52 protein-coding genes and 3 pseudogenes are annotated in these 55,875 nt (G+C 62.0%); 38 read left to right on the top strand and 17 right to left on the bottom strand.

What is annotated here, in order from left to right:
* The first annotated feature begins 9 nt into the window (after positions 1-9).
* From ACTJKE_RS30155 to ACTJKE_RS30145, 3 genes are read left to right on the top strand one after another with little or no spacing between them, the layout of a single operon-like run.
* The gene (locus ACTJKE_RS30155; RefSeq protein ID WP_058328098.1) at positions 10-1,011 is read left to right on the top strand and encodes a dihydroxyacetone kinase subunit DhaK; all 1,002 of its coding nucleotides are present in this window, start codon (positions 10-12) and stop codon (positions 1,009-1,011) included.
* 4 nt (positions 1,012-1,015) lie between these two features.
* The gene (locus ACTJKE_RS30150) at positions 1,016-1,687 is read left to right on the top strand and encodes a dihydroxyacetone kinase family protein (protein ID WP_440638798.1); all 672 of its coding nucleotides are present in this window, start codon (positions 1,016-1,018) and stop codon (positions 1,685-1,687) included.
* 10 nt (positions 1,688-1,697) lie between these two features.
* Complete coding sequence (locus ACTJKE_RS30145; RefSeq protein ID WP_440638796.1) at positions 1,698-3,323, top strand: FGGY-family carbohydrate kinase; 1,626 nt, start codon at positions 1,698-1,700, stop codon at positions 3,321-3,323.
* 106 nt (positions 3,324-3,429) lie between these two features.
* On the opposite strand, the gene ACTJKE_RS30140 is transcribed toward ACTJKE_RS30145, so the two are convergent.
* Positions 3,430-4,398 carry an EamA/RhaT family transporter gene (locus ACTJKE_RS30140; protein WP_440638794.1) on the bottom strand — a complete coding sequence of 323 codons (969 nt, stop codon included), beginning with the start codon at positions 4,396-4,398 and terminating at the stop codon, positions 3,430-3,432.
* Between the two features lie 381 nt (positions 4,399-4,779).
* On the opposite strand from ACTJKE_RS30140, the pseudogene ACTJKE_RS30135 reads away from it, so the two are divergent.
* The 4 genes and pseudogenes from ACTJKE_RS30135 to ACTJKE_RS30120 all read left to right on the top strand — a co-directional run.
* Positions 4,780-4,982: pseudogene (locus tag ACTJKE_RS30135) on the top strand (XRE family transcriptional regulator); the annotation flags it as partial.
* A gap of 375 nt (positions 4,983-5,357) precedes the next feature.
* Entirely contained in the window at positions 5,358-6,278 is a 921-nt protein-coding gene (locus tag ACTJKE_RS30130) for a nucleotidyltransferase and HEPN domain-containing protein (RefSeq protein WP_058328101.1), read from the top strand.
* A gap of 571 nt (positions 6,279-6,849) precedes the next feature.
* Entirely contained in the window at positions 6,850-9,729 is a 2,880-nt protein-coding gene (locus ACTJKE_RS30125; protein ID WP_440638792.1) for a DNA translocase FtsK, read from the top strand.
* A 171-nt stretch (positions 9,730-9,900) separates the two neighbouring features.
* On the top strand, positions 9,901-10,581 hold the full coding sequence (locus ACTJKE_RS30120; RefSeq protein WP_440638790.1) for a DUF930 domain-containing protein: 681 nt from the start codon (positions 9,901-9,903) through the stop codon (positions 10,579-10,581).
* Positions 10,582-10,656: 75 nt separating this feature from the next.
* Here the strand turns inward: ACTJKE_RS30120 and ACTJKE_RS30115 are convergent, their stop codons facing one another.
* From ACTJKE_RS30115 to ACTJKE_RS30090, 6 genes are all read right to left on the bottom strand, one after another.
* Positions 10,657-11,535: an SDR family NAD(P)-dependent oxidoreductase gene (locus tag ACTJKE_RS30115; RefSeq protein ID WP_058328103.1), complete on the bottom strand. Its 879-nt coding sequence runs from the start codon at positions 11,533-11,535 to the stop codon at positions 10,657-10,659.
* Positions 11,532-12,314 carry a hypothetical protein gene (locus tag ACTJKE_RS30110; protein WP_113513139.1) on the bottom strand — a complete coding sequence of 261 codons (783 nt, stop codon included), beginning with the start codon at positions 12,312-12,314 and terminating at the stop codon, positions 11,532-11,534. Before ACTJKE_RS30110 ends, ACTJKE_RS30115 begins: the two co-directional genes overlap by 4 nt.
* Positions 12,315-12,324: 10 nt before the next feature.
* Positions 12,325-12,912, bottom strand: a complete 588-nt coding sequence (locus ACTJKE_RS30105; RefSeq protein WP_058328105.1) for a protein-S-isoprenylcysteine O-methyltransferase — start codon at positions 12,910-12,912, stop codon at positions 12,325-12,327.
* A 225-nt stretch (positions 12,913-13,137) separates the two neighbouring features.
* Entirely contained in the window at positions 13,138-13,710 is a 573-nt protein-coding gene (locus ACTJKE_RS30100; RefSeq protein WP_113513137.1) for a hypothetical protein, read from the bottom strand.
* Positions 13,711-13,857: 147 nt separating this feature from the next.
* Positions 13,858-13,989 carry an ABC transporter gene (locus ACTJKE_RS30095; protein ID WP_082640836.1) on the bottom strand — a complete coding sequence of 44 codons (132 nt, stop codon included), beginning with the start codon at positions 13,987-13,989 and terminating at the stop codon, positions 13,858-13,860.
* Between the two features lie 186 nt (positions 13,990-14,175).
* Entirely contained in the window at positions 14,176-14,763 is a 588-nt protein-coding gene (locus ACTJKE_RS30090; protein ID WP_058322622.1) for a L,D-transpeptidase, read from the bottom strand.
* 331 nt (positions 14,764-15,094) lie between these two features.
* On the opposite strand from ACTJKE_RS30090, the gene ACTJKE_RS30085 reads away from it, so the two are divergent.
* The 18 genes and pseudogenes from ACTJKE_RS30085 to ACTJKE_RS30000 all read left to right on the top strand — a co-directional run bounded on the left by ACTJKE_RS30085 (position 15,095) and on the right by ACTJKE_RS30000 (position 36,602).
* Positions 15,095-15,850: a glucose 1-dehydrogenase gene (locus ACTJKE_RS30085; RefSeq protein ID WP_113513135.1), complete on the top strand. Its 756-nt coding sequence runs from the start codon at positions 15,095-15,097 to the stop codon at positions 15,848-15,850.
* A gap of 194 nt (positions 15,851-16,044) precedes the next feature.
* Positions 16,045-17,118 carry a LacI family DNA-binding transcriptional regulator gene (locus ACTJKE_RS30080; protein ID WP_440693398.1) on the top strand — a complete coding sequence of 358 codons (1,074 nt, stop codon included), beginning with the start codon at positions 16,045-16,047 and terminating at the stop codon, positions 17,116-17,118.
* Between the two features lie 19 nt (positions 17,119-17,137).
* Entirely contained in the window at positions 17,138-17,884 is a 747-nt protein-coding gene (locus tag ACTJKE_RS30075; protein WP_057251726.1) for a transporter substrate-binding domain-containing protein, read from the top strand.
* A gap of 80 nt (positions 17,885-17,964) precedes the next feature.
* Positions 17,965-19,620: an amino acid ABC transporter permease gene (locus ACTJKE_RS30070; protein ID WP_113513131.1), complete on the top strand. Its 1,656-nt coding sequence runs from the start codon at positions 17,965-17,967 to the stop codon at positions 19,618-19,620.
* The gene (locus ACTJKE_RS30065) at positions 19,601-20,293 is read left to right on the top strand and encodes an SDR family oxidoreductase (protein WP_113513129.1); all 693 of its coding nucleotides are present in this window, start codon (positions 19,601-19,603) and stop codon (positions 20,291-20,293) included. Before ACTJKE_RS30070 ends, ACTJKE_RS30065 begins: the two co-directional genes overlap by 20 nt.
* 17 nt (positions 20,294-20,310) lie before the next feature.
* Positions 20,311-23,332: pseudogene (locus ACTJKE_RS30060) on the top strand (aminotransferase class III-fold pyridoxal phosphate-dependent enzyme).
* A 196-nt stretch (positions 23,333-23,528) separates the two neighbouring features.
* Positions 23,529-24,677, top strand: coding sequence for a sn-glycerol-3-phosphate ABC transporter ATP-binding protein UgpC (locus ACTJKE_RS30055; RefSeq protein ID WP_113513125.1), 1,149 nt, complete (start codon positions 23,529-23,531; stop codon positions 24,675-24,677).
* 20 nt (positions 24,678-24,697) lie between these two features.
* The gene (locus ACTJKE_RS30050) at positions 24,698-25,927 is read left to right on the top strand and encodes an ABC transporter substrate-binding protein (protein WP_113513123.1); all 1,230 of its coding nucleotides are present in this window, start codon (positions 24,698-24,700) and stop codon (positions 25,925-25,927) included.
* A 19-nt stretch (positions 25,928-25,946) separates the two neighbouring features.
* Positions 25,947-26,903, top strand: a complete 957-nt coding sequence (locus ACTJKE_RS30045) for a carbohydrate ABC transporter permease (protein WP_058328115.1) — start codon at positions 25,947-25,949, stop codon at positions 26,901-26,903.
* Entirely contained in the window at positions 26,896-27,708 is an 813-nt protein-coding gene (locus ACTJKE_RS30040) for a carbohydrate ABC transporter permease (RefSeq protein WP_058328116.1), read from the top strand. The genes ACTJKE_RS30045 and ACTJKE_RS30040 overlap by 8 nt, the downstream gene beginning before the upstream one ends.
* 4 nt (positions 27,709-27,712) lie before the next feature.
* Positions 27,713-29,419 carry an amylo-alpha-1,6-glucosidase gene (locus tag ACTJKE_RS30035; protein WP_440693396.1) on the top strand — a complete coding sequence of 569 codons (1,707 nt, stop codon included), beginning with the start codon at positions 27,713-27,715 and terminating at the stop codon, positions 29,417-29,419.
* Between the two features lie 29 nt (positions 29,420-29,448).
* Entirely contained in the window at positions 29,449-30,483 is a 1,035-nt protein-coding gene (locus tag ACTJKE_RS30030; protein WP_113513119.1) for a LacI family DNA-binding transcriptional regulator, read from the top strand.
* A gap of 127 nt (positions 30,484-30,610) precedes the next feature.
* Positions 30,611-32,623, top strand: a complete 2,013-nt coding sequence (locus tag ACTJKE_RS30025) for a beta-galactosidase (RefSeq protein WP_440638841.1) — start codon at positions 30,611-30,613, stop codon at positions 32,621-32,623.
* A gap of 335 nt (positions 32,624-32,958) precedes the next feature.
* Entirely contained in the window at positions 32,959-33,708 is a 750-nt protein-coding gene (locus ACTJKE_RS30020) for a GntR family transcriptional regulator (RefSeq protein WP_058328119.1), read from the top strand.
* 4 nt (positions 33,709-33,712) lie between these two features.
* Positions 33,713-34,498 (top strand): transporter substrate-binding domain-containing protein, encoded by a 786-nt coding sequence (locus ACTJKE_RS30015; RefSeq protein WP_057251715.1) that lies wholly within the window; start codon positions 33,713-33,715, stop codon positions 34,496-34,498.
* A gap of 73 nt (positions 34,499-34,571) precedes the next feature.
* A complete protein-coding gene (locus ACTJKE_RS30010; protein ID WP_057251714.1) occupies positions 34,572-35,243 on the top strand; it encodes an amino acid ABC transporter permease in 672 nt (223 codons plus the stop codon).
* The gene (locus ACTJKE_RS30005) at positions 35,240-35,899 is read left to right on the top strand and encodes an amino acid ABC transporter permease (RefSeq protein WP_057251713.1); all 660 of its coding nucleotides are present in this window, start codon (positions 35,240-35,242) and stop codon (positions 35,897-35,899) included. The genes ACTJKE_RS30010 and ACTJKE_RS30005 overlap by 4 nt, the downstream gene beginning before the upstream one ends.
* On the top strand, positions 35,877-36,602 hold the full coding sequence (locus tag ACTJKE_RS30000; protein ID WP_057251712.1) for an amino acid ABC transporter ATP-binding protein: 726 nt from the start codon (positions 35,877-35,879) through the stop codon (positions 36,600-36,602). Before ACTJKE_RS30005 ends, ACTJKE_RS30000 begins: the two co-directional genes overlap by 23 nt.
* A 45-nt stretch (positions 36,603-36,647) precedes the next feature.
* On the opposite strand, the gene pcaF is transcribed toward ACTJKE_RS30000, so the two are convergent.
* Genes pcaF through ACTJKE_RS29985 form a run of 3 tightly spaced genes read right to left on the bottom strand, consistent with a single transcriptional unit; the run spans position 36,648 to position 39,508 of the window.
* Entirely contained in the window at positions 36,648-37,853 is a 1,206-nt protein-coding gene (pcaF, locus tag ACTJKE_RS29995) for a 3-oxoadipyl-CoA thiolase (protein ID WP_057251711.1), read from the bottom strand.
* A complete protein-coding gene (locus ACTJKE_RS29990) occupies positions 37,853-38,635 on the bottom strand; it encodes a CoA-transferase subunit beta (RefSeq protein ID WP_113132220.1) in 783 nt (260 codons plus the stop codon). Before ACTJKE_RS29990 ends, pcaF begins: the two co-directional genes overlap by 1 nt.
* Positions 38,636-38,647: 12 nt before the next feature.
* Positions 38,648-39,508 (bottom strand): CoA transferase subunit A, encoded by an 861-nt coding sequence (locus tag ACTJKE_RS29985; RefSeq protein ID WP_057251709.1) that lies wholly within the window; start codon positions 39,506-39,508, stop codon positions 38,648-38,650.
* 177 nt (positions 39,509-39,685) lie between these two features.
* On the opposite strand from ACTJKE_RS29985, the gene ACTJKE_RS29980 reads away from it, so the two are divergent.
* Both ACTJKE_RS29980 and ACTJKE_RS29975 read left to right on the top strand, forming a co-directional pair.
* Positions 39,686-40,441: an IclR family transcriptional regulator gene (locus ACTJKE_RS29980; RefSeq protein ID WP_057251708.1), complete on the top strand. Its 756-nt coding sequence runs from the start codon at positions 39,686-39,688 to the stop codon at positions 40,439-40,441.
* 88 nt (positions 40,442-40,529) lie between these two features.
* Positions 40,530-41,192, top strand: coding sequence for a sulfite oxidase-like oxidoreductase (locus tag ACTJKE_RS29975; protein ID WP_057251707.1), 663 nt, complete (start codon positions 40,530-40,532; stop codon positions 41,190-41,192).
* Between the two features lie 20 nt (positions 41,193-41,212).
* Here the strand turns inward: ACTJKE_RS29975 and ACTJKE_RS29970 are convergent, their stop codons facing one another.
* Positions 41,213-41,419: a hypothetical protein gene (locus tag ACTJKE_RS29970; protein ID WP_156414669.1), complete on the bottom strand. Its 207-nt coding sequence runs from the start codon at positions 41,417-41,419 to the stop codon at positions 41,213-41,215.
* A 523-nt stretch (positions 41,420-41,942) separates the two neighbouring features.
* On the opposite strand from ACTJKE_RS29970, the gene ACTJKE_RS29965 reads away from it, so the two are divergent.
* A complete protein-coding gene (locus ACTJKE_RS29965; RefSeq protein ID WP_113513115.1) occupies positions 41,943-42,884 on the top strand; it encodes a sterol desaturase family protein in 942 nt (313 codons plus the stop codon).
* Between the two features lie 49 nt (positions 42,885-42,933).
* On the opposite strand, the gene ACTJKE_RS29960 is transcribed toward ACTJKE_RS29965, so the two are convergent.
* Positions 42,934-44,382 carry an NCS1 family nucleobase:cation symporter-1 gene (locus ACTJKE_RS29960; protein ID WP_058328125.1) on the bottom strand — a complete coding sequence of 483 codons (1,449 nt, stop codon included), beginning with the start codon at positions 44,380-44,382 and terminating at the stop codon, positions 42,934-42,936.
* Between the two features lie 248 nt (positions 44,383-44,630).
* Here ACTJKE_RS29960 and vapB point away from each other — a divergent pair, with 248 nt between their 5' ends.
* Both vapB and vapC read left to right on the top strand, forming a co-directional pair.
* Positions 44,631-44,864: a type II toxin-antitoxin system VapB family antitoxin gene (gene vapB, locus ACTJKE_RS29955; RefSeq protein WP_058328126.1), complete on the top strand. Its 234-nt coding sequence runs from the start codon at positions 44,631-44,633 to the stop codon at positions 44,862-44,864.
* The gene (vapC, locus tag ACTJKE_RS29950; protein ID WP_057251702.1) at positions 44,864-45,271 is read left to right on the top strand and encodes a type II toxin-antitoxin system tRNA(fMet)-specific endonuclease VapC; all 408 of its coding nucleotides are present in this window, start codon (positions 44,864-44,866) and stop codon (positions 45,269-45,271) included. Before vapB ends, vapC begins: the two co-directional genes overlap by 1 nt.
* Positions 45,272-45,300: 29 nt before the next feature.
* Here vapC and ACTJKE_RS29945 read toward each other — a convergent pair whose 3' ends face one another.
* Positions 45,301-46,188 carry a helix-turn-helix domain-containing protein gene (locus ACTJKE_RS29945; RefSeq protein ID WP_440638773.1) on the bottom strand — a complete coding sequence of 296 codons (888 nt, stop codon included), beginning with the start codon at positions 46,186-46,188 and terminating at the stop codon, positions 45,301-45,303.
* A gap of 112 nt (positions 46,189-46,300) precedes the next feature.
* Between ACTJKE_RS29945 and pobA the strand changes: the two genes are divergently transcribed.
* Positions 46,301-47,473 carry a 4-hydroxybenzoate 3-monooxygenase gene (pobA, locus tag ACTJKE_RS29940; protein WP_440638771.1) on the top strand — a complete coding sequence of 391 codons (1,173 nt, stop codon included), beginning with the start codon at positions 46,301-46,303 and terminating at the stop codon, positions 47,471-47,473.
* Between the two features lie 15 nt (positions 47,474-47,488).
* Here pobA and ACTJKE_RS29935 read toward each other — a convergent pair whose 3' ends face one another.
* Both ACTJKE_RS29935 and pcaQ read right to left on the bottom strand, forming a co-directional pair.
* Positions 47,489-48,010, bottom strand: a complete 522-nt coding sequence (locus ACTJKE_RS29935; RefSeq protein ID WP_058328130.1) for a GNAT family N-acetyltransferase — start codon at positions 48,008-48,010, stop codon at positions 47,489-47,491.
* A gap of 79 nt (positions 48,011-48,089) precedes the next feature.
* On the bottom strand, positions 48,090-49,016 hold the full coding sequence (gene pcaQ, locus ACTJKE_RS29930; RefSeq protein WP_113513187.1) for a pca operon transcription factor PcaQ: 927 nt from the start codon (positions 49,014-49,016) through the stop codon (positions 48,090-48,092).
* 93 nt (positions 49,017-49,109) lie between these two features.
* Here pcaQ and pcaD point away from each other — a divergent pair, with 93 nt between their 5' ends.
* The 5 genes from pcaD to ACTJKE_RS29905 all read left to right on the top strand — a co-directional run bounded on the left by pcaD (position 49,110) and on the right by ACTJKE_RS29905 (position 52,840).
* On the top strand, positions 49,110-49,922 hold the full coding sequence (gene pcaD, locus ACTJKE_RS29925) for a 3-oxoadipate enol-lactonase (RefSeq protein ID WP_440638769.1): 813 nt from the start codon (positions 49,110-49,112) through the stop codon (positions 49,920-49,922).
* Positions 49,915-50,319 (top strand): 4-carboxymuconolactone decarboxylase, encoded by a 405-nt coding sequence (gene pcaC, locus ACTJKE_RS29920; RefSeq protein ID WP_058328133.1) that lies wholly within the window; start codon positions 49,915-49,917, stop codon positions 50,317-50,319. Before pcaD ends, pcaC begins: the two co-directional genes overlap by 8 nt.
* Before the next feature lie 12 nt (positions 50,320-50,331).
* Positions 50,332-51,081 carry a protocatechuate 3,4-dioxygenase subunit beta gene (pcaH, locus tag ACTJKE_RS29915; RefSeq protein ID WP_440638767.1) on the top strand — a complete coding sequence of 250 codons (750 nt, stop codon included), beginning with the start codon at positions 50,332-50,334 and terminating at the stop codon, positions 51,079-51,081.
* Positions 51,081-51,695, top strand: a complete 615-nt coding sequence (gene pcaG / locus ACTJKE_RS29910; protein WP_058328134.1) for a protocatechuate 3,4-dioxygenase subunit alpha — start codon at positions 51,081-51,083, stop codon at positions 51,693-51,695. Before pcaH ends, pcaG begins: the two co-directional genes overlap by 1 nt.
* A gap of 89 nt (positions 51,696-51,784) precedes the next feature.
* On the top strand, positions 51,785-52,840 hold the full coding sequence (locus tag ACTJKE_RS29905) for a 3-carboxy-cis,cis-muconate cycloisomerase (protein WP_058328135.1): 1,056 nt from the start codon (positions 51,785-51,787) through the stop codon (positions 52,838-52,840).
* Between the two features lie 10 nt (positions 52,841-52,850).
* Here ACTJKE_RS29905 and ACTJKE_RS29900 read toward each other — a convergent pair whose 3' ends face one another.
* Positions 52,851-53,588, bottom strand: a complete 738-nt coding sequence (locus ACTJKE_RS29900) for a FadR/GntR family transcriptional regulator (RefSeq protein ID WP_058328136.1) — start codon at positions 53,586-53,588, stop codon at positions 52,851-52,853.
* Positions 53,589-53,674: 86 nt separating this feature from the next.
* Positions 53,675-54,469, bottom strand: a complete 795-nt coding sequence (locus tag ACTJKE_RS29895; protein ID WP_440638764.1) for an NAD-dependent epimerase/dehydratase family protein — start codon at positions 54,467-54,469, stop codon at positions 53,675-53,677.
* Between the two features lie 297 nt (positions 54,470-54,766).
* Here ACTJKE_RS29895 and kdgD point away from each other — a divergent pair, with 297 nt between their 5' ends.
* Together kdgD and ACTJKE_RS29885 are read left to right on the top strand one after the other, a co-directional pair.
* Complete coding sequence (gene kdgD, locus ACTJKE_RS29890; RefSeq protein ID WP_440693394.1) at positions 54,767-55,678, top strand: 5-dehydro-4-deoxyglucarate dehydratase; 912 nt, start codon at positions 54,767-54,769, stop codon at positions 55,676-55,678.
* An 18-nt stretch (positions 55,679-55,696) separates the two neighbouring features.
* A pseudogene (locus tag ACTJKE_RS29885) lies at positions 55,697-55,875 on the top strand (mandelate racemase/muconate lactonizing enzyme family protein); the annotation flags it as partial.

Genomic DNA, 55,875 nt, shown 5'->3' with positions numbered 1-55,875 from the left:
AGGAAACTTATGAAGAAGTTCCTGAACGACCCCGTCAACTTCGTCGACGAAATGCTCGAAGGCATCTACAAGGCGCATCCCACCGTCACCTATACGGCCGATGACTTGCGCTGCCTCGTGACGGCCAAGACCATGCCCGGCAAGGTCGGCATCGCCACCGGCGGCGGTTCGGGGCACCTGCCTACCTTCCTCGGCTTCGTCGGTGACGGCATGCTGGACGGCGCGGCAGTCGGCGGCGTCTTCCAGTCGCCCAGCGCCGAGCAGATGTACCAGGTGACCAAGCACATCGATCAGGGCGCCGGCGTCCTCTACATCTACGGCAACTATACCGGCGACATCATCAACTTCGACATGGCGGCCGAACTTGCCGATCTCGACGGCATCGCCGTCAAGCAGGTCGTCGGCAACGACGACGTCGCCTCGTCCATCGTTGGCGAAGAGCACAAGCGTCGCGGCGTGGCGGGCATCTTCTTCATCTACAAGACCGCCGGCGCCGCCGCCGCCGAGGGCCTATCGCTGGATGAGGTGGCGCGCCTTGCCGACAAGGCACGTTTGCGCACCCGCACCATGGGCGTCGCGCTTTCGAGCTGTGTCGTCCCGGAAATCGGCCACGCCACCTTCTCCATCGGCGAGGACGAGATGGAGATTGGCATGGGCATCCATGGCGAGCCCGGCATCAGCCGCAAGAGGCTCGCGCCGGCTGATGCCGTCGTCGACGAGATGATGGAGCGCGTCTTTGCGGAAACGGACTACAAGCAGGGCGACAATGTTGCAGTGCTGATGAACGGCCTCGGCGGCACGCCGCTCGAAGAACTCTACATCCTCTTCCGCCGTGTCTCGCAGCTTCTAGAAGCGCGCGGCGTTACCGCCAAGTATGTCTGGGTCGGAGAGTTCGCCACTTCGATGGAAATGGCCGGCGCTTCGATTTCGATCCTGCATCTCGACGAGGAGCTGGATCGCCTGATCGCCGCCCCGGCGAACACGCCCTTCTTTCAGCATGTTGCGGGTTGATGCCATGACGCTCCAGACATTGAATGCAGCCGATCTCATCGACCTCTTCAAGAGCTGGAAGGAGCTCTTTGCCGAACAGCGCGAATTCCTTATCGCCCTCGACGGCAAGGTGGGTGACAGCGATCTCGGCATCACCATGAGCAAGTCCTTCGCCGCCGCCGCCGAAGCGCTGGAAGCCGAAGGTGAAGCGGCGGGCATCGCCAAGCTGCTGCGCACCGCCGGCGCCACCATGGCCCGCAAAGCGCCCTCCACCATGGGCACGCTGACGGCGACCGGGTTCCTGCGCGCAAGCAAGGCCGTCGAAGGCAAGGATGTGTTGGACACCGCCGGCATGGCCGCCTTCTGGCGCGCCTATCGTGACGGCGTTGCCGAACGCGGCAAGGCGAAGGTCGGCGACAAGACGCTGCTTGACGTGCTCGACCCCATCGCGACGACGCTGGAAGCGCAGGCGTCCGCCGGTGTCTCGCTTTCGGATGCGCTGAACGTGACGGCGGATGCAGCCGAACAGGCGCTGGAGGCCACCAAGTCCATGCTCGCGCAGCATGGCAAGGCGGCGGCGTTCCAGGAAAAGACGGTCGGCTTGCAGGATGCCGGCGCGACAGTCGGCGCTTTCCTGATCCGTCGCATGGCGCAATTCGTGACGGGCGATAGAACTCGGTCATCCAACCGTCAGTGAGTATGGCCTCATGACCCAGTCCCCGGATCGCAACTCCCGCTATGTCGTCGGTGTCGATGTCGGCACCGCCAACGCACGGGCCGGCCTGTTCGACCTTTCGGGGGCGATGCTCGCTTCCGCCAAGCGGGACATTTCGCTGTTCCGTGAGGCGGGAGCAATCGTCGAGCAATCGAGCGCCGAGATCTGGGATGCGGTCTGCTCGAGCGTCCGCGAGGCGGTCACTTCCGCGGGCGTCGATCCGGCCGCGGTGATCGGCCTCGGCTTCGACGCCACCTGCTCGCTCGTCGTGCTCGGCGACGGGGGGGCACCGCTCGCGGTCGGCCCGTCGGAGCGACCGGAACGCGACATCATCATGTGGATGGACCACCGCGCCGTCGGCCAGGCGGAGCGGATCAACGCGGTGGGCCACGAGGTGCTGCGATATGTCGGCGGGCGCGTCTCGCCGGAAATGCAGACGCCGAAGCTGCTCTGGCTGAAGGAAAACCGGCCGCAGGTTTTCGCCACCGCCTGGCAGTTCTTCGACCTTGCCGATTTTCTCACCTGGAAAGCGACGGGTGACCTCGCCCGTTCGACCTGCACGGTCACCTGCAAATGGACCTATCTCGCGCATGAGAACCGTTGGGATCCAAGCTATTTTGAGAAGATAGGTCTTGGGGAGCTTGCCGAAGAAGGTTTTGGCCGGATTGGCACTCGTATCGTCGAGCCGGGCACGCGGCTTGGGTATGGGCTGACGCAGGAAGCAGCGGCCGCGATGGGCATGCAACGTGGAACGGCCGTAGCGGCGGGTATGATCGATGCCCACGCAGGCGGAATTGGCACAGTCGGCATCGGCGGCCGTCCGACGGAAAACCTAGCCTATGTGTTCGGCACCTCATCATGCACAATGACCTCGACGCAAGATCCTGTCTTTGTGCCCGGCGTCTGGGGTCCGTATTACTCGGCCATGGTGCCCGGCGTGTGGCTCAATGAAGGCGGCCAGAGCGCTGCGGGCGCTGCCATCGATCAGCTGCTTGCCTTTCATCCGGCCGCACCGGAAGCGGCCGCGCGGGCGCAAGCGCGAGGAATTCCGCTACCTGTCCTCCTGGCCGAGGCAGTCTCCGCCAAGGCGCCGTCGTTGTCTGAGGCCGTGCACCTTGCTGCCGACCTACATGTGGTGCCCGAGTTCCTCGGCAATCGCGCGCCCTTTGCAGATCCGCATGCAAGGGCCGTCATAGCCGGTCTTGGCATGGAACGGGATTTTGATAGCCTCGTTGCGCTTTACGTCGCCGGTCTATGCGGCATCGGCTACGGATTGCGGCAGATCATCGAGACGCAGGCTAGGGAGGGAGCCTCTGTCGAGCGGGTAGTCATTAGCGGTGGGGCGGGGCGTAGCGGCTTCGTTCGCCAACTCCTTGCCGATGCCTGCGGCAAGGCTGTCGTTGCGCCGTACGCGGAAGAACCGGTCTTGCTCGGCTCTGCCATTCTTGGGGCCGTTGCCTCCGGCGCCTTTGCCGACGTTGCGGCTGCCATGGCGACGCTCAGCACCGTCTCCGCGGCCTATGAGCCTGCTGGCGGCGAAATCGCCGAGAAGCATCAAAGACGCTTCTGCTTCTTCGAGGGTCTTCAGACTTTCGCGCGCTCGACGCTGGGCCTTTAACAGTCTGGGCCTTGTGGGCTTTCCGACTTCAGCGCCTGGGTGTGGCAGGCTCCTGCGACTGATATCTGCGAGCAGCGATTTTAGCTCGGCCAATTCTGCCGGAAAATCAAGAAACCTGCGGAATAGCTTCATTGTATTGCGTGTGGCCGCGATGGAAGATGCGGATGGCGAAAACGACGCCAACAATCAGAACACCAACGCCGGCAGTCTCAACTCCCGTCGGCCACCGCGTGTGAACAACAAGGCCGCCGATGACGCCGAAGGCTGTCTCTGAAACGATCAGCTGAGCCGCTAACGCCACGGGCAAGCGTCGGGACGCGACATTCCACGCCCACACCCCGCCTACGGTCGCCATCAGCGCAAGCGATGAACCCCAAAGGTAGAGGGAGCCGGCAGAGCCCCAACCGAACCCGAGTGCGGGCAGCTGGAACAGCCCAACCGCAGCACCGATCGGAAAAAAGACGAGCATCTCGACGCCGCCACTGACCAGTATGAGCGCGGACCATGTGCCCAAGGGCATATCAGGTCGGACAGCAAGCGCTGCCTGATTGGCGATGGCAAACCAGACCCAAAGCGCGACAGCTGTGAGTGCCAACGGAATGCCGATCCAGAGCGTTTCATCCAATCTCAAGCTTTCGGCCGTGAAGGCGGTACCGTTTACCAAGAGGAGGCCAATCAGCACCAGCCCGAGCGGTATCACTAGAAGGTGCCAAGGCAGTGATCCCTGACGTCGATTGCCGACGATTGCCAGGACGATCGGCACGAGGCCCAGAAAGGCGGGTGCGATGACCGGCCCGCAGAAGATGGCGGCGCCGGTCACCGCGAGGAAGTAGCCGACATAGCCGATGAAGGCCAACGTTGCCGTGGCAAGCCAGTTTCGAAGCGTGAGATGTCGCAACGGATCCTTTTCGGAGACCAGAATGGCGACGCCCACCATCGCCGCGACGAGATGGCGGACAAGGGCGAAATCGAACGTGGAATAGTCGCCGATGATGAAGGGAACGATAAAGTTGAGCGAAAAGCCGAAGGCCGCGAATAGGGCCGCAAGTACGCCGATGGTGAATTGCTTGTCCATGGTGTGATCTACCTAACGTATCGATCGGGGGCGGTTACCGATGCCTCTTGGCGGGCAAAGCATGGATGCGTGGCGGCCCTGGGGAGGACGAGGTCGTTCCGCTCGCGGCAAGCGCGAACCATTTCGGCTTCGTCCTTCGCGGCGGCCCGTAAAATGGAGCCGGTTTTCAGCTCGATACTCACGGGGATGGTCCTTTCTCGATTGCGTCGAACGTATCCTGTGCGCCCCTGTCGGTGGCTATGCAAGCGAGTTTAGAACCGTGCCGGCTTTGCGAGAATTGCCACCGCTTGGCAGGCACTCAACCGTTTTTCGGCATAATCAGGCGTGTCTGTTCTCGCACAACGGGGCCGTGCGAACCGTAGGTGCGAACGTTGGGCATCGATTCTCGGTCTCGACGGAGCCAAGCGGGGCTTCCGTTTTCCGTCATGCAACTCGATCGGGACGGTCGGACTTATGCCGCGCTTCCGACACTGCACGACGTCCTCGGCGATGCCTGGGCGGCTTACCGCTTCCTTGTCACGCCGCACGCCGCCTTGGACGGTCGGACGGGTCTCGACGCGCTGATACGCGGTCGACATCGAGACCATTGCTGCCCGTCGTCGATTTGGACGTATCTATGCGAGCGCCTTTCCCGACCCGTTAGGATGCGGAAAGGCGCCGAGCCGGTTCAGTGCCCCCCGCCGGCGTAACCCGGCAGGGCGGTTTGGCGTCGCCCCCGGAAATTGAGCTTTTCGTGACAAACGTGGCCCTCAAGAATGATTGGCTTAAGCTCTCAGTCCTTCAAGCCGCCCAATTTCATCCAGACCAATCAAGTGGAACGTCGGGTCGCTTCGACTACCATTTGTGAAGTTCTTGCGAAGGGATCGTCACGGTTGCTTCGTTGAATTGGCCGGCACCTTTCGGCAAGGTGTCACTGACCATCTGGCGCGATTCCCGCGTGAAGGACTGACCGTTTGTTGATGAAGACGAGCCTTGATCACCTCCCCGAAGCCAAGCGGCGCCATCTCGCCAGAGCGCTCGAAATCCTGCGCGAGGAGTTTGAGGACGCGTTGGCTGGGGGCGAGGCTGATTTCAAAAAGAAAGGGCGCATCCTTAAAGTCATTCTCTTTGGTAGCCATGCCCGCGGCGACTGGGTCGATGAAGCGCATACCGGCAAGGGCTATCGCTCCGATTACGACCTGTTGGTGATTGTCAACAATCGCAAACTGACGGACTTTACCAGATTCTGGAACAACGCCGCCGACCGGCTGTTGAATGAGCGGGAACTGAAGGGCATCCAAGTGTCGTTCATCGTACATTCGCGCCGGGAGGTGAATACGGAAATCAAGCGTGGGCATGGTTTCTTCTGTGACATCCGTCAGCAAGGTATTGTGCTTTACGAGCTCGACAGCGAGCCGCTGGCCGAGCCGCAGCCGATGTCTGTTGCCGAACAGCTGAAGGTCGCTCAAAGTCACTATGAGAACCGTTTCCCACATGCAGAAGGGTTCGTCATAGGCGCAGAGTTTCATTGGAAGGGTGGTCGTCCCAACCACGCCGCTTTCGAACTTCATCAAGCCATCGAGCACGCTTACTCAACCGTGCTTCTTGTGCTGAAAAACTACGGCCCACCGTCTCACAACTTGCGCTTTTTGCGCGGGCTTGCCGAGGATCTCGATCGTCGCCTCGTCGAGGCTTGGCCGAATGATCAGCAACGCTTTGTTTCCTGGTTCAACACCATCAACGAGGCCTACGTGAAGGCGCGTTACTCCAAGCACTATCAGATCAGCGAGGAAGCCTTGTCCTTTCTGGTGGAGCGCACGCAGGTTCTTCACGCGCTAGTCAAAACGGTCTGCGAAGATCACTTGGCTCGGTTGGGCGAGGAAACCCAAGATAAGTTGTGATTTGCAGACCATGCCGCGTTGACGGACCTTCTGTCCGGAAAGCGGTGACGCCCGTCGCAAGACGAGAGGCCGCGAACCTCATGGATGTCCATGAGATGAACGTGCGGCGGGGGTGCAGGATCACAGGAGTGAAACAGGTACGGCGATGTCTCTCTCGCGGCGTCTATCGTGATGCGATCGTTGCCCCCGTCACCAGTCGTTGCGATTGGCGGTCGCGCGGCAGAATGCAGGCGTGGCATTTGCCTGAAAGTCGTGCGATCGGGCCGACGGGACAACTGCGCGCCGGCCCGATTCGTTTTCCTGGTGGCACTGATAGCGCGCCACCACAGGCGCTGGCCCCACGCGCCAATTTGGCTCTTCCTCCAGAAATATTTTCTGCTGAGTGACCGCGACGACAGAACGTCCCGGAGCCCGTTAGTGTCCCGGGCCTTCGGGGCGTTTCCGGCGCCGAAGAAAGCGGCGTTAGACCCCGGTTGCCGGCTCGAAACGGGGCGTTGGAAGGGACTTGTTAACCTTCATTTCCTATCGCTTAGAAGGCCCCTCGGCGATGTCTCTAGCTCTTCCAGGACCCATGCGTATTCCCAGGACAAACTTCTCACAGGCTGCTTTGCATGATGCAAACCAGGCGGATTATTTCGATGGTCCGCAGGATGATGCGTTGAGCGGTATGCCCACCCATGAGGCGGCGACCGCCGACCCCTATCAGTTGTACGAGGCGCCCGCGGCGCCCCGCAAGCCGGCCAACCAGCAGACCGAAACCATGAGCCGCGCGACGCGGCTCTACGGGCATGGTTCCGCCTATGCGCCGGCACAGGTGACGGCGACGACCAGCGAGCCTTTGCCGACCCTCTCGGAGATCGCCGGGCACTATGGCGACTCGACCTGGGAGAGCCATTTCTTCCTGGCGCCGAACGTCCGCTTTACCCGTACGCCGGAGCGCGAATTCATGAAGCGGCGCGCTCCGCAGGTCGAGGAAAGCGATACGGCCACCGAAGATATGTCGGCGGCCGAAATCGAAGCGGCAACCGTCGAGGTGACGGTGGAGCCTGCGCCGGTTTCTGCAGAGACTGTCGAGTCCGTCGTGATCGCTCCGGTTGAACCGGTGCAGGCGGAAGCGTCGGCTCCCGCCGCTGACGGTGCGCCGCAGGCCGAGGTCACGCTGCCGTCCTATAGCCCGTCCGAACTGTTGCGGATGCTGACCAACCAGCTGCCGACCTGGACGGCGGCGCAAAACACGATCGAGCCGCCGATGCTCGAGCGCGTCGAGGCTCCGGCCGATGACAGCGTCGCACTTGCCCCGGTTCTGACGACGCCGATCGCCGTTTCCGAGGTCGTCACGGAGGTTCAGCCCGCACCGTCTCAAGCGGCCAGCACTGTCGCCGATGATGGCGCCGCGCATTCGAGCTTCCTGTCCGACTTTGCCTTCTTCGAATTCGGCCCGGCCGACGACGTCGAGGTTGCCGGCGAAGAAGACACGCATCCGAAGCCCTTTGTCGAGACGCCCGCCCCGGCACCGATGACACCCGTCGTTGCATCCGCCGCCGTGGCGCACGCTGCGATCACTCCGCCGGCGCCCGTACGCCCGGTTGAGATCCGCCGCATGCCGCCGACGGCGATCACCTCGCTGTTCCGCGTCGTCGACGTCCGTGGCGCAAAGCCAGAAGAGATTCCGGCACCGCAATCGCTTGCCGCCGCTGCCGAGGTCGTTGCCGACGTTGCGCCGGTCGCCGTTGCCGCGGAACCCGTGTCCGTCGCCCCAGCTGAAATCATCGCCGCAGAACGCGTCGAAAGCGATCCGGCACCCGTCGCGTCGAAAGCCGCGATCACCATGCCGGCACAGGTCACTCGCGCGCCGAACACAATGCCGGCGATCGGTGTAGTCGAACGCACATTTGCCGGGGACGCCTACGAGTTTCCGTCCGAGGACCTCCTGCAGGAGGCGCCTGTCGGCCAGGGCTTCTTCATGACCCAGGAGCAACTCGAGCAGAATGCCGGCCTGCTTGAGAGCGTGCTGGAAGATTTCGGTGTCAAGGGCGAGATCATTCACGTCCGCCCGGGCCCGGTCGTAACCCTCTATGAATTCGAGCCGGCGCCGGGCGTGAAATCGTCCCGTGTTATCAACCTCGCAGACGATATCGCCCGCTCCATGTCGGCGCTTTCGGCCCGTGTCGCGGTGGTTCCCGGCCGTAACGTCATCGGCATCGAACTGCCGAACGCGACGCGCGAGACCGTCTACTTCCGCGAGCTGATCGAATCCGTCGATTTCCGCAAGACCGGCTACAAGCTGGCGCTTTGCCTGGGCAAGACGATCGGTGGTGAACCTGTCATCGCCGAGCTTGCGAAGATGCCGCACCTGCTCGTTGCCGGCACCACCGGTTCGGGCAAGTCGGTCGCGATCAACACCATGATCCTGTCGCTGCTCTACCGGCTGAAGCCGGAAGAATGCCGCCTGATCATGGTCGATCCGAAGATGCTCGAACTTTCCGTCTATGACGGCATCCCGCACCTGCTGACGCCGGTTGTTACCGATCCGAAGAAGGCGGTGATGGCGCTGAAGTGGGCCGTGCGCGAGATGGAGGACCGTTACCGCAAGATGTCGCGGCTCGGGGTGCGCAACATCGACGGCTACAACCAGCGTGCCGCTGCCGCCCGCGAAAAGGGCGAGCCTGTAATGTGCACGGTCCAGGCTGGCTTCGAGAAGGGCACCGGCGAGCCGCTGTTCGAGCAGCAGGAAATGGATCTGGCGCCGATGCCCTACATCGTCGTCATCGTCGACGAGATGGCCGACCTGATGATGGTCGCCGGCAAGGAGATCGAAGGTGCGATCCAGCGGCTGGCGCAGATGGCGCGTGCCGCCGGTATCCACCTGATCATGGCGACGCAGCGTCCCTCGGTCGACGTCATCACCGGCACGATCAAGGCCAACTTCCCGACCCGCATCTCGTTCCAGGTCACCTCGAAGATCGACAGCCGCACGATCCTTGGCGAACAGGGCGCCGAACAGCTGCTCGGCCAGGGCGACATGCTGCACATGCAGGGCGGCGGACGCATCGCCCGTGTACACGGTCCCTTCGTCTCCGATCTGGAAGTCGAACACGTGGTCGCGCATCTGAAGACCCAGGGACGCCCGGAATACCTCGAGACCGTTACGGCCGACGAGGAGGAAGAGGAGCCCGAGGAGGAGACGCCGGTCTTCGACAAGAGCGCACTTGCGTCCGAGGACGGCAACGAACTCTACGACCAGGCGGTCAAGGTGGTCCTGCGCGACAAGAAGTGCTCGACCTCCTACATACAGCGCCGTCTTGGCGTCGGCTACAATCGTGCTGCTTCGCTGGTCGAGCGCATGGAGAAGGAGGGGCTGGTCGGTCCCGCCAACCATGTCGGCAAGCGCGAGATCATCTACGGCAATCGCGACCACATGAGCGCGCCCGACAACGACGATATGGATTGATTTCGGTCGGTTGGTGTGCCGGCGGGCTACTTCGGCACTATCGCATTAAAACCAGGGCCGCCGTCGACAAGTTGTTGGCGGCGGCTTTCTTATGCAGATTTCGGTGGTAATCTCCCCGCGGCCACCGGGCGTGTCTACCCTCTGGGCGTCGCCAATGGGATGATGTGATCGATGCAGGCAGCAGGGCAGCGCCGCCATGGCGCAACGATTTGGTACAGTCTTGCGCTCGCCATTGTCCTTCATGCCATCGTCATCCTGGCACTCTGCTTCGTTCCTGAACCTGAGCCCCCAATTCCTCTCCCGGAGGAAAGCGTCGCCGTTGAAATAGTGTACCTGCCGACGGTTGCTGCGGAAACAACCAAGCCAAAGTCCGGTGCCTCTCGGGTCGGCGAGGCAGTTGCGCAAGAAGCCGCGCCCGAACGGGCCGTACCTGCGGCGACATTGCCGGACGTGCAGCCGGCAATTCAAGCCAAGCAGTTCTTTTCGGCGGCAATTCTCGCCGACCCGCGCAGCAAGCAGGCGCTGAAGGGGCTCTCCCAGCTCGCGGCGGATGAACGCATTGTCCAGATTTGCAGTCTCGAGGCTATGGAGCAGGTTCATCGCTGGCGAGTTGATTTCAAACCGGATTTTCTCGTTGCCTACGCCATGGCGGATATCCGATTGGCAGGTACGAACCTGCGCGCCGATGGTGCTGCATTTCGCAGCAACGACCGCTGGTACAACATTAAGTTCGACTGCGAAGCTGCCCCGGATATCAAGAGCGTCGTCGCGTTCGAATTTCAGGTTGGCGATGAGATTCCTGAAAGTGAGTGGGAGGCGCACTTCCTCTCCGCTGGCACCAGAGCCCGCTGATCGCGGCAATGGTCGACGTCCGACCGCTCGGTGCGTGCTTTGGCCTTATCCCACGGAAGCTGGCTGCGAGGCGGATCAAGCCGAGACTATCCCGCTTTTTGGGTGACCCGCGCGGCAGCAATGCTTGAGCATCTTGCCAGATCCGCAAGGGCAAGGGTCGTTGCCGCGCAGTTGCAGGCGGCCAATCAGCGGCAATAGCGCCGCGGACGGAAGCATCCCTGAAATCAGTATCGCCAATCTGGCAGACATGCCGGGAATGACCAGCCGTCGGCCGGCCTTGAAGCCACTCCAAGCGCGTTTTGCCACGTATTCCGGAGTGGCTTTAGGCAAAACCTTGAACAGTGCAGCCCTGTTGGCGCCGGATTTTTCGAGGAATTCGGTCGACACCGGCCCCGGCGCGACGCAGGTCACCGTCACGCCCGTCCTGCGCGTCTCCTGGTACAACGCCTCGGAAAAGGAACGCACGAACGCTTTGCTCGCGTAATACATTGCCATGTACGGGCCGGGGGTGAAGCTGGCCACAGAGGCGAGGTTGATAACGCCGCCACGGCCTCGCTCGACCATGCCCGGCAACAGGTGCAATGTCAGGTCGGCGAGGGCACGGATATTGACGTCGATCATTCCAACCTGGTCGGCAATCGGCAACGCGGTTGCCGCGCCACGCAGGCCGTAGCCGGCGCTGTTGACGAGGACGTCGCAGACGAGGCTTTCCCGCGCGAGGAACTCTTCGAGAACCGTCTTCGCATCGTCAGCGGTGAGATCGACTGGTAGGGAGAATGCCTCGCCGCCCGCCTGCTTGATGGAGGATTCCACCGCGTGCAGCCCGCCAGGTGAGCGTGCGACCAATACGACAGGTGCACCATCTCGCGCGGCAAGTTCGGCAATGGCTCTGCCTATGCCTCGTGACGCTCCGACTACAACAATCGCGAGTCGTGGTTTTTGATCCGATATCATGATGACGGTTCCGACGCCGTGCTTGGCAGGATTTGAGCCGCGGAAAGGCCCGCCACCTCTTCAGCGATCTCCCCGTTCAGTATTTCCTCGAAACGAGCCAATGCGCGCGCGACATTGGCGCCGTCCATGACGCGGTGGTCGTAGTGAATTCGTACGGTAACCGATCCGTCTTCGCCAATCGGGCCATAGTTGAAGATCGTCGTGAGCGGCGTCAGCGGATTGAGCGACTCCGCACCCAGGCCGGAATAGACCGACAACTGGAAAGTCCCGAATCGGTGCCCCCGCTGACGTCCCATGTTGAGGCCGAGCCACATCAACAGCCTCCGCAGCGGCGCGGGTAAGCGCGCAATCTTCAGCGCACGCCGGAATTCCCTGATCTCAAGAACGGGACGGGATCGAGCCTCCTGAAGCAGGGCGCTCAACTCGGGGATCGACCGCTGCTCGGGTGTCTTGATCGTACTGAGAAGTACAACCCGTTCGCCTTCGTGTTCGCGCTCGTGCGCCACGGACGCGACGCTTCCCGGGTACTCATAGAGTTGCGATCTCGGCAGCTTGACATAGGCCCGGCGGAGCTCCGGTGTTTCCTTGGACAGTAGCCCGTACCCCTTGAGGAACAACACTGTCCAGGAGGGGCGTTCCGACTGGCTCGTCCTGGCTTCCTGCAATCCACTGATATTCATCTGTCGCTGTACCGTGACTCGCGGCACGGAGATCGAAAATCGCATCAGATCCCCGACAAGGCGTCGTGCCGCAGAAAGCTTCACCGGTCGGCCCCGCATCGCGCCACCTCTAGTAAAGATAGGGTATAATTCGCTTGGTCCTGTCCATGTAGGCGCGATACTCAGGGCCGAAGAATTCCAGCATCAGGCGCTCCTCCTTGTCCACACGCAGGAAAAAAAGCACGGCGAAACCAGCGACGCCCAAGAGGCCAGCCACCCAGTTCGACAGCAGAAACATCTGGCCAATCGCCATGAGCAGGAAGCTTGTATACATCGGATGGCGCACGACGGCATACGGGCCCTTGCTGATCAGCTGATGTTTTTCGCGGATTTCCAGCGAGATCGACCAGTTTCGGCCGAGTTCCTTGTGGGTGCGACGGAACGTCCACAGAGCCACGGCAAAGATGAGGCCCCCAAGCCCCACCATCCATGCATGCGCGGGATAGTCCGCAAATGCGGGAATTCCTGTTGCAACGTAGAACCCAGGCAAGATGGCAAGGCCTAGCAAAGCGGCAGCCAAGCCAATCGTATCGGTCACCGAGCGGCGGCTGCTCGCCACCCGCACACGCTTTGCACGGCGCTCGAATGGGTACCGAACCACATACCAGGCAACGATGCCTATGACCCACACGATTTCGCCGATGGAAGCGACAGACATGTTCACGTTGAATCACCTAAGCTTTTGTTGCGGTTGCTGGCCACAACGGCTAGCAAGGACGAGACTGCCATGAGGCGCTCTGCCCTGACAAGGCGCTAAAGCTACGGTCGCAAATGGCGAGGGTCGGTTGTCGATCTGCCATTCAAGAGTACTGGTGGGAGCCAGTGACGGTGCAAGCGATCTTTGGGCGTCAGATAAGGCGCGCGGCGCGTGCGCCAATCAAGCTTATCCGCCGTTCATCTCGCGAAGTCTTGTGATGAATTCCTGCGGCCTCAGCCAGATCCCAGGTGTCTTGTATCCCATGGAACGCGCGATATCGGCCACAAACGCGTTGCAGTTATAGAGCGACGCATGCCAGAACTTGGCTTCGGCCTTGAGTTTTCGGATTTTGGCGACGACGTCTCTGTACTCCGGTTCGGTCAACATGACGCGCCAGCTTGCAGACCTGTATTGGTCCTCAAGGTCGCCGTCGCTAGCGCCAGTCTCGGCCGGGACGGGGAGAACATGACCGAGAACATAGGGAGCGGTATCGTTAGTTGCAGGGGCAAGTCCAGCTACTTCCGGATTGACCATTGCTCCCGACTGGCTCAAGCGCCCGAAAACCACATAGGAGTGGCCGTAGCTGAGCGCGTAACGAGAGCGAAATTCGATGAAATAGCCCTGATCGCGCTGTTGCGATGGGCTGCCCGCAACGCTTGAGACATACCGTGGCTGAGGGCCCTTGTCCTGCGATTGGCACGCCGCAACCGCCATGGCGGCTAAGACGACGAACGGAATACGACCTAGTACACGCGTCATTACTGCGCCAAATCTCCCGAATTCCAATGGGCACTTGAACTTGCCGCCTGGGCTTATCGATCCACGCGCCACGACGCATGGCCAAGGCGGCCACGATCATTCAGGGCGGGGAGGACCGTGAGATCCTCCCCGAATTAGCGTCAGTCACTATTTGTAGACGGGCGCCGGTTCTTCGGCCACCGGTGGCGGGGCCTTGCCTTTGCCTTTGCCGATTGTTCCGCAAGCGGAGAGGCTGGCAACGGAAAGCAACGCAACTGTTACGATTAGAATTCTGCTCATCAATATTTCCTTCCCTCTGTGATCGGAATGGTTATTCGAAGGCAACATTCATAGTATTAGTGGCATTTCGAGATTCGGCCTAGTGCGGAAAGGGCACACTCGTCAGTCGGATTATCGTTACCAAACTTTGAAGATTTAAATGCATGTCGGCCTTACCCCAATACCGCACTCAGATAGAGTACATTATCAAATGATCAATACCGGAGTTCCAACAGGCGTCCGCGCGTAGAGATCAACGATATCGTCGTTCGTAAGTCGGATGCAGCCGTTGGAAACCGCCTGCCCTATGGTCCAAGGTGCGTTCGTGCCGTGGAGGCGGAACTTGGTATCCTGACCGTTGCGATAAAGGTATAGGGCTGAGGCCCCCAACGGGTTGTGGGGACCGCCGGAAACTCCACCGGCGTATTGCGCCAGCTCCGGCTTGCGTCTGATCATGCTTGCGGTCGGCGTCCATGACGGCCATTCGGCCTTTCGGCCGACAACGGCCTGGCCTTTGAGGGTAAGGCCCTCCTCTCCGACGCCTATTCCGTAGCGCATCGCCCATCCACCATCTTCGATCGAGTAGAGGTAGCGTTGCGTGGTGTCCACAACAATCGTTCCGGCTGGCTCGTTGCCGTCGTATCGGACGTGTTGTTTTCGGTAGCGGCGATCGACGCCGGGCGTTCCGCCATACAGGGATGGGAAGGAAACACCCCGCCAACTTGAGCCGCACCCGGCCAACAGGCCAAGGCTGCCGATGACCAGGAATCTCCGTGTAATGCGGTGATTGTCCATCTTTACCTGCTGAGAAAAATGGTGCGCCCCGATTCGTTTTTTAGCATTACAATATTCTCTGTCCAGTTCCAATGAACTACACCCAGCGACAGGATAGATAATGACACTCCAGGTTTTTCGCCCGCGTTCCGGGTGAAATGGACAGAAAGGACTGTATATCTGGAAAGAGGGCCTGGGTGCAGTGCATGAATCGGGTAAAAAAATATCGCGATTCTTGTGTGTTGCTGCTGCTGTTTGATTGGAAGATCGGGGCTTCGAGTGCATTTCATGGAATGACTTGCGATGTCGCGCGCGCTCGATTAGTCGAAAGCTAAACGTTAGGAATGACAGTATGAATCTAGGCTTCGCTGGGAAGGTTGCGCTTGTGACGGGCGCCGGTTCCGGAATTGGCGCAGCCGTGTGCCGGCAACTCGCTGCTGAGGGAGCGGAAGTGGTTGCTGCGGATGTTGACGCTGTCGCCGTGCACCTGGTTGCCGAGGAGATTCGCTCGAACGGGGGCAAGGCCCATGATGTCGCGGCCGACGTCGCCGATGCCCAGGCGGTGGAAAAGCTGGTGACGTTCGCCGTGCAGACCTGCGGCGGCCTGCATCTGGCGGTCAACAATGCCGGCATCGAAGGCATCCGCAAGGCGACGGCCGACTATCCGCTCGATGGCTGGCATGCATTGATGAACGTAAATCTGCATGGCGTCTTCTACTGTATGAAGTACGAGATCGCGGCCATGGTGGCACAGGGTGGGGGCGCCATCGTCAACACGTCTTCCATTCTGGGCTCAGTCGCGCTGCCCACTGCCGCCGCCTATACGGCCGCCAAGCACGCAGTGGTTGGGCTGACGAAGGCGGCCGCGATCGAGTATGCCCGCACGGGTATTCGCATCAATGCTGTGGCGCCGGGATGGATCGACACGCCGCTGTCCGCCTCGAATTCGGAGGTGGCAACCAGTAGACGCATGATGTCGCTGCAGCCTATGGGGCGTCGCGGTACGCCAGACGAGGTAGCGGCTCTGATCTGTTTCCTGTTGTCGGAGCAGGCGAGTTTCATCACTGGAAGCGTTCACCTCGTAGACGGCGCCTATACTGCTCACTGAGCAAGCTGCACCACTCAATCGTTGAAATTCACTGCCCCGCGGGTCAAGGCCTGTATCGCCGGTGCCGCTAGTGGCGACTGCGCTCTTTTTGCATGCATATCATCCAAAATAAAAACGTTTTTATTTTTCTTGAAAACGTTTTTATTGGCTGCTACCTCTAATCTCCAGGAGAAGGCCGGGGCTTGGGAGGGTGCATGGCGACTGAGATCCACAGGGCGCGGCGCGCACCGACGCCAACGATAAAGACCTTGGCCGAGTTGACGGGCTATTCCATCGCCACGATCTCGAAGGCGCTGCGCGAATCTCCCGTGGTCGCCCCGGCGACAAGAGACATCATCTACAAGGCGGCACGCGAAGTCGGTTACCAGGCCAATGCGCGCGGCATGGCGCTTCGCACCGGCAAGAGTTTTCAAGCCGCCGTGCTGATGCCGGTCACCGCAGCGCGTGACTATGAGTGGGACGGCGTCGAATACACCCAGACCTTGAGCGGCATCAGCCAGGCGCTCGAAGGCACGGACTATCGGATGTCGGTGCATGTCATCCGCGACGCGGCCGATGGAGCCGAAGCCGCGCGCCGGATCGTCGATCAGGGGTTGGCCGACGGTCTGATTTTCTCCGGTATTCTCGCCGAAGACCCGCGCATCGATCTGCTCGTCGCCGAGCAGTTTCCCTTCGTCTCGATGGGGCGTTGCCGCAAGGATCTCTCTTACGCCCATGTCGATATTGACAACGAATGGGCGGCGTATGCGGCAACCGCGCGGTTGATCGCCGGTGGCCACCGGCGGATCGCGCTCGTCAATCCGGAGCGGCGGCTCTCCTACGCGATCGACAGGATCGATGGCTTTTCCAGGGCGTTCCGTGAGGCGGGCCTGGATGCGCCGGTGGAGTTGATCGCCGAGGGCGATCTTTCGACGCATTTCGGCCGACAGACAGTGATCGATTTCCAGCAGTTCGACGACGCCCCGACGGCGTTTGTTTGCATCAACGAATCCACCACGCTCGGTGTGCTCTCCGGGCTTGGCAGTCTCGGGCGCCAGGTCGGCGTCGATGTCGACGTCATTGCCTATGACGACATCAACGTCAGTGCCTATTTCACGCCGCCGATCACCACCTTTTACCAGCCGATCGAGGTGCTCGGACGCACACTCGGACAATTCCTGCTGCGCCTTATGGAGGGTGAGGACCCCACGGCGTTCTGGCAGGTCTTTAGGCCGACGTTGATCGCACGGCAGCCCGACAATCTCGGCGGCCGTCTGGTCCAAAGTTAATCATCCAAGGAGGAGAACCATGAAAAAACTGATGATTGCCCTGGCTGTAGCAGCCCTTGCTTCGAGCGTGTCTCACGCTGCCGATCTCGGCGGCAAACTGCTGAAGGTCGGCTCCGACACGACCTCGCCGCCGATGGAGAGCATCGATCCGGCGACCGGACAGGTCGTCGGCTTCGATGTCGATGTGGTCAACGCCGTCTGCGCCAAGATCAACTGCCAGGCCGAATTCGTCACGACCGGCTGGGACGGCATCTTCGCAGCCCTCGACCAGGGCAGCTTCGACCTCGTCGCGTCGGGTGTCTCGATCACCGAGGAACGCAAGAAGGCGATGGATTTTTCCGATCCCTACATCGTCAACAGCCAGGCGGTGCTGATGCGCGTTGAAGACCAGGGCATCACGCTCGACCGCTTCAAGGACGCCGGCAGAAAGCTGTCCGCCCAGGCGAACACGACAGATGCCCAGGTTGCCGAGGGTGTCGTCGGCAAGGAGAACGTCGCCGCCTACGATACCTTCAGCGCCGCGATCATCGCGCTCAAGAACAAGGACGTCGACGGCGTCGTCATCAACGGCGCCAATGCGGCCGCCTACGAACGCGAATTCGCCGGTGAGCTCGTCGTTGCGATCAAGGACCTCGAATCCGACCCGCTCGGTCTCGTCTTCCGCAAGGGCGATGAAAACGTCGCGGCCTTCAATGAGGGCCTGAAGATGATCAAGGACGACGGCACGCTCGACCAGCTCGTCAACAAATACTGGGGCCTCAAGTAAGCTCACAATGCCGATCGGACCCGGAGCGCGTGCTCGCGCTCCGGGTCTTCCGTCTGTCTACTATGCCCCCGGAGGAATGAATGTCGTTCCTGAGAAGCGTGCGTCCGAGCAATCTCATCATCCTGACCGCGCTGCCCTTCATCATCTATCTCTTCATTTCCTCCGGCGACTACCAGCGCTCGCTGCGGGCGATCCTCGGCGTCGAAAACGGCTCATCGGCCTTCGTGCCGGGCTTTCTGGCGCTGGCGATCGCGTTTGCGTCAGGGATCGCTTTGCTCGTTTTCTCGCGCGCCAAGGCGCCGCGTCCGCGACTGGCCAATGTCGCAGCCGTGCTCAATCTTGCCGCTGCGGCCGTCCTCGTCATCGGCCACAACATCCATCCCTTCGTCGCATCCGTCGTTGCCAACGGTGTCGATCCGTTCAAGTCGACACTGATCGCCAAGGGCGTGACGCCACGGCAATTGACCGAGGCGGCCGATCTGATGGTGCGTGGCGTCGAAGCGTGGTTGTTCCCATTTTATTTCGCGGTTACCGTGATCGGCCTCGGCCTTTTCTTCCTGAGCAAACGTTCAGGCTCAGCGCCTGACGACCGGGTGCGGCGCCTTGCCCGCTGGATCATTGGTCTGGTCAACGGCGCGGGCCTCGTGTTCGTCTTCTTCTTCGCCCACATCGCATTTGCCGCAGGCGTCGCGACCACCATCCGTGCGGCGATAGCGGCCTACATCCTGGCAGCGCTCATGGGCCTTGTCTGGGTCGGGTTGCTGCAACTCAGATCGACGGTCAGGACCAGCCTCTACTTCGCCATTGCTACGCTGGTGCTGGCGCTGGCCGCCGGCTGGTTCCTTCTGCAGCCACGCGATACCTACGTGCTCGCCGGCACGCTCGAGGGCAAGGTCGGCATCGTGACCAACACACCGGCGGGACTGATCAGCGCCGTGCGCTTCGGCCAGTATGACGGCGCGCCGCAGACTGAGACCCCGGTGCGTACCTTCGTCGGCCCGACCGAGGCGCTGGCCTCGATCGCCAAGGGCGAGGGCGTTTCGGCGGCACTGCTGCCGGCAGCTTCGGCTCCGGCCGATATGCCCGTGCTCTGGAAGACCGAAACGCTGAACGACCGCGATCGGGCGGCGGGCGTCACAGTCGCAGTGCTTGCGATCATCCTCGGCCTCTTGACCTTCGGCGGCTATCTGCATCAGCGCCATCCGCTGGCAATCGGATCGGAGTTCATCGTCGATACGATCCGCGGTATCCCCATGCTGGTGATCGTACTCTATGTCGGCCTGCCCTTGAGCGGCGCGCTCAAGGATGCGTCCCAAGGCGTGCTCGACCCGCCAAACCTGATGCGCGGCATCGTCGCGATGGCGCTTGCCTATTCGGCCTATCTCGCCGAAATCTTCCGCTCCGGCATCAACGCCATTCCGGTCGGCCAGGTCGAGGCGGCGCGCAGCATTGGCCTCAACCGCTGGCAGACGGCACGCCTCGTCGTGCTGCCGCAGGCCTTCCGCATCATCATTCCGCCGCTCGGCAACGAACTGATCGCCATCCTCAAGGACACGTCGCTGCTGTCGATCCTGTCGATCCGCGACATCACCCAACGCATGCGCGAGTTCCAGTCGGCGAGCTTCCTGCCGTTCGCGCCCTATAACTCGGCTGCAATCTTCTACATCTTCCTGACGCTGGCGGCGGCCAGCCTCGTCAACATGATCGAGCGGAAATATGACATCAAGCACCGCTAGGCGACCGACGGTCCTGATCACAGGCGCCTCCCGCGGGCTCGGCGCCGAATTGGCACGGATATATGCCGTGGACGGCTGGCGCGTTATCGCCTGCCAGCGGGGGGCACTTCCGACCGAAGGCGGTGCCGATCGACTGCCGCTCGATGTCGCCGATCCCCCTTCGATCGATGCTCTGGGGCAAGCGCTCCAGGGCGTGGCGATTGACGTGCTGATCAACAATGCGGGCGTGCGTGGTGATACGGGTGGTCTTTCCAGCCTCGAAACGGAAGACTTCCTGGAAGTGATGCGGGTCAACGCGCTGGCGCCGCTTCTGTTGACGCGGGCGCTTCATAGCAACCTCAAGGCCGGTGAGCGCCGGATCGTCGCCAATATCAGCAGCCGCGCCGGCTCACTTGCCGAGGGCACGCTCGACGACGATGACGGCGACTACGCCTATCGCTGCTCCAAGGCGGCGCTGAACATGGCGACGGTCAAGCTCGCGCAGGATCTGAGGGGCGACGGCATTTCGGTGCTGTCGCTGCACCCAGGCTGGGTGCAGACGGACATGGGCGGCAGCGACGCCGTCGTTTCGGTCGCGTCCAGTGCGGCCGGGCTGAAGGCGATCATCGACAGGGCAGATATGGCCGATAGCGGCAGTTTCCGCGCCTATGACGGGCGGCGGGTTTCGTGGTGACAGGACAGGCGGAGACAATGGCAGCGAGAGAGTTGAAGACCGAGCAGGAACTGGCGACGATCCGGGCGTGGCTGAGCGCCACTTACGGCATCGAGGCAAGCCTTTCGCCGCTGCCGGGCGAACATGATCTCAACTATCGGGTCTCGGCCGCCGATGGCCAGGAATACCTGCTGAAGCTGCACGCGGCCGGCGATGCGGACGAGCTCGACATGCAGGTGTCGGTGCTCGAGCACCTTGCCGCCAAGGCATCGGATCTGTCGGTTTCGCGCGCGTTGCGCGATCGTTCCGGCGCCGTCACCGGCAAGATCGAACTTCGCGGTCCGCGCACGGCGCGGCTCCTCTCCTGGCTTCCCGGCGACATCTGGGCCAAGGCGCCGGTGCGCAACGCCGCCAGTGCCGAGAGCCTCGGACGGTTGCTGGCTGGTCTTGATCGCAGCCTCGAAGGCTTCATGCACGCTGGCACCAAGCGGCTCTATGCTTGGGACATCGGCCGGGCCGACATGCATCGCAAACACTTGGAATTGATCGACGGCCCGGACAAGCGCGCGGCGGTCGACGCGATCCTTGATCATTTCGCTTTGGCTGTCCTGCCTCGCCTTGCGACCTGCCCGATGCAGGTCATTCACAACGACGCCAACGATTACAATGTGCTGCTCGACGGCCAAGGCCAGGTCAGTGGTCTGCTCGACTTCGGCGACATGGTCGAGACCTGGCGCGTTATCGAGATCGCCGTCGCTTCGGCCTATGCGCTGATCGGAGCAGCGGATCCGATCGGGACCATTGCAGCATTGGCCGGCGCCTATCACCAGGTCAATCGCTTGAGCGAAACCGAAGTCGAGCTGGTCTTCGATCTCGTCATGACCCGCTACGCCGTCAGCATGTGCATGGCGGCAAAACAGATCCGCGACAATCCTGAAAATACCTATCTGCTCGTCAGCCAGGAGGATGTCTGGCGCGAACTGAAGAGGCTCCAGAGCGAGAACCGGGNCCCGCATCCGCGATGCCTGCGGTTTGGCGCCGATTCCGCATGCGGCCGCGGTCGTCCGTTGGCTCGAGAAGAACGCGCACGATTTTGCGCCGATCGTTCGTCCTGACGTCGCCAAGCCGGAGGTCGCGGTCTTCGACTTCTCCGCATCCGGCCCGGAGGCCGCGCAATGGGCGAGCCCTGATGCAGCAGAAGCCGAAGCGCGCATAGCGGCGAGGATCGGCAGCGAGCGTGCGGCCTTCGGCATAGGTCTTTATGGCGAAGACCGGGGCATCTATCAGGGTGAGGCTTATCAGACGTCGGTCGAAGGCGCGCGTCGCTCCGTGCATCTCGGCGTCGATATCTTCGCGCCGGTGCACGAGCCGGTTTCGGCACCCTTTGCCGGCAAGGTCGCCTTCATTCACGATGACGCCGTCCCTTACGGCTTCGGCCCGACCGTGCTGCTCGAGCACGAGATCGATGGTGGTGTCTGCTTCTGGACGCTCTACGGCCACCTGTCGCGCGAAATCGTCGCCAAGCTCTCCGAGGGGCAGGCGATCGCCAAGGGCGAGGTCTTCGCCGCCTTCGGCGCGGCCGAGGAAAATGGCAACTGGGCGCCGCATCTGCATTTCCAGATCGTCACCGATCATCTCGGCCTCGGCGGACGCATGCATGGCGTCGGCGTGCGCGACCAGTGGCAGGTGTGGCGCGATGTGAGCCCGGACCCGAGCGTGGTGCTCGGCCTCTCCGTGCCGGTCTCGGTGATCGTGCCCCGCGACAATGAGTTTCTGGTGCGCGAACGTCATCGCCGCATCGGCCGGTCGCTCAGCATCGCCTATAGCGTAGCACCGCTGAAGATCGTCGGCGGCGAGGGCGCACACCTGATCGACGAGGAGGGCACGCGCTGGCTCGACATGGTCAACAATGTCTGCCACGTCGGCCATTGCCATCCCCGCGTCGTTAGGGCGGCGCAGGCGCAGATGCGGCGGCTCAACACCAATTCGCGCTACCTGCACGATTCGCTGGTCGAGTACTCCCGCCGGCTTGCCGCGCAGTTTCCGGATCCGCTCAACGTCTGCTTCTTCGTCAATTCCGGCAGCGAGGCGAACGATCTCGCCATCCGCTTGGCGCGTGCCTATACCGGCAACCGCGACATCATCACGGTCGACCATGCCTATCACGGCCACCTGTCGAGCCTGATCGACGTCAGCCCCTACAAGTTTGCCGGCAAGGGCGGGGAGGGGCAGCAGGCGCATGTGAAGGTCGCCGAGATGCCCGACCTCTATCGCGGGCGCTACCGTTACGGCGACGTCCATGCCGGCAGGAAGTATGCCGAGGACGTGCGCAGGCAGGTTGAGGCTCTCGCTGCAAACGGTCGTAGCCCGGCGCTGTTCTTCAGTGAAGGCATTCTCGGCACCGGCGGACAACTATCGCTGCCGGAGGGTTATCTGCGTGAGGCCTATGCGCATGTGCGCGCGGCAGGCGGACTCTGCCTTGCCGACGAAGTACAGGTCGGCTTCGGCCGCGTCGGCAGTCATATGTGGGCGCACGAGTTGCAGGGTGTTACGCCTGATATCGTCACAATGGGCAAGCCGATCGGTAACGGCCACCCGATGGCAGCCGTCGTCACCACGGAGGCGATTGCCGCCTCGTTCGCCAACGGCATGGAGTATTTCAACACCTTCGGCGGCAATCCGGTTTCGGCCGAAATCGGCCTTGCCGTGCTCGACGTCATCCGCGACGAGCGGCTGATGCACCATTGCCGGGTCGTCGGCGACCGGTTGATGGACGGTGCCCGAGTGCTCGCCGGAAAACATGCGATCATCGGCGACGTCAGAGGCTACGGTCTCTTCACCGGCATCGAGCTGGTGCGCGATCGCGAGACGCTGGAGCCGGCCGCGCGTGAGCTCGATTTCGTCATCGCCGAGATGAAGCGCGAGCACCGAATTCTGCTCAGCAGCGAGGGGCCGCACCACAATGTGCTGAAGGTAAAGCCGCCGGCACCGTTCAGCGTCGAGGATTGTGACCGCTTCCTCAATGCGCTCGACGAGACGCTCGGTCGTCTAACCGTCTGAGACAAAAGCCCAAAACGGCCGCCCTCCGAGCGGCCGTTTTGTTATTGCTCCTGGCCTTCAACAGCAAAATCGGACCCATGCGATTTTCCGCTTTACAAGAAAGTTAAACGTTTTTATCGTTCATATAAACGTTTAACTAGGCGCATAGCTCATGCCGTTGGCCTTTGCTAAGCGCTCCGCCGGCAGGGAGGGCCCGTTGGCAGCGATCCGTATCGAAAATTTGCGCAAAGGCTTTGGTTCGCTTGAAGTCTTGAAGGGTATCAACCTCGATATCGCCGACGGCGAGTTTGTCTGCTTCCTTGGCCCGTCGGGCTGCGGCAAGAGCACGCTCCTGCGCTCCATCGCCGGGCTCGAGGAGCTGGATAGTGGCTCCATCCGCCTCGGAGAGCGCGACATCACCGACGTTTCCTCGGCCAGGCGTGACATCGCCATGGTCTTCCAGAACTACGCGCTCTATCCGCACATGAATGTGCGCAAGAACTTGTCCTTCGGCCTGGCGCTGAACGGCATGAAGCGCGACGAGATCGACCGCCGCGTGAACAATGCGGCCGACATCCTGCGCATCAACGAATTGCTTGCCCGCAAGCCGCGTCAGCTTTCCGGCGGCCAGCGCCAGCGCGTGGCGATCGGTCGAGCGATCGTGCGCGAGCCGAAGCTCTTCCTGCTCGATGAGCCGCTGTCGAACCTCGATGCGGGCTTGCGCGTCACCATGCGCGTCGAGCTTGCAGCGCTGCATGAGCGCCTCGGCGTGACGATGATCTATGTGACCCACGACCAGGTGGAGGCGATGACGCTCTCCGATCGCGTCGTGGTCCTCGACAAGGGCAAGGTCAGCCAGTTCGGCACGCCGCTCGAGCTTTTCTACCAGCCGGCGAACCTGTTCGTCGCCGGCTTCATTGGCTCGCCAAAGATGAACTTCGTCGCCGCGAACCTGGTCCGCCAGGACCGTTCCGAATTGACGCTTTCGGGCGGTGGCCTGGTGCGGGACCTGACGCTCGAAACGCTGTCTTCGGCTGTCGTCACCAAGGACAAGCCAATCACCATCGGTATCCGGCCGGACAAGCTCGAGCTTGTTTCGCCCGAGGAAGCGCATCTGGTCGGCGAGGTTCGCCTGGTCGAGCGCCTCGGTACCGAAAGCCACGTCCATATCGGCCTTGAAAACGGTTCCGACATGACCGCGGTCGTGCGCGGCACGCACCCGGTTTCAAACCGCGAGCGCATCTATCTGCGCATCCCTGCCGAGCATTGCCATCTGTTCGATGTCGACGGCAAGGCGATTGCGCGGGCGCTCGATCCCGAGACGCAGATGCTGATCAATCAGGAAAAAAGCAAAAGGGTCGCGTGACCCGAATGAGGAGGAGAAGCATGCTCAACAGGAAGTCGATCATCGGCTCGCTGATGGTTCTGGCAATGGCCGGAACCGCCACGGCCCGCGCGGAAGAAGTGCTGCGCTTTGCGACCTGGGACACGGAGGAAAGCCTGGCGATCCAGCAGGAAATCGCCAAGAAGTTCGAGGAAAAGCACCCGGGCGTGAAGGTCCAGGTGGAGCCCTATGCGGATGGTTACGATCAGAAACTGATCGCCGCCTTCGGCGCCGGCAACCCGCCTGACGTGATGTATATGTGGAACTTTCCGCAATACTACACGTCGCTAGAGCCGCTCGACGACCTGATCGCCAAGGACGCGGCCGAGATCAAGCCGGACGATTTCCCGAAGGGCCTGATGAACACTGTTCGTGTCGAGGGCAAGACCTACGGCATGCCGTCGGGCTTCACCACCCAGGTGGTGTTCTACAACAAGGACATGTTCGCCAAGGCTGGCGTCGAGGAGCCGAAGGACGGCTGGACTTGGGACGACCTGCGCGCCAAGGCGGCCAAGTTCCGCGATGAGCCGAACAAGGTCTATGGCTTCGCCGTCGACGCCAAGCCGGACCCTTACGACTTCGAGCAGTTCCTCTGGTCTAACGGCACCAAGTACATCTCCGACGACGGCAAGCAGGTCGACGGCTACATGAACAGCGATGCGGCAGCGCAGGTGCTCGACATGTTCGGCGACATGGCCAAGAAGCAGGAAGCGATCACGCTGAACCTCGGTGACGACACGTCTGGTAGCACGCTCTTCAAGGGCGGCAAGATCGCCATGTTCCAGAGCGCCATGTGGTCGAAGTCCGGCATCGATGCTTCGGGCATCAAGTATGGCGTCGCGCCGCTGCCGAAGTTCGGCGACAAGACCGCCCATTCGGCGCTCGGCGTTTCGGCGATCTCGATCGCCAAGGACGCGGCGCATCCGGATCTCGCCTGGGAATTCGTCAAGTTCTTCTCTTCGCCCGAAGCCGTCGCCATGCGCGTCAACGACCTGCCGGTGCGCACCAGCGTTGCGGAAGAAAAGGGCATGACCAGGGACCCGATCTACAAGCCCTTCTTCGACATTCTCGCCACCTCGAACACCGAGACCCATGCGTTCCTAAAGAATGCCAACTGGGGCAAGGTCCAGGACAATCTCGCCCGCGCCATCGAAGCGACCATGATCGACCAGGGTAATGCCAAGCAGCATCTCGACGATGCGGTCAACCGCTCGAAGCGGCTGATGAAGTAAGAAAAGGGAGTACGGGGAGATGGATATGACCTATGCCGGTGCAGAGCCAAAGGTGGCAAGGCGCAAGCGCTCCGCCATCGCGCGCTATGCGGCGCCCTATCTGTTCATCTCCCCGTGGATCCTCGGGTTCCTGTTCTTCACGCTCGGCCCGCTCGTCTTCTCGCTGACGATGAGCTTCTACGACTGGCCTGTTGTCGGTGAGCGTACCTTCGTCGGGCTCGAAAACTACCGCTCCATGCTGTTCGAGGATCCGCAGTTCTGGGAAAGCCTCTGGATTACGGTGAAGTTTGCGGCGATCTACGTGCCGTTCAACATCGTCATGTCGTTCCTGCTGGCGCTGATGCTGCACCACATCACCTTTGCCAGCGGCTTCTTCCGCACCGCCTTCTACCTGCCGAGCGTCATTTCCGGCGTCGCGCTGGTGACGATCTGGAGCTGGATCTACAGCAGGGAATACGGCCTCTTAAACTTCATGCTGTCCTTCGTCGGCATCGAAGGGCCGAACTGGCTCGGCGATCCGAACCTTGCGATCGTCGCCATCATCATCGCCAGTCTCTGGGGCCTTGGCGGCACCATGCTGATCTTGCTTACCGGCCTCAAGGCGATCCCGAAGGAACTCTACGAGGCGGCGACCGTCTCCGGCGTTCCCGGCTGGGCGCAGATGGTGTTCATCACCCTGCCGATGCTCGGGCCGATGCTGCTCTTCACCTTCATCACCTCGATCATCTCGGCCTTCCAGCAGCTGACGATCGCGCTGCTATTGACCAAGGGCGGGCCGCTCGGCTCCACCTATTTCTTCGCCATGTACATCTACGACAACGCCTTCAAATATTTCGACATGGGCTACGCTGCCGCCGGCTCCTGGGTGATGTTCATCATCGTTCTGCTGCTCAGCCTTGGCGTCATGCGCTGGTCGGCCGCCTGGGTCTATTACGAAGGTGAAGTCCGCCAGAACGATGGAGACGGCCATGCGTAAGACGCTGCTCTATTCCGCGCTCATCCTGCTCTCGGCGCTGTTCATCGCGCCGTTCTATTGGACCTTCATGACGGCGATCAAAAGCAGCGCCGAGCTCTACCAGTTCCCGCCGGTCTTCTGGCCGTCCGAATGGCATTGGGGGAACTTTGCCGCCGCCTGGAACAAGCAGCCCTTCGGCACCTACCTCACCAATTCGCTGATCGTGGTGGTGCTGTCGACCGTCGGCCAACTCATCTCCTCCTCGCTGGTGGCCTATGGCTTCGCCCGCTTCCGTTTCCCCGGCCGCGACCCGTTGTTCATCCTGCTCTTGGCGACGATGATGATCCCGTGGGACGTGAAGATGATCCCGCTCTATATGGAGTTCAACCTGCTCGGCTGGATCAACACGCTGAAGCCCTTGATCGTGCCCGCCTATTTCGCCGACGCCTTCTTCGTCTTCCTGCTTCGCCAGTACATCATGACCGTGCCGATGGAGATCGACGAGGCCGCGCGCATGGATGGCGCCAACGCCTTCGACATCTACTGGCGCATCCATCTGCCGCTGATGATGCCGGCGCTGGTGCTGGTCGGCACCTTCCACTTCATGAACGCCTGGAACGACTATCTCGGCCCGTTGATCTTCCTCAACGATCAGTCGAAATACACGCTGACGCTCGGCCTCTCGATGTTCAAGGGCCTGCACGAGGTGGACGTGACGTCGATTGCCGCAATCACCGTCATCCTCTGCCTGCCGCCGCTCGCGCTCTTCTTCGTCGCCCAGCGCTACATCATGGATGGCGCGGTCGGATCGTCGGTGAAGGGATAAAGGCATGCTGTTCGATATCGACTACGTCCCCTTCAGCCGCAGGGGCCGGTTCCTGACGCTCTCGATGATGCGGGTGCCGGGCCGCGACGGCGAGCGTGCGCTCTATCTGCGCCATGTCGCCGGCGGCGACGAGCGGCGGTCCCTCGGTCGCCTCTGCCGTGTCGAATTCCTCGATGCGGCGGGCAAGACCGCGACGCCCGTGCTCGTGCTTTCGCCGGAACGGCTCGACGCCCGCATCGGCGAGGGGGAGGTCACCTTCGTCATCGGCGAAGGAGAGCGGCTGCACATCGCCGGCAAACGGGCCGGCGTGCGCTTCTATCTCGAAGGCTCGCGCTACGACTATGTCTACCGCACGCCGAACGGCGAGGATTGCCTCGTTGCCGCGGTTGAGAACGTCAAGTTCATCCCGCGCGCGATCACAGGCGACCTTAAGGTCACCGGTGCCTGGCAGCGCGACCATTCGGAGGACGTATCCTTTTCTTTCTCGGGCACCGATGCCTTCGAGGGCCATGTCGATTTCTTCCGCACGGTGCCGCCTGTTGATCGACCCGGCCGTTTCGCTGAGGCCCTTTCGGGTGCAACGGCCGATTTCGCCCAGTGGCACGCGCGCGTTCCGAAGGGCGTCGCAGGCCAGGACGAGGCACATCGCCTGGCGAGCTATCTGCTCTGGGCGAACGGCGTACCGACCGGCGGCGCGCTGACGCGGCCGACGATCTACATGTCGAAGAACCACATGATCAACATCTGGAGCTGGGACAACGCCTTTTCCGCCCTTGGCGTCGCCGCCTTCGATCAGGACCTTGCCTTCGATCAGTTGGCAGTAATCTTCGACCATCAGGACGCGTCCGGACTGCTGCCGGATTATATCAACGACCGCGACGTACTCTTCGCCTTCACCAAGCCGCCGGTGCATGGGTGGGCGGTGTCGCTGATCGCTGCCGCCGACCCGTCCTTCCTGACGGCAGAGCGCAAGCGTTACCTGCGCGACGCGATTGGCAAGCAGGTCGACTATTGGCTGACTTATGGGCGCAAGGATGCAGCGAGCCTGCCGTCCTACTTCCACGGCAACGACAGCGGCTGGGACAATGCCACCTTCTTTGCCGAAGGCGGCCCGGTAATCTCGCCGGATCTGCCCGTTTTTCTGATCCTTGCCTGCGAGGCGCTGGCGACCCTCTTGGAGGACGACGCGGGCCCTCAGGCGATGTGGCGGCAAAAGGCCGACGGTCTGCAGACCCTACTGTTCGAGCGGCTGTGGACCGGGGAGACCTTCGGTGCACGGCTTGCCGCGGATCCGGAGCGGATCCTGCCGGGAGACAACCTCATCCAGTTCATGCCGCTGCTCTTGGGTGCGCGACTGACTTCTGAGATGCGCAAGAAACTCGTGGCGCGGCTCGTGGCCGGCGGCTTCATCACGGAATGGGGCCCCGCCACCGAGAGCCCGCAGAGTTCGTATTACGAGGACGATGGCTATTGGCGCGGACCCATCTGGGCCCCGACTACCCTTCTCCTCTGGGACGGTCTTCGCCGGCAAGGGAAGATTGAACTTGCGCGCGATGTCGCGGAAAAGTTCTGTTCACTTGCCAGCAAAAGCGGTATGGCCGAAAACTTCGATGCGCGCTCGGGGAGGGGCCTTCGCGATCGGGCATTCGCCTGGACATCCGCAGTCTACCTTCAGCTGGCGGCATCGCTCAGCCGACCCAAATCATCGTGATCTAGCAACCCGTGACGAACAGAGACGCCATGCAGAGACCGACGATCAAGACCATCGCGCAGGAGACGGGGCTTTCCATCGCCACCGTGTCCAAGGCCCTGAAGCATTCGCCTCAGGTTCGCCCGGAAACGCGCGCGATCGTGATCGAGGCGGCCGAGCGCGTCGGCTACGAACTCAACATGCATGGCGTGCAGTTGCGCACCGGCAAGACCTACCAGGTTGCCGCGATCATGACCGCACCTGGCCCGAAGCAGAACGAGTGGGAAGGCGTCGAATACGCCCAGCTCTTGAGCGGCATTTCCTGGGCGCTTGAAGACAGCCCCTATCGCGTTTCGCTCTATGCCGTCCGAAATTTCGAGGAAAGCCAGGCGGTCATCAAGCAGATCGTGTCGCTGAAGAAGGCCGACGGCATCATCATCTCGGGCACGCGCGCCGACGATCCGCGCATCCGCACCATGCAGGCGGCGGACTTTCCCTTCGTCACCTACGGCACCAGCATCCACAACGCGCCACACGCCTATGTCGACGCCGACAATGAACAGATGATCCGGGTGTCGATGGCGCGGCTGGTCGAGCGCGGCCATCGCCGCATCGCGCTGCTCAATCCGCTTTCTGACTTGAGCTACGGCATCACCCGGCTCGAAGCCTACAAGCGTGCCCTTGAAGTCGCTGGCCTGCCCTATGATCCGGCCCTCGTCGCCCATGGCCGGCTGACGCCGGCCTTCGGCCGCGAGAACGTGCTCACGATGTCTGAACTCAGCAATGCGCCGACCGCCTATATCTGCGCCAACGAAGCCTCAGCGCTCGGCGCTTTCTCCGGCTTCCATGAGCGCGGTCTGGTGCATGGGCGTGATGCGGTGATCAATGCCACCGACGACCTCAATGTCAGCCAGTATTTCGCGCCGCCGATCACCACCTATTACCTGCCGATCAGTGAGCCGAGTAGCCTGCTCGGCGCCTATATTTTGAGGCGCATGGAAGGCGAACCGCCGGAGGCGCTGCAGACGCTCCTGATGCCTAACCTCATCGAGCGCTGCGACGATCGCTTGAACCCGAACCGTTGACGATTTTTTTGCCCGAACAGGGCGCCCTTTCATGCTCGTGGATATAAACGTTTATATCCACGACAAGCAGACAAAACCCGAGGCTGGAACCAACCGGCCGAATGAAATGACGAAGGACCGGACCCCCGTGCACATGCCCCTGACGAGATCGAACCGCTTCAACGCCAAAGAGCAGCAGACCGACATGCTGGAACTCGGCGTCTGCTACTATCCAGAGCAGTGGCCGCGCGCGAAGTGGGAGGAGGACGCGCGCCGCATGGTCGAGCTCGGGCTTGCCTGGGTGCGCATCGGTGAATTCGCCTGGGCGAAGATCGAGCCGAGGTCGGGTGAGTTCCATTGGGAATGGCTGGACGAGGCGATCGAAGTGCTCGGCAATGCCGGCCTCAAGGTGATCCTCGGCACGCCGACCGCCGCCCCGCCGAAGTGGCTGATCGATCGCTATCCGGATATCCTGCCCGTCGACGTCAAGGGCGTGGTGCGCAAGTTCGGTGCCCGCCGTCACTACTGCTTTTCCAGCCGCCGCTACCGCATCGAAGCGGCGCGCATCTCGCAAGCCATGGCCGAGCGCTACGGCAATAATGCCTTCGTGCACGCCTGGCAGACGGATAACGAATATGGCGACCACGACACGATCTACAGCTATTCCGACGAGGCGCTGCGCGCCTTCCGCGAATGGCTGGCTGAGCGCTACGGCACGGTCGAGGAACTGAACCGGGCTTGGGGCACGGCATTCTGGGCAATGAACTATCTGAGCTTCGACGAGGTCGAACTTCCCAACAATCTTGTGGAAGAGCCGAGCCCGACTCATATCGTCGACTATATCCGCTTCTCCTCCGACCAGGTGAAGAGCTTCAACAAGGCGCAGGTCGATATCATCCGCAAACACTCGCCGGGCCGTCCGGTGACGCACAATTTCATGTCGCAAAATACCGATTTCGATCACTACAAGGTCGGCGAGGACATCGATATCGCGTCGTGGGACGTCTATCCGATGGGTGGACTGCTCAACGGCCGTCTCTCCTCCGAAGACAAGGGCCGTTACCTCCGCGTCGGCGATCCGGATCAGCCGGCCTTCAACCACGATCTCTACCGCGCCGTCGGCAACGGTCGCGTCTGGGTGATGGAGCAGCAGCCGGGTCCGGTGAACTGGGCTTCGCACAACCAGTCGCCGGCCGACGGCATGGTCCGGCTCTGGACCTGGCTCGCCTATGCCCATGGCGTCGACATGGTTTCCTATTTCCGCTGGCGTCAGGTGCCGTTTGCGCAGGAACAGTTCCATGCCGGACTGCTCTTGCCGAACAGCGAGGCGGACCAGGGATATCTCGAAGTTGCGCAGGTCGCCGAGGAGATGAAGCGGCTGCCGAAGGGCGAGCGCCGCGAGAAGGCCAAGCTCGCGATCCTGCTCGACTATAATTCGCGCTGGGCGACCCGGGCGCTGCCGCAGGGCCGCACCTATCTGGCGTCGCAGATCGCGCTCGACTGGTACTCGACCGTCGCTCGCTTCGGCGTCGACGTCGACATCATCGGCCAGCACTCGGATCTCGAGGGCTACCAGTTGGTGCTGGCGCCCGACCTCGTAATTCCGGATCAGGCGTTCGTTCAGAACCTAGCCGCTTCCGGCGCCAAGGTTCTGTTCGGACCGCGCAGTGGAAGCAAGACCGAGGATATGCACATTCCCGAAGGCTTGCCGCCAGGGCCGCTCGCCTCGCTGATCGACGTCAGCGTCGCGCGCGTCGAGTCGCTTCCGGAGTTTCATGCCGAGAGCGTGCTTTACGGCAACGAGACTTACCCGGCTGGCGTCTGGCGCGAGACGGTCAGGACCAGAGAGAGCGTGCTTGCGACCTTCGAGGGTGACTACCGCAATGGTGCCCCGGCGCTAGTCGGCAACGACAAGGCGCGGTATCTGGCAACCGCGGCACGCGGTGAATTCTTGAGCAAGGTGATCGGCGATGCGCTTGGTTGGGCTTCGGTCGAGGCGCTCGCAGATCTCGGCGATCTGCGCATCACCCGTCGCGGCAAGCTTACCTTCGCCTTCAACTACGGCAAGACGGCCGTCGACGTGCCGGCAGCGGCCGGTGCGACCTTCCATGTCGGCGGCCGCAGGCTCGATCCGGTCGACGTCGCGATCTGGACGGAGTGATAGGGAAGCGGGCAACAGACCCGCTTTCCAACCGATCTCGCTCGTCACGCCGTGCATAGATCCGGGTGCGCGGTGTGGCGACGATGGCCTGTTTTGGCGCGAGACTCATGTCCGGTCGGCTTCGACCTGAGGATGCGATGAGTGGCAGCCAGCGCAGAGGAGAATGCTCGCTCCGACCGGACGTGGGTGGCGCGCCGATATCTGCTGCCTGAAAAACGGTGCCCAGAAAGCGAGCTGACTGCATCCGGATAGGCGAAAGATGAGAACGGATCTCCCGCAAGCCTTTGAAGACGCGGGTATATGAGACTGGCACAGGCTTTGCATTCCTGTCTTGTATGCAAGATAGAGCAGCACCGACGTTCCATAATCCGATCGAGAAGGCCATCGTCTCCGGCATCCTCTCGGGCCGCATAAAGCCCGGCACACGGCTCAGCGAGAACCAACTGGCCTCTCTCTTCGGCGTGTCGCGGACTCGTGTGCGCGAAGCGATGATGCGCCTCGAGACACGCTGCATCGTTCATGTCAGCCCGCGTAGAGGCTGGTTCGTCGCGGAACCGTCTGCCGAAGAGGCGACGATGGTCTACGGCGCGCGACGCGTCATCGAAGCTGGGCTGCTGCGCAGCATGCGGCGGCTGGCGGAGAGCGGCCGCGACAGGCTGCATGCCCACCTTGCCGAAGAGAAAGCGGCGATCGAAGCCGGCGATCGCCAGCGCCTCACCTGCCTGATGGGCGATTTCCATATTCGTGTGGCCGAATTGGCGGATAACGCCGTTCTCATCGAGATCCTTCGCGATCTCACGGCCAGAACCATTCTGATCTCGATGCTCTATCAGTCGGATTTTCACGCCGTGCAATCCCACCTCGGGCATTGCCGCATCGTCGAAGCGATGGAGCAAGGGGATTTTTCGAAAGCAGCCGCGCTTTCCGTCGAGCACCTGGACGAGGTGGAGACCGGGCTGGACCTGACGCAACACCCCGATCCCCTGGCCGACCTCCGGCGGTCGCTCGCGCTTCCTCCCCAGACCGTGACCCCGCCGTCAAGGACGTCACGCAGCAAAACACCGCGAACCCAAAAAGGAGAATGACCCAATGCTCGCAAGACGACTGTTCATAGCCATGGCGGCGATGGCCGCCACCATCGGCTTCGGCTCGGTTTCCCACGCCGACGCGCTTGGCGATATCACGTCCCGCGGCACGCTTCGCGTTGCCGTTCCCCAGGATTTTCCGCCTTTTGGTAGCGTTGGCACGGACATGGCGCCAATGGGCTATGACGTCGACATGGCCAATCTGATCGGCGACAAGCTCGGCGTGAAGGTCGAGCTGGTACCGGTCACTAGCGCGAACCGGATTCCCTATCTGCAGACAAACAAGGTCGACCTGGTGATTTCGAGCCTCGGCAAAAATCCAGATCGGGAAAAGGTCATCGATTTCTCCGCCGCCTATGCCCCCTTCTTCAATGGCGTGTTCGCGCCCGCGGAACTCGGGGTCACCAAGCCGGAGGAACTTACAGGCAAGGTCGTAGGCGTCACGCGCGGCGCGGTCGAAGACCTGGAACTGACCAAGATCGTGCCGGCCGATACCGTCATCAAGCGTTATGAAGACAACAACGGCACCATCTCTGCCTTCCTGTCCGGGCAGGTCGAGGCGGTTGCAACCGGCAACGTGGTGGCCGCTGCCATTCTCGCCAAGAACCCACCGAAGCGTCCGGAGCTGAAGTTCCTTATCAAGAACTCGCCCTGCTATATCGGGCTCAGCAAGGAGCAACCCGCCCTTCTCGAAAAGGTCAATGGCATCATCGCCGCCGCCAAGGCCGACGGCTCGCTGAACGCCATTGCGCAGAAGTGGCTCGGCACCGACCTGCCGACAGATCTCTGATCAACCGTCGCCGCGCCGTCTCGCCGCAGTGCGGGACGGCGCCACTGGATGTTCGTCAAACCAGGGGTGCATCTTGAATTACCATTTCGAATTTGGCTGGCTGCTCGAATATTATCCTCAGATTGGCAAAGGGATAGGCATCACCGCTGAACTGATCGCGGTTGGCGCAGTCGCCGGTATTTCGCTCGGAATCTGCTGCGCCTGGGTGAGGGCGCTTGGTCCGGCCTGGCTAAAGCCGGTGGTCGCAGCCTATGTCGAGCTGATCCGCAACACGCCATTCCTGATCCAGCTTTTCTTCGTCTTCTTCGGCCTCCCATCGTTGGGCCTGCAGCTCAGCGAATTGCAAGCCGCCAATATCGCCATGATCGTCAATCTCGGGGCCTATAGTTGCGAGATTATTCGAGCCGGCATTCAGGCGACGCCAAGGGGCCAGTTTGAAGCTGGCGCCAGTCTCGCCATGACTCGCTTCGAGACCTTTCGACATGTCATTCTGGTGCCGTCGCTTCAGCGCATCTGGCCCGCCCTGTCATCCCAAGTGGTCATCGTCATGCTCGGCTCCGCCGTCGTGTCGCAGATCGCTGCCGAAGACCTGACCTTCGCCGCCAACTTCATCCAGTCGAGAACTTTCCGCGCATTCGAGGCTTACATCGTTTCCACGATCATCTACCTCGCGTTGGCGATCTTGCTTCGCCAAGCGCTGGCGATCATCGGCGGGTTCATTTTCCCACGGAGGACCGCGCGATGATCGAGTTCACCCTTTGGGATATATTGCGCAACCTGCTGCTCGCAACTCGCTGGACGGTCGTCCTTTCGCTCGTCTCTTTCCTGGGCGGTGGCATCGTCGGGCTCGCTTTGCTTTTCCTGCGCATCAGCAAACGCAAATCGCTGCGATCGCTCGCCAAATATTACATTGAGCTGTTTCAGGGCACGCCGCTCCTGATGCAGCTCTTCATCGCCTTCTTCGGGCTCGGCCTATTTGGCATCGACGTACCGGCCTGGCTTGCTGCAGGATTGGCGCTGGTCCTCTGGACCGCGGCCTTCCTGGGCGAAATCTGGCGCGGTTGTGTCGAGGCGGTCGCCAAGGGGCAATGGGAGGCCTCCGCCAGCCTCGGCATGGGCTGGCTGCAACAGATGCGTTACGTCATCCTGCCGCAGGCGATGAAAGTCGCCGTTCCGCCGACCGTCGGCTTTTCGGTGCAGGTCATAAAGGGTACCGCGCTGACCTCGATCATCGGCTTTGTCGAACTGTCGAAGGCCGGCACTGTCGTCACCAACGCCACCTTCCAGCCCTTCACCGTCTACGGCCTCGTGGCCCTCATCTATTTCGCGCTCTGCTGGCCCCTGTCGAAGAGCAGCCAGATCCTCGAAAGGAAGCTCAATGTCGCTCATCGAAATCACTGAAGTCCGCAAGAGTTATGGCGCGACGGAAGTGTTGAAAGGCATCAATCTTGATGTCGCGTCAGGCGAAGTCATTGCCATCATTGGCAAGAGCGGTTCGGGTAAATCGACGCTGCTTCGCTGTATCAATGGCCTTGAGACGATCAACAGAGGCTCGATTTCAGTTGCGGGTGCGCAGCTCCTGGACGACGAGGTGCATCTGAAGGCGCTGCGGTTGAAGGTCGGAATGATCTTTCAACAGTTCAATCTTTTTCCTCATCAGACGGTCGGTGGCAACGTTATGCTGTCGCAGACGGTCGTGAAAAAGACGCCGAAGCCAGAGGCGGAGGCGATCGCCCGCAAGATGCTGGAGCGCGTCGGCCTCGCACACAAGTTCGACGCCTATCCCGACGAGCTTTCAGGCGGGCAGCAGCAGCGCGTGGCAATTGCACGCGCGCTTGCCATGCAGCCGATCGCGCTGCTTTGTGACGAGATCACCTCGGCGCTGGACCCGGAGCTGGTCTCGGAAGTCCTGGCGGTTGTGCGCGAACTTGCCGCCGAGGGCATGACGCTGCTAATGGTGACGCATGAGATGAAATTCGCACGCGACGTCTGCTCGCGGGTCGTGTTCATGCATCAGGGCCGTGTCCACGAAGTCGGGCCGCCGGAAGAGGTTTTCGCCCGTCCGCAGACACCGGAACTGAAACAGTTTCTCGGCCTTCATTGAGAGGCCGAGCCAACCGGGGTCCCGCGTCGCAGCTTGGCGCGGCGGCTAGACGCGCTCCAATGCCACCGCGATGCCCTGGCCGACGCCAATGCACATGGTGGACAGCGAATAGCGCCCGCCGGTTTCGTGCAACTCCAAGGCCGCCGTGCCGGTGATGCGCGCGCCGGACATGCCGAGCGGATGGCCGAGTGCGATGGCGCCGCCGTTGCGGTTGACGCGCGCATCGTCGTCGGCGATGCCGAGGTCGCGCAGCACGGCAAGGCCCTGCGACGCGAAGGCTTCGTTGAGTTCGATGACGTCGAACTGCGACTGCTTGAGGCCGAGGCGCGCCATCAGCTTCTTCGATGCGGGGGCCGGGCCCATGCCCATGATGCGCGGCGGTACGCCAGCGGTCGCGCCGCCCAGAATGCGAGCGATCGGCCGCAGCCCATATTTCTTCACTGCTGCTTCCGACGCGATGATCAGGGCGGTCGCGCCATCGTTGACGCCGGAGGCATTGCCGGCCGTCACCGTACCGCCTTCCTTCTTGAAAGGCGTGCCAAGCTTGGCGAGCGCCTCCATCGTCGTTGCGCGCGGGTGTTCGTCGCGGTCGACGACGACAGGCTCGCCCTTGCGCTGCGGGATCGTCACCGAGACGATCTCCTTTGCCAGCCGGCCATTGCCTTGAGCTGCAGCAGCCTTCGCCTGGCTGCGGACGGCAAAGGCGTCCTGGTCTTCGCGGCTAACGTGAAAATCCGCCGCGACGTTCTCGCCGGTCTCGGGCATGGAGTCGACGCCGTACTGCTTCTTCATGAGCGGGTTGACGAAACGCCAGCCGATCGTCGTGTCGTAGATCTCGGCGTTGCGCGAGAAGGCGGTATCCGCCTTCGGCATGACGAAGGGTGCGCGCGACATGCTCTCGACGCCGCCGGCGATCATCAACTCGGCTTCGCCCGACTTGATCGCCCGCGCTGCAGCGATCACCGCATCCATACCGGAACCGCAGAGCCGGTTGATCGTCGTGCCGGACACGCCGACCGGCAGGCCGGCGAGCAGCAACGACATGCGCGCGACGTTGCGGTTGTCCTCGCCCGCCTGGTTGGCGCAGCCAAAGATCACGTCATCGACCGCGTCCCAGTCGACATCGGTGTTGCGTTCGAGGAGTGCCTTGAGTGGGATCGCGCCGAGGTCGTCGGCTCGCACCGAGGAGAGTGAACCGCCGAAGCGGCCGATCGGGGTGCGGATGTAGTCGCAGATGAATGCCTCGGCCATTACGCAGCCTCCTTGTCGCCCTGATGCGCCTTCTTGGTGCGGGCATTGATGTCGCGAAGGGTTGTCAATTCCAGTTCCGTCGGCGCTGGCGTCTCGATCACATGCGCGGCGAACTTGATCGCCCAGCCGCAGTTCTCGACGATCTGCTCGCGGGTCACGCCCGGGTGGATCGAAACGACCGTCAGTTCTTTCGTCTCTGGATCCGGTTCCAGGATGCAAAGATCGGTGATGACGCGGGTCGGTCCCTTGGTCTTCATGCCCAGCCGCTCGCGCTGATCGCCGCCCTCGCCATGGCCCATGGAGGTGATGAACGGCAGCTTCTCGACGAAGCCGCGCTTCGACAGTGCCATGGTGATGAAGATGCGGCCGCAATTGGAAGCGATCTCCGGAGCGCCGCCGCCGCCGGGCAGCCGCACCTTCGGATGGTCATAGGGGCCGACGACCGTGGTATTGAGGTTGGCGAACCTGTCGATCTGGGCGCCGCCGAGGAAGCCGGTGGTGATGCGGCCGCCCTGCAGCCAGTAGCGGAACATCTCTGGCACCGAGACAGTGAAAAGTGCCGTGTCACAGAGTTCGCCGTCGCCGATCGAAAGCGGCAGCACGTCCGGCTTGGTTCCGACCGTACCGCTCTCGTAGATCAAGGTGATATCCGGCGCATGCGTCAGCCGCGCGACGTTGCAGGCGGCAGAAGGCGCGCCGATACCGACAAAGCAGACATCGTCATTGGAGAGCGCCCGCGCGGCGGCGATGGTCATCATTTCGGTGGGGGTGAAGTCGCTCATTCTATCCTCCCTTTAGGCCGCTCTTGCCGGCTTGGTGCCGGCATGCTTGGCGAAGTCTTCCGGCTTGGCGTCGAGCACGTTTTCCTTGATCCATGCGGTGAAGCTGTCGCGGTCGCGGGCGATCTCGTCCCAGCCGATGTAGAAGGCGTTGGAACGCGGGTAGTAGCCGTGCGCATAGGATGGGAAGGCGCCGCCCGGGACTTGGGCAACTGATGTAACCGCCCAGCCCGGGAGCACGAGGGAGTTGGGAGATGGCGGGTTGAGTTCGTCGACGATCTCCTCGACCGTGACGATCGAGCGCTTGGCCGCGAGAACGGCTTCCTTCTGCACGCCGACGATGCCTTCGATCAGCACGTTGCCCTTCCTGTCGGCGCGCTGGGCGTGAATGATCGTCACATCAGGGCGGATCGCCGGCACGGCGGCGAGCACCTCGCCGGTGAAGGGGCAGGTGACCGACTTGATGTTGGGGTTCACTTTCGGCAGGTCGGCGCCGATGTAGCCGCGCAGCGTCGCGAAGGGCAGGTTGGCAGCACCCGCCTCATAGGCGTTGGCCATGGCCGCATGGGAATGTTCCTCGATCTCCAGCGGACGCGGCCACTGGTTTTCGACAGCATCACGGAAGCGGTGTAGCGAGCCGACGCCCGGATTGCCGCCCCAGGAGAACTTCATGCCACGCGCAGCACCGACGCCAATCAATTGGTCGTAGAGAATGTCAGGCGTCATGCGCACGAGATAGAGATCCTTGCGGCCCTGGCGGATCACCTCATGGCCCGCGGCATAGGGGATCAGGTGGGTGAAGCCTTCCATGGCGACGGTGTCGCCATCCCTGACATTGTCGCCGACGGCCTCGGCGAGCGAAACGATCTTCGCCATGTTTCCTCTCTTCGCTGCTGTTTGGTGCGCCTGCGGCCTGTCGGGCGGCGGGGCGGCTTGCTCTCTTCCGCATGCCAATAAGCGCCGATCGAACCGAACCGTCAAATATTTTGTGCGATATTTGACTTTTGTTCGTATATCGCACAAAATGCCGGCGGATAGATCGAGGGATGTCAGATGCGAGAGACGGATTTCGTCAGCGGCTTTGCGCGAGGGCTGACGGTGATCGAAGCCTTCGACGAGACCCGTCCGAAGCTGTCGATCGCCGAGGCGTCGAAGATCACGGGCCTTGACCGGGCGACCGTCAGACGGTCGCTTCTGACGCTCTCCGAGCTCGGCTATGCCGACTACGACGGCAAGTTCTTCGCGCTGACGCCAAAGATCCTGAGATTGGGCCATGCCTATCTCTCGGCGACGCCGCTGCCGACAATCATACAGCCCTACCTCGACCAGCTTTCGGATCGCGCCGGGCAGAGCGCGTCGGCCTCAGTGCTTGATGGTACCGAAATCGTCTATATTGCCCGGGCCTCGCAAAAGCGGGTGATGTCGATCAACCTGACGACTGGTTCGCGTCTACCGGCCTATTGCGCGTCGATGGGGCGGGTGTGGCTGGCGGCACTGCCGGAGCACGAGGCGCGCGAGATCCTGGCGCGTTCGAACCTGAAGGCGAACACGCCCCATACGAAAACCGATCCTGACGATTTGATCGCCGAGCTTCGTCGGGTGCGCGATCAGGGCTATGCCCTCATCGATCAGGAACTGGAACTTGGTCTCTGCTCCATCGCCGTTCCGCTCGAGAACGACCGCGGCCGGATCGTTGCGGCGCTGAACATCGGTGCGCCGGCCGCGCATGTGGCCGCAGCGGAGATGGCGGAGCGTTACCTGCCGCTGCTCAAGGAAACGCAAGCCGCGTTGCGCTTGGTCCTAAGATAGCAACTTCGCGCTCCTGCGCTTGACGTTCTGCAGCGGCGCCCTTCTTATTTCCGCTTGGCGAGTGAATTCGGGCCGGGAGTAAAGATTCATGACCGACGACACGCATCCGCCGGAAACCAAACTCACGACGACGAAGCGACGCTGGGCCGCAGACGGCAAGTTCCTGACCGGACGGATCGCCCGGCCGGAAGACGAACGCCTGCCGCCCGGCCAGCACCTGGTCAAGGATTGGCCGGTGCTCGACCTCGGCCAGCAGCCGATCATTCGGACGGAAAGCTGGCGGCTCGATGTTACCGGCCTTGTCGAGCATTCCTTGTCGCTCGGATGGGCGGCCTTCAAGGCGTTGCCACAAAGCGACAGGCTTTCTGACATGCACTGCGTCACCACCTGGTCGCGCTATGACAACCGCTGGCAGGGTGTCGCGACCCGCGACCTGCTGGATCATGTGATGCCGAAGCCCGAGGCCAGCCACGTCATGCTGACGAGCTATGACGGTTACACTGCCAACCTGCCGCTTGAAGACTTCGCCTCCGAGGACGCGATCCTGGCGACGGACTGGGAGGGGCAGCCGATCAGCCGCACCCATGGCGGACCGATGCGGCTCGTTGTTCCGCATCTCTATCTGTGGAAGAGCGCCAAGTGGCTGACGCGGATTGATTTTCGCGCGGGTGATGCCGCTGGGTTCTGGGAGAAGAATGGCTATCACATGCGTGGCGACCCGTGGCGCGAGGAGCGCTATTCGGACGACTGAGAGCCTGGCCCACCCTTACCTCAATGCTTGGGAGCCATGAGCGACTTCAGTCCTGCCAGCTGGTAGCGCCAGACGAGGTCGATCGCCGCCTGAAAGGACGGTCCGTCCTCATATTGGCCGAGCGTGTCGGCAATGGTGTCGATGGTTGGGGTAAGGCGCGCTCCAGCACGAAGGGCATCAGGGGCGACAGCGCTGCCTCGCCCTGTGTTTCGATCATGTATCGCCACGCAAGCCGGGTCATCTCGCGAAGGACGACGAGCCGCTGCTTGATCCAGAACGCCAGCAGGGCGCGCGCGTGCTCCGAACCCCGGGCATCTGCCGTCAGTCGATGAATTGCTTCGGGACGTGTCAGGTTGCATCCTTCGGCTTCCCGCAATGCTCGTGTAATCCGCTCCCCCCAAAGCTCGGCAATAACGCTTTCAAACAAGGACGGTTGTCGATGCGGTTGGTCGTCTTACCAATGTGGATGATGCTTTTCGGCGCGGGTCCGGGTCATGCCGACGACAAAGGGCTGTGGATTGCGGACGATCCGCACCGCACCGCACAGCACCTGTACGATCCCTGTCGTGATGGTCGGCTAAGTGACGGAAAGCCACGCACCTGCGCCGAGGTCAGGCGCATGTACGGCGGCAAGAGGTGGGGCGATCGGTCCGAGCCGGACCTTAGCCTGGATCCATGTTCGGATGGGCGCGTCAGCGATGGCCGCCCGCGCACGTGCCGCGAGTTGCTGGAATAGATGGAGCGTCATTGATGATTTCAGAGCGCAGCCGCGCCCTTTCGAAGGCCAGGTATCTGCTAAAGCGAATACTGCGATATCTGTCCTGGCCTTTGGTGTTCTTCTCCGGACTGTTGGGTTCTTATTTTGCCTTCGCAAGCACCCATCCGATGATCGCCTTCGCGACGGTCTATGCCGCCGCGGTCTTTGTCTTGTTCCTTCTCGAACGCTACATCCCCTACGAGCGACGCTGGTTGTTGTCGGATGGCGAGACGGTAAACGACATCGGGCATACGCTGGCGACAAAGGGGTTGCTGCAAGGGGCAGGCTTGATCGCCGCCGTCTTCCCCATGTACGCCGCCAACATTCTGCAGCCACTTGCCGCGCTGAAGTTTGGCTTGTGGCCCGCGGATTGGCCGATGGTGGTTCAGGTGGCGTTGGCAGTGCTGATTGCCGAACTGGGACTCTACTGGGCGCACCGCATTGCCCATGAAAAACTGTTCTTTTGGCGGTTCCACGCGCTGCACCACAGTGTCGTCCGGCTCTGGGTCATCAATACCGGCCGCTTCCACGTTGCCGATTCGCTCTTCAAGCTCGCGATGAGCCAGATCCCGCTCTATTGCCTCGGTGCGCCGCTCGACGTTTTCTGGTGGCTTGGGGCCGTTACGGCCTTCATGGGCATCCTCACCCATTGCAACGTCGATATGCGCACCGGCATTTTCGATCTCGTCTTCAGCACGCCGCGCCTTCATCGCTGGCATCATTCGAAAGACCTTCGCGAAGGCAACATGAACTACGGCGAGAACGTCGTGATCTGGGATTTGATCTTCAGGACCTACTACAACCCCAACCGTCCATCCTCGATCGATATCGGCATCAAGGGACAGATCGCACCGGGATTTCTAAAGCAACTGGCTCAGCCCTTCACCAAAGAAGGTGTCCGCCAAATTCTCGGTCGCCCAAGCCGAGGCTCGTGATGTCGTGGATGCCGTACCCGATCGTCCGACCGGGTACGGCATTGAACGACTAGGAGGCAAAGGCAGGTTTGCGTGCGCCGATCCTTAAGACGTAGTAGATTGCCCCACCGATCGCGACGCCGAAAAACCAGCCGTAGGTCCCCCACCAGGCCGGCAGGATGTTCGTGAACGTCGGCAGGATCGACGAAAACAGCGCCCCGATCGCAAAGGCGATGAAGGCGCTGCCATGCCATCCGCCCTGGAAGCGGAATTCGCCATTCTCGTGGTAAAGCGCCTCGACGTCGAGCTGGCCTCTGCGGATGAGATAATAATCAACCATCATCACCCCGAAGATCGGCCCCATCGTCGAGCCGATGAAGTTGACGAAATGTGCCGCACCCGTTTCCCACGGCGCGAAGGGATAAAGGATGAGGGCAATCAGGGCGGCGATGTAGCCGCCGCGTTTGAAGTTGATCTGCCGCGGGAAGACATTGGCGAAGTCAAAGGCCGGGGACACGAAGTTTGCCACGACGTTGATGCCGAGGGTCGCGACCGCAAAGGTGAGCGCTGCGAGCAGAGCCAGGAACCAGCTGTCGAACTTCGCCGAAATCTGGTCCGGATGCAGCAGCACTTCGCCATAGACGGCAAAGGCCGCCGTCGTCGTCACGCCGGCGACCAGGCAGAAGGCGAGCAGGTTGATCGGCAGGCCCCAGAGATTGCCCTTGCGCAGCGTCTTTACGTCCGTCGCATAGCGCGAGAAGTCGCAGAAGTTCAGGTAGAGCGCGGCGAAATAGGTGATCCAGGTGGCGGCGACCGCAGCCAGCGCCGGGAAGGTGCCGGGTTCCCAGGGAACGCCCGCGTCTTTTGTCTTCTCGATGAGAACGTCGCGCGGGATTTCAGAGCCGAAGGAGAAGGTTCCCGATTTGACGATGAGATAGACGGCAAGGATCAGCATCATGATCCAGACTGCAGGGCCTGCCCAGTCCTGGAATTTGCGAACGGTCTCCATGCCCCGCTGGATGATGAGCAGCTGCAGCGACCAGACGACGACGTAGCAGATGACCTCAAGCGTCGAATGGCCGAGCATGTGGCTATTCTGGTGGAAGGCCAGCATGCCTTCGTTGCGGATCAGAAGGGCGACGATTGCGCCCGAGGCGGCGGCCGTCTGTGCGCCATACCAGAAGCAGGCGACGACCGCGCGCACGAGGGCAGGGACGTTGGCGCCGAACGTGCCGAAGGAGGCGCGCGCGAGTACGGGGAAGGGCACGCCGGTGCGCACGCCCGCATTGCCGACGAGGCTCATCAGGAAGAAGATCACCAGCGACCCGATCCCGATCGCGATGACGAAGTTCACGAAGCTGCCGCAGAGCAGAAATAGGCTCGCGGCGAGATAATAGCCCCACAGGCTATGCACGTCGGATGTCCACACATTGAAGATGCTGAAAGCGCCCCACCGGCGTTCCTCGGCCGGTGCCAGATCCTCGTTATACAACGAGGGCGACGGATCGCGTACTGCCATGTCTTCCTCCGTATATCCTCCGGGTCCCCCTCGGACCCGAGTATTGATTCTGCTCCTGTTTTGAGTCGTTGCAAAAATCTTTTTGACCTTGGGAAGGCGAGCGGGCCTATGGCGACCAGCGGTGGGCCACGCGGCCCTGCCAACGTCGATGAAGATGCTATCGCTGCGAGTGATTTTGTATATCCCGTTGACATATCCCGCAACCGATACCATCTTGGATATACGTAAAGCATATCCCGGAGATAGAGATGTCGGAGCAAGGCGCTGTTTTCCTCAGCAATCGTAGTCAGGCGATCCGGCTGCCGAAGGCCGTCGCACTTCCAGAGGATGTCAAACGCGTCGATATCGTCGCGGTGGGGCGAACGCGGATCATTGCGCCCGCAGGCGAAGCCTGGGACAGTTGGTTCGATGGCGAGTCCGTAACGACCGATTTCATGACAGAGAGAGAGCAGCCGCCTCCACAGGAGCGCGAGGCTCTCTGATGCTGAAATATATGCTCGACACCAATATCTGTATTTTTACGGTGAAGAACCGGCCACAGCAGGTTCGCGAGGCGTTCAACAGGCACCACGGCCAACTATGCATCAGCTCGATCAGTCTCATGGAGTTGATCTATGGGGCGGAAAGATCCGCCATGCCCGAGCGCAACCTTTCCGTCATAGAAGGCTTTTCTGCGCGTCTTGAGGTTCTCAACTACGACCAGGCAGCAGCGACCCATACAGGCCAGTTGCGCGCCGAACTCGCGCGCAGTGGGACACCCATAGGCCCTTACGATCAATTGATTGCCGGTCACGCGCGATCGCAGGGCCTGATACTGGTGACAAACAACAGGAGGGAATTCGATCGTGTGCCCGGTCTGCGGGTCGAGGATTGGACGACCGCTCCTTAATCCCAGCGTCTATTGCGTCGCCGTAGCTCCTATGCGCCGAGCCTTTCCCGCTCAGCCATGCGCCAGGCGCGCGGTGTCATGCCCGTCTGGCGCAGGAAGAAGCGGGAGAAGTAGGCGGGATCGGCAAAGCCGAGGCGGAAGCTGATTTCCTGCACGCTGGCCCTGGTGAAAACGAGTTCGCGCCTCGCTTCGCCGATAAGCTTTCGCGAGATCATCTCGTGGGCGCTGAGCCCCATGATAACACGCGTTATCCGGTTCAGATGCGTCAGCGACAGGCCGAGTTCGCGGGCATAGGCGGCGGCCGGCCAATGCGAGCGGTGGTGCTGCTGCAAAAGAGCCTGGAAGCGCTGGACCCGCTGTTCGTTTTCGCTATCGGCTGTATCGTCTCGGCTGTCGCTTGCCTCGTCGAGACGTGCCGCCAGCGTCAGCACGGAGGTAAGGTAGGCATCCAACAGGTCGGTGCGATTGCTGCGGTTGGTTTCCCATTCCCTGGCCAGACGCGTGAGGGTTGCTGCGACATAGGCCGCATCCTCGCGGCCATCGAGCCGGGTCAGATGAGGGGTCGCAAGAAAGGAGCCGAGACGACTGCGTTCCCCGGGGGTTGTCTTCAGATGCGACGCTAGGATGGTGAAGACGAAGCCGTCGATGTCGCGCGAGAAGCGGAAGCCGTGGCTGAGGCCTGGCGGAACGGTGATAACCATAGGCGGCTCGATCGTGTGCACCGCGTAGCCAAAGACCGCGTCGCCGGAGCCGCCGGCAATGTACAAGATCTGAAAGAAGCTTTCGTGGCGGTGCAGCCCGATCTCCCAGTGGTAGAGGCTGCTTCGTGACGGAATAGTCTCGCAATGCAGCCAGAAATCCGGCCGTTCGCCGGTCCGTTCGCCGTAAAGCTCATAGGTCGGAACCGTCTTCTTCATATCACGTTCCCTGAAGTCATGTTCGATTTGTGCAATTTCATGGCGGATTTGTCCATTGAGAGCGAAGCCCGCTCGGCGCAGATTTTGTCAAAAGACAATTCTGGAGGAGAGCATGCGCACCAAGGTCGTCATCATCGGGTCAGGCCCATCAGGGCTCTTGCTTGGGCAATTGCTGACGGAAGCCAGCATCGACAACGTCATTCTCGACCGCGTCAGCCAGGATTACATCCTTGGCCGCGTGCGCGCCGGCGTGCTCGAGGAAGGCACGGTCGGATTGATGGATCGCGCCAGGGCCGGCGAGCGGATGCACAAGGAGGGGCTGCCGCATGACGGTTTCTCGCTTGCCTTCGACGGCCGCGACCACCGCATCGATCTGTTGCATCTGACCGGCGGCAAGCGCGTCATGGTCTATGGCCAAACGGAACTGACGCGCGATCTGATGGAGCATCGCGAGCACTCCGGCGCGACGACGATCTATGAAGCTCCCAATGTCGAACCGCATGATTTCGACAGCCATCAACCCTACGTCACCTTTGAGAAGGATGGTGCGACCCGGCGTATCGATTGCGACTTCATCGCGGGCTGCGACGGCTTTCACGGTGTCAGCCGCAAGTCAGTTCCCGAAAAGGCCCTGCACACCTTCGAAAAGGTCTATCCTTTCGGCTGGCTCGGCATCCTCGCCGACGTGCCGCCGGTCGATCACGAACTCATCTACGCCAACCATCCGCGTGGTTTCGCACTGTGCTCGATGCGCTCTCAGACGCGCAGCCGCTACTACATTCAATGCTCGCTGAACGAAAAGATCGAGGACTGGTCCGACGAGCGCTTCTGGGACGAGTTGCGACGGCGGCTGCCGCAGCATCATGCCGAGGCGATGGTGACCGGACCGTCCTTCGAGAAGTCGATCGCGCCGCTCCGATCCTTCGTCGCCGAGCCGATGCGCTTCGGCCGGCTTTTCCTCGTCGGCGATGCCGCCCATATCGTGCCGCCAACCGGCGCGAAAGGGCTCAATCTCGCGGCCAGCGACGTGCACTATCTTTTCGAAGGGATGCTTGAACACTATCAGGACCGCTCGAATGCGGGGATCGATGCCTATTCGGCACGGGCGCTCGCGCGTGTCTGGAAGGCGGTGCGTTTCTCCTGGTGGATGACGACGATGCTGCATCGTTTTCCGGATACCGGCGATTTCGACCAGCGCATCCAGGAGGCCGAACTCGACTACCTGACCCATTCGGTCGCCGCCGAGACGGCGCTGGCGGAGAACTATGTCGGGCTGCCGTTCTGACGCTTCGCCGCGCGGTCAGTTCCATTCATTCCGGAGCAGGCCGTAGATCGCCGTGTCCCACCTGACGTCACCGACCTTGGCCGACGACCGGCGCACACCTTCCTCGCGAAAGCCGAGGCTGCGGTAGGTGCGGATCGCCGCCTCGTTGAAGGTGTAGACGTTCAGCTCCAGCCGCTCGAAGGCGGGATGGGCGAAGAAGCGGCTGGTCACCTCACGGAGAAACGGCCGGGCGAGGCCGCGGCCCCGCATGCGCGGATTAATGGCAACCCGGCTGAGGCGGCCGACGCCGTTTTGCCAATCGAGTGCCACCTGCGCATGACCGGCGAGCTTTTCGTCGGCCAGGCCGGCGAACATCCATCGCGTGGGCTCGACGGTCGTTGTCTCTGCGAGCATTGCCTCGAGCTGCGCGGCCTCCAGTGGAAACGAGAGGCCGGGGCCGCCCCATTGCACCAGCGCTTCGAGGTTCGAAAACCAGTCGAGCATTTCGGGAACGTGCTTTTGGGAAAAGGCTTCAACGGGGAGGGGAGCAGTCGGCATGGGATCACCAGTCTGTCGGAACCCGCAATCTCGGTCGCTGGCCGGGGCTTGTAAAGCCGTGAATTCCCGGCATGCCTCCTTACAGTTTGGTGGCGACGATGGTCGCTGCCTCGCGAATGGTCTGCATCAGGATCGAGAGAGCCGCTGACGGTGCCGCATCGGCGCGCATGGTGAGGCCGACGGGGCCCTTCGTCTCGCTGGTGTCGATCGGCAGGATTGCGATCGTTCCATCGTCGACGTCGCTGGCGACGACGCCGGCGGAGATGATCCAGATCGCGTCGCTCGCCCGGACGAAGGCACGGCCGAAGGCATCGGACACGGTCTCGATCTGGTTCGGCAGGCTGGCGATGCCGTTGGTGATCAGGAAACGCTCGACGAAGGGGCGGATGATCGAGGCACGCGTAGGCATCAGTACAGGAAAATCTGCGAGCCGCGCAAACGTGGAATGCGAGCCCGCAAGCAGCGGATGGCCGGCCCGGACGGCAAAGACAACCTGTTCGGAATAGAGGTGCTCGAAGGAGAAGCCAGCCATCTTCTCCGGTGCCGCAAGCCGCCCGACGACTAGATCGAGATCGCCGACGCGCAGCTGTTCGAGGAGAACTGCGTTTTCGCCGGTGATGATCTTGATGCGCGCGCCGGTATCCTCCTGGAGGAAAAGCGTCATGGCGTGCGGCATGATCCGGGTCGAGACTGTCGGCAGCGCTCCGACCCGCACCGGTACACCGTCGCCGGCGCGTTCCTGCGACACGGAATCGAGCCCTTGCCGCAGCGCCGTCAGCGCTGCGCCAGCGTGGCGCAGGAAGACCTCGCCGTAACGTGTTATCTTGATGCCGCGCCCGTCGCGCTCGAAAACCGCGACGCCAAGAACCTCTTCCAGCTCGCGGATCGTCTTGGTCACGGCCGGCTGGCTGACATGCAGCAGCTCCGCCGCCTTCATCACGCTCTTCTGCCGGGAGACCTCGACAAAAGTCTGCAGATGGCGAAACTTAACCCGGGTGTCGATCATGGAATTCATAACCCTCAAGTTAATGAAATGCCATGAAATATCATTTTACCTAACCAGATTAAATATCCAATTTGGTGTCGGAGGAGAGAGCCCGTGCAGTTTGCCCGCATCAACGACATCACGATCCACTATCAGGTGATCGGCGCGACCGGCGACCGACCGGTGCTGGTTTTTGCCAATTCGCTCGGCACGGATTTTCGCATCTGGCGCGACGTCGTGGTCCGGCTCGCCGGCGACTATGCCATCGTCCTCTATGACAAGCGCGGCCATGGCCTCTCCGATATCGGGCCGATCCCTTACGCGATCGAGGATCACGCCAACGACCTGGCCGGTCTGCTCGACATGCTCTCCGTCAAGCAGGCGATCATCTGCGGCCTGTCGGTCGGAGGGTTGATCGCACAGTCGCTCTACCAGCGGCGGCCCGATCTCGTTCGTGCGCTGGTTCTTTGCGACACGGCGCACAAGATCGGCACCGCCGAGATGTGGGCGGCACGCATCGCTGCCATCGAGGAACTTGGTATCGAGGGGATCGCCGACGGCGTGCTTGAGCGCTGGTTCACGCCAGCCTTCCGCCGGCCGGAAAACACCGCCTATGCCGGCTATCGCAACATGCTGGTGCGCCAGCCGGTGACCGGCTATGTCGCCACCTGCGCCGCCATCCGCGATGCCGACTATACCGAGGCGGCCGCCCGCATTGTGGTGCCCACACTCTGCGTGGTCGGCGACCAGGACGGTTCGACGCCGCCCGATGTCGTGTTGTCGACCGCCCGCCTCATTCCCGGCGCGCGCTACGAAGTTATCCGCGACGCCGGCCACATCCCCTGCGTCGAAAACCCGGAGGCTTTGACCGCGGTGCTTCGCGCCTTCTTCGAAATCGCAATGCATGGAGACAAGCCGCATGAGTGACGCCTTCACGCCCTCGGACCGTTATCGCCAGGGCATGGCCACGCGCCGGGCCGTTCTGGGCGACAATCATGTGGACCGGACCCAGTCGGCTTCCACCGATTTCGATCGCCCGTTTCAGGAACTGATCACTGAGGCCGCTTGGGGCCACGTCTGGTCGCGACCGACCTGGACGAAGCGGGAGCGTTCGATTGTGACGATCGCGCTGCTCGCAGCCCTTGGTCAGGATGACGAGGTGGCCATGCATGTGCGCGCGACCGTCAACACGGGCGCCAGCCGCGACGATATCTGCGAGGCGCTGCTGCATGTGGCGATCTATGCCGGCGTGCCGGCGGCCAATCATGCGATCAAGATCGCCAAGCAGGTCTTTGCCGAGATCGATGCCGGCAAGGCTGCCTGACGGGGGAAGATGATGACCGACAGATCGAACGGAAAGCCGGAGACGGGTGCCTTTTTCCCCCGCGACCGGCAATGGCATGCGCCGGCGTTGACGCCGGGCTACAAGACCTCGGTGCTGCGCTCACCACAGAAGGCATTGTTGTCGCTCGACGGCACGATCTCGGAAATCACCGGCCCTGTCTTTGGCCATTCTGTCATCGGTGACCTCGACAACGACCTGATCCACAATTTCGCGCGGGCAGGCGAAAGCGCCATTGGCGAGCGCATCATCGTGCATGGGCGGGTGCTCGACGAGCGCGGCCGCGCCGTGCCGGGCGCGCTGCTCGAATTCTGGCAGGCCAATGCCGGCGGCCGCTACCGCCATAAGAAGGAAAGCTACCTCGCGCCGCTCGACCCGAATTTCGGCGGTTGCGGCCGCACGATCACTGACGACGAGGGGTTCTATGCTTTCCGCACGATCAAGCCCGGCCCCTATCCCTGGCCGAACGGCGTCAACGACTGGCGGCCAGCCCACATCCATTTCTCGGTCTTCGGCCACGGATTTGCACAGCGCCTGATCACCCAGATGTATTTCGAGGGTGATCCGATGATCTGGAAGTGTCCGATCGTCAACACGATCCCGGATCGCCAGGCGATCGAGCAACTGATCGCGCCGCTCGACTGGGCAAACACGATCCCATTTGATGCGCGCGCCTACAAATTCGACATCGTACTGCGCGGTCGCCGCTCGACCCTTTTCGAGAACCGGCTGGAGGGCAACTGATGGTGCAGCAGCTGAACTATCTCAAGGAAACGCCGTCGCAGACGGCCGGGCCTTACGTGCACATCGGACTAACGCCAAACTTCTGTGGGATCGGCGGCGTTTATCAAGCCGACCTCGGATCGTGCATGGTGAATGAGCAGACGAAAGGGCAGCGCATTACCATTACTGGCCGCGTGATCGACGGCGCCGGCATGCCGCTCAGGGACGCGCTCGTTGAGATCTGGCAGGCGGATGCTGCCGGCCTCTATAATTCGCCGACCGAAATTCGTGGCTCCGCCGACCCGAACTTCTCCGGTTGGGGGCGTTGTGCGACCGGTGCCGAGGATGGTGTCTTCACGTTCGAAACGGTGAAGCCCGGGGTCGTGCCTTACAGCCGTGACCGGAAGATGGCGCCGCATATCAGCTTCTGGATCGTGGCGCGTGGCATCAATGTCGGCCTGCAGACGCGCATGTACTTTCCGGACGAGGCGGAAGCCAACGCCGCCGATCCGCTGCTTGCGCGGATTGAACATCGTCATCGCGTCGCGACGCTTGTCGCGACGGGAGCGGCGCCTAATTATGTTTTTGACATTCACCTGCAGGGTGAGAAGGAAACGGTCTTCCTCGACATCTGAACAGGAATGTCACGCCTGGACATGGGGCGGTGATTGATACCGCCATGCAGCAGGTGGCATTTCGTTCGGCAAGCAGAAACGGGGAACCCATGACCTATTCCGCCTTCGACCATCCTTATCTCTCCGGGCTTCTGGGTGATGAGGCGGTAGCCGCCGAGTTTTCGGCCTCCGCCGACATCCATGCGATGCTCGCATTCGAGGCGGCGCTTGCGCGGGCGGAAGCCGTGCACGGTATCATCCCAGCGAGCGCTGCGGATCGGATCACCGAGGCCTGTCGCGCCTTTTCGCCCGATGTCATCGCACTGAAGCGCGTCATGGCGGTGGATGGCGTGGTCGTGCCGGAACTCGTCCGGCAATTGCGCGCCGCCGTCGGGGGCGAGGCGGCGGAATACGTGCATTTCGGCGCCACCAGCCAGGATGTGATCGACACCAGCCTGATGTTGCGGATGAAGGCGGTCGCCGAGCTTTTCGCCGTGCGCCTCGGCAATGTCGTCTCGGTGCTCGAAGAATGCGACAGCGAATGGGGGGATCGCGCGCTGATGGGGCGTACCCGCATGCAGGCGGCAATCCCGATCACCGTCTCCGACCGGTTGCGCAGCTGGATCGAGCCGCTGCTCGATCATATCGATCGGCTCGAGGCGATGGACCGTGATCTGTTCGCCGTGCAGTTCGGCGGCGCCGCGGGGACGCTCGATAAACTTGACGATCGAGCCGACGAAGTGCGCGCCACGCTCGCCGAAGAGCTCGGCCTTGCCGATTTTCCGCAATGGCACAGCCAGCGCTCGGAGGTCGCGGATTTTGCCAGCGCGCTGTCGCTGGTGACCGGCAGCCTCGGCAAATTCGGTCAGGATGTCGCGCTGATGGCGCAGCAAGGCGATGAGATCGAGCTTGCCGGCGGCGGTGGTTCCTCGGCGATGGCGCACAAGCAGAACCCCGTAGCGGCGGAGGTTCTGGTGTCCTTGGCGCGGTTCAACGCGACCCAGCTCTCCGGCATGCACCACGCGCTGGTACACGAGCAGGAGCGCTCCGGTGCCGCCTGGACGCTCGAATGGCTGATCATGCCGCAGATGGCCGGCGCGACGGCGGCCGCACTTCGCCTGGCGGCCGAGCTTGCGAGCAACATACGCCGGCTTGGCCGCGCCTGAGTGGGATGCTCTAGCGGGCCGCGCGCAACATCGAACGATAGCGCACCTGGCTGTTCTTGAGGTGCTGGCGCATGGCGCTGCGCGCCTGTTCCTCGTCGCCATCCTGGATCGCGATGAGAATGGCCTCGTGTTCCGAGATCAATCGCGACAGTTCCGCCGCCGCCAGAACGGTTTCCTCGCCGCTTTCGGAAACCGCGCGTCGGGGAATGAGCGCCGTGCCCAGCATCTGCAGGAACTCGCTGAAGCGCGGATTGTTGGTCGCCTGGGAAATCGCCAGGTGAAAGTTGAAATCGGCTTCCGCAGTAGGGCGACCCTCAGCAGCACTCGCGCAGAAGCTGTCGAAGGCTTCGACGATTTTTTCTTCCTGGGCCGGCGAGCGGCGCAGGGCGGCAAGGGCGGCGGCATCACCTTCGACGGCGGTCCTGAGTTCCAGCATTTCGATCAGCGAAGAGACGCGCGCGAGATCCACGCCATGGAAAGGCAGCGGAGCCACTGGCGTGGGTTCCAGCACGAAAACGCCGATACCGTGTCTCGCTTCGACCAGCCCGCCGGAGCGTAGCGCCGCGATCGCTTCGCGCACGACCGTGCGGCTGACGCCGAACTCCTGGGTAAGCTGCGCCTCCGATGGCAGGCGATCGCCCGGCTTATAGTGTCCGCCAGCGATCTGTCCGCCAAGTGCGTCGGTCACCCGGGCCACCAGCGTCTTGCCTTGCGGGGTTGTGTTGTCGGGGGCGGTGACGTTGCTCATGGGTATGGCCGTTTCTGGGACTTGGTGTGAGTTTCTGGATACGCCATTGCCGATCAAGGGCGCAATCCATTGGCAAGGCGTAGAACCTACTCCTCAAAGATCGGATCATCGACGAATGCGCCGCCCTGATACCGCACGAGCGAGTCGCTCGGGTCCGGCTTCGGGCTGCTTGCGGCAATCTTGTCGCGGAAGACTTCGGCATTGTCCTTCGGTCGCCAGCCGAGCCATCCAATGTGCGAATTGTCCCACCAGCCGGCGTCGTTGGCAGACGCGCCCCAGACGACCGGGCAGCCGAGAACCGGGACGCGGAATACGGCTTCGATCAGGGATGCGAAGTCGTCATGCGAAAGCCAGGTGGACAGCATGCGGTAGTTGATGGGCTCCGGCAGGCACGAGCCTATGCGCACCAGCGCCGTCTCCTGGCCGACCTTCTCGAAGTACATGCGGGCAAGTGCTTCGCCGAAGCACTTCGACACACCGTAGAGCCCGTCCGGCCGGTAGGGGGCATTCGGGCCGAGCCGCTCGTTTTGCGGATAGTAGCCGATCGTGTGGTTGGTGCTGGCGAACAGGATGCGCGGCTTGTCGTTGGCGCGCGCAGCTTCGTAGAGGTTGTAGAGGCCGAGAATGTTGCCGTCGAGGATTTCGGAAAAGGGCCGTTCGACGGATATGCCTCCCAGATGCAGGATTGCATCGCAGCCGGCAACAAGGTCATGGACAGCGCCGGCATCGGCGAGGTCGCACTGAACGCATTCTTCGTTCTCACCGGGTGGGTCGAGCTGCGAACGGTCGGAAAGTCGGATCACCTTTGCCATCGGGGCGAGCTTTTTGCGCATGACGCGGCCCAATTGGCCTGCTGCGCCGGTGATCAGAAGTCGTTCCATCGCCCATCTCCTTCATGTCGGCGGGTAGGGTCCCGTCGACCATCAGTCAGTCACATCATACAATATCGGCTAACATATAATATATGTTATCTGCAACATGAATGGAGAGCCTGGCGCGTTTGAATACCTAGCTCGCTGGGGTTTTGTGCTGCGTGGCAGATGAAACGAGATTCGGCGCCGAAGGCGTGGGTCATTGAATTTCGAAGGTCATATGATAACTTGTATTATGACATATTGACATGTGTGTGATCACTTGCTTAGTAGGGCGCGTCGAGTATTAGGGAGGAGCCGCGCGAAATGACCCCAGAACAGATCAAGGCCGCGCTTGGATCGGGCCTCCTTTCCTTCCCGGTCACGCACTTCGACAAAGACGGTCGCTTTGCGCCGGAGAGCTACAAGGCACATGTCGAGTGGCTGGCCGGCTACAAGGCGCCGGTGCTGTTTGCGGCCGGCGGAACTGGCGAGTTCTTCTCGCTGAAGCCCGATGAAATCCCCGGCATCGTCGCCGCCGCCAAGGAGGTTGCCGGCGATACGGCGATCGTATCCGGCTGCGGCTACGGCACCGAGGTTGCGGTCGATATTGCCCGCTCGGTCGAGCGGGTGGGTGCGGACGGTATTCTGCTTCTGCCGCACTACCTGATCGATGCGCCGCAGGAAGGGCTCTACGCCCATGTGAAGACGATCTGCCAGTCGGTCGGCATCGGTGTCATGGTCTATAACCGCGACAACTCCGTGCTGCAGCCCGACACGCTGGCGCGGCTCTGTGACGAATGCCCGAACCTGATCGGCTTCAAGGATGGCACCGGTGATATCGGCCTCGTGCGCCAGGTCACCGCCAAGATGGGCGACCGGCTGATGTATCTCGGCGGCATGCCGACCGCCGAGCTTTTTGCCGAAGCCTATCTCGGTGCTGGCTTCACCACCTATTCGTCCGCCGTCTTCAACTTCGTTCCGGGTCTTGCCAACGAGTTCTATGCGGCGCTGCGCAGCGGCGACCGCGCCACCTGCGAGCGCATCCTCAACGATTTCTTCTATCCGTTCATGGCCATCCGTAACCGCGGCAAGGGCTATGCCGTTTCGGCGGTCAAGGCGGGCGTGCGCCTGCAGGGGTTCGATGCGGGTCCGGTGCGCAGCCCGCTCAAGGACCTGACGGGGGCCGAAGTCGAGATGCTCGACGCCCTCATCGGCAGTCACAAGCGCAAAGCGTGACGGGCAGGGAGGAGTGGCATGAAGATCACCGCCGTCCGCACGCATCTCCTCGAGCATCGGCTGGCGGTGCCGTTCGAAAGCGCGTCGATGCGCTTTGATCGGCGCGCGCATGTGCTAGTCGAGATCGAATGCGATGACGGGACCGTCGGCTGGGGCGAATGCCTTGGGCCGGCGAGACCCAATGCGGCCGTGGTCGC

Source organism: Ensifer sp. 22521 (genome assembly GCF_052044795.1).
GTDB lineage: Bacteria > Pseudomonadota > Alphaproteobacteria > Rhizobiales > Rhizobiaceae > Ensifer.
Note: the sequence above shows the minus strand (reverse complement) of the source record. Positions and strands in the feature narration are given on the sequence as shown.

What these genes read in the sequence shown, in the direction of transcription:
- ACTJKE_RS30110 (WP_113513139.1), bottom strand. Translation starts at nt 12,314, where the DNA reads ATGCGGGGCCGACCGGTGAAGCTTTCTGCGGCACGACGCCTTGTCGGG.
- ACTJKE_RS29935 (WP_058328130.1), bottom strand. Translation starts at nt 48,010, where the DNA reads ATGCCGACTGCTCCCCTCCCCGTTGAAGCCTTTTCCCAAAAGCACGTT.
- ACTJKE_RS30020 (WP_058328119.1), top strand. Translation starts at nt 32,959, where the DNA reads ATGCAAGATAGAGCAGCACCGACGTTCCATAATCCGATCGAGAAGGCC.
- ACTJKE_RS30045 (WP_058328115.1), top strand. Translation starts at nt 25,947, where the DNA reads ATGGATATGACCTATGCCGGTGCAGAGCCAAAGGTGGCAAGGCGCAAG.
- pcaQ (WP_113513187.1), bottom strand. Translation starts at nt 49,016, where the DNA reads ATGATCGACACCCGGGTTAAGTTTCGCCATCTGCAGACTTTTGTCGAG.
- ACTJKE_RS30105 (WP_058328105.1), bottom strand. Translation starts at nt 12,912, where the DNA reads ATGTCTGTCGCTTCCATCGGCGAAATCGTGTGGGTCATAGGCATCGTT.
- ACTJKE_RS30085 (WP_113513135.1), top strand. Translation starts at nt 15,095, where the DNA reads ATGAATCTAGGCTTCGCTGGGAAGGTTGCGCTTGTGACGGGCGCCGGT.
- ACTJKE_RS29980 (WP_057251708.1), top strand. Translation starts at nt 39,686, where the DNA reads ATGCGAGAGACGGATTTCGTCAGCGGCTTTGCGCGAGGGCTGACGGTG.
- ACTJKE_RS30080 (WP_440693398.1), top strand. Translation starts at nt 16,045, where the DNA reads ATGGCGACTGAGATCCACAGGGCGCGGCGCGCACCGACGCCAACGATA.
- ACTJKE_RS29960 (WP_058328125.1), bottom strand. Translation starts at nt 44,382, where the DNA reads ATGGCAGTACGCGATCCGTCGCCCTCGTTGTATAACGAGGATCTGGCA.
- pcaF (WP_057251711.1), bottom strand. Translation starts at nt 37,853, where the DNA reads ATGGCCGAGGCATTCATCTGCGACTACATCCGCACCCCGATCGGCCGC.
- ACTJKE_RS30140 (WP_440638794.1), bottom strand. Translation starts at nt 4,398, where the DNA reads ATGGACAAGCAATTCACCATCGGCGTACTTGCGGCCCTATTCGCGGCC.
- pcaC (WP_058328133.1), top strand. Translation starts at nt 49,915, where the DNA reads ATGAGTGACGCCTTCACGCCCTCGGACCGTTATCGCCAGGGCATGGCC.
- ACTJKE_RS30030 (WP_113513119.1), top strand. Translation starts at nt 29,449, where the DNA reads ATGCAGAGACCGACGATCAAGACCATCGCGCAGGAGACGGGGCTTTCC.
- ACTJKE_RS30000 (WP_057251712.1), top strand. Translation starts at nt 35,877, where the DNA reads ATGTCGCTCATCGAAATCACTGAAGTCCGCAAGAGTTATGGCGCGACG.
- ACTJKE_RS30130 (WP_058328101.1), top strand. Translation starts at nt 5,358, where the DNA reads ATGAAGACGAGCCTTGATCACCTCCCCGAAGCCAAGCGGCGCCATCTC.
- ACTJKE_RS30070 (WP_113513131.1), top strand. Translation starts at nt 17,965, where the DNA reads ATGTCGTTCCTGAGAAGCGTGCGTCCGAGCAATCTCATCATCCTGACC.
- ACTJKE_RS30145 (WP_440638796.1), top strand. Translation starts at nt 1,698, where the DNA reads ATGACCCAGTCCCCGGATCGCAACTCCCGCTATGTCGTCGGTGTCGAT.
- ACTJKE_RS30115 (WP_058328103.1), bottom strand. Translation starts at nt 11,535, where the DNA reads ATGATATCGGATCAAAAACCACGACTCGCGATTGTTGTAGTCGGAGCG.
- ACTJKE_RS30155 (WP_058328098.1), top strand. Translation starts at nt 10, where the DNA reads ATGAAGAAGTTCCTGAACGACCCCGTCAACTTCGTCGACGAAATGCTC.
- ACTJKE_RS30035 (WP_440693396.1), top strand. Translation starts at nt 27,713, where the DNA reads ATGCTGTTCGATATCGACTACGTCCCCTTCAGCCGCAGGGGCCGGTTC.
- ACTJKE_RS30075 (WP_057251726.1), top strand. Translation starts at nt 17,138, where the DNA reads ATGAAAAAACTGATGATTGCCCTGGCTGTAGCAGCCCTTGCTTCGAGC.
- ACTJKE_RS30100 (WP_113513137.1), bottom strand. Translation starts at nt 13,710, where the DNA reads ATGACGCGTGTACTAGGTCGTATTCCGTTCGTCGTCTTAGCCGCCATG.
- vapC (WP_057251702.1), top strand. Translation starts at nt 44,864, where the DNA reads ATGCTGAAATATATGCTCGACACCAATATCTGTATTTTTACGGTGAAG.
- ACTJKE_RS30150 (WP_440638798.1), top strand. Translation starts at nt 1,016, where the DNA reads ATGACGCTCCAGACATTGAATGCAGCCGATCTCATCGACCTCTTCAAG.
- kdgD (WP_440693394.1), top strand. Translation starts at nt 54,767, where the DNA reads ATGACCCCAGAACAGATCAAGGCCGCGCTTGGATCGGGCCTCCTTTCC.
- ACTJKE_RS30050 (WP_113513123.1), top strand. Translation starts at nt 24,698, where the DNA reads ATGCTCAACAGGAAGTCGATCATCGGCTCGCTGATGGTTCTGGCAATG.
- ACTJKE_RS29975 (WP_057251707.1), top strand. Translation starts at nt 40,530, where the DNA reads ATGACCGACGACACGCATCCGCCGGAAACCAAACTCACGACGACGAAG.
- vapB (WP_058328126.1), top strand. Translation starts at nt 44,631, where the DNA reads ATGTCGGAGCAAGGCGCTGTTTTCCTCAGCAATCGTAGTCAGGCGATC.
- ACTJKE_RS29900 (WP_058328136.1), bottom strand. Translation starts at nt 53,588, where the DNA reads ATGAGCAACGTCACCGCCCCCGACAACACAACCCCGCAAGGCAAGACG.
- ACTJKE_RS30095 (WP_082640836.1), bottom strand. Translation starts at nt 13,989, where the DNA reads ATGAGCAGAATTCTAATCGTAACAGTTGCGTTGCTTTCCGTTGCCAGC.
- ACTJKE_RS29895 (WP_440638764.1), bottom strand. Translation starts at nt 54,469, where the DNA reads ATGGAACGACTTCTGATCACCGGCGCAGCAGGCCAATTGGGCCGCGTC.
- ACTJKE_RS30090 (WP_058322622.1), bottom strand. Translation starts at nt 14,763, where the DNA reads ATGGACAATCACCGCATTACACGGAGATTCCTGGTCATCGGCAGCCTT.
- ACTJKE_RS30005 (WP_057251713.1), top strand. Translation starts at nt 35,240, where the DNA reads ATGATCGAGTTCACCCTTTGGGATATATTGCGCAACCTGCTGCTCGCA.
- ACTJKE_RS29965 (WP_113513115.1), top strand. Translation starts at nt 41,943, where the DNA reads ATGATTTCAGAGCGCAGCCGCGCCCTTTCGAAGGCCAGGTATCTGCTA.
- ACTJKE_RS29985 (WP_057251709.1), bottom strand. Translation starts at nt 39,508, where the DNA reads ATGGCGAAGATCGTTTCGCTCGCCGAGGCCGTCGGCGACAATGTCAGG.
- pobA (WP_440638771.1), top strand. Translation starts at nt 46,301, where the DNA reads ATGCGCACCAAGGTCGTCATCATCGGGTCAGGCCCATCAGGGCTCTTG.
- ACTJKE_RS30065 (WP_113513129.1), top strand. Translation starts at nt 19,601, where the DNA reads ATGACATCAAGCACCGCTAGGCGACCGACGGTCCTGATCACAGGCGCC.
- ACTJKE_RS29945 (WP_440638773.1), bottom strand. Translation starts at nt 46,188, where the DNA reads ATGAAGAAGACGGTTCCGACCTATGAGCTTTACGGCGAACGGACCGGC.
- ACTJKE_RS29905 (WP_058328135.1), top strand. Translation starts at nt 51,785, where the DNA reads ATGACCTATTCCGCCTTCGACCATCCTTATCTCTCCGGGCTTCTGGGT.
- ACTJKE_RS30120 (WP_440638790.1), top strand. Translation starts at nt 9,901, where the DNA reads ATGCAGGCAGCAGGGCAGCGCCGCCATGGCGCAACGATTTGGTACAGT.
- pcaG (WP_058328134.1), top strand. Translation starts at nt 51,081, where the DNA reads ATGGTGCAGCAGCTGAACTATCTCAAGGAAACGCCGTCGCAGACGGCC.
- ACTJKE_RS29990 (WP_113132220.1), bottom strand. Translation starts at nt 38,635, where the DNA reads ATGAGCGACTTCACCCCCACCGAAATGATGACCATCGCCGCCGCGCGG.
- ACTJKE_RS30015 (WP_057251715.1), top strand. Translation starts at nt 33,713, where the DNA reads ATGCTCGCAAGACGACTGTTCATAGCCATGGCGGCGATGGCCGCCACC.
- ACTJKE_RS30125 (WP_440638792.1), top strand. Translation starts at nt 6,850, where the DNA reads ATGCGTATTCCCAGGACAAACTTCTCACAGGCTGCTTTGCATGATGCA.
- pcaH (WP_440638767.1), top strand. Translation starts at nt 50,332, where the DNA reads ATGACCGACAGATCGAACGGAAAGCCGGAGACGGGTGCCTTTTTCCCC.
- ACTJKE_RS30040 (WP_058328116.1), top strand. Translation starts at nt 26,896, where the DNA reads ATGCGTAAGACGCTGCTCTATTCCGCGCTCATCCTGCTCTCGGCGCTG.